Annotated in this window: 47 protein-coding genes, 1 pseudogene and 1 riboswitch (1 of these 49 running past the window's edge); of the genes and pseudogenes, 28 read left to right on the forward strand and 20 right to left on the reverse strand. The window is 70.5% G+C overall.

The window, feature by feature from the left end:
- On the reverse strand, window positions 1–547 hold a 547-nt coding region (locus AB4112_RS27455), incomplete at its 3' end, for an alcohol dehydrogenase catalytic domain-containing protein (protein ID WP_441724224.1).
- Window positions 548–645: 98 nt separating this feature from the next.
- Window positions 646–3687 carry an aminotransferase class III-fold pyridoxal phosphate-dependent enzyme gene (locus AB4112_RS27460; RefSeq protein WP_309801617.1) on the reverse strand — a complete coding sequence of 1014 codons (3042 nt, stop codon included), beginning with the start codon at window positions 3685–3687 and terminating at the stop codon, window positions 646–648.
- 192 nt (window positions 3688–3879) lie between these two features.
- Here AB4112_RS27460 and AB4112_RS27465 point away from each other — a divergent pair, with 192 nt between their 5' ends.
- Window positions 3880–4707, forward strand: coding sequence for a M55 family metallopeptidase (locus AB4112_RS27465; protein WP_309801616.1), 828 nt, complete (start codon window positions 3880–3882; stop codon window positions 4705–4707).
- Window positions 4708–4753: 46 nt separating this feature from the next.
- Here the strand turns inward: AB4112_RS27465 and metA are convergent, their stop codons facing one another.
- A complete protein-coding gene (metA, locus tag AB4112_RS27470; RefSeq protein WP_309801615.1) occupies window positions 4754–5674 on the reverse strand; it encodes a homoserine O-acetyltransferase MetA in 921 nt (306 codons plus the stop codon).
- Between the two features lie 154 nt (window positions 5675–5828).
- Complete coding sequence (locus AB4112_RS27475; RefSeq protein ID WP_309801614.1) at window positions 5829–6437, reverse strand: helix-turn-helix domain-containing protein; 609 nt, start codon at window positions 6435–6437, stop codon at window positions 5829–5831.
- A gap of 145 nt (window positions 6438–6582) precedes the next feature.
- Between AB4112_RS27475 and AB4112_RS27480 the strand changes: the two genes are divergently transcribed.
- The 14 genes from AB4112_RS27480 to AB4112_RS27545 all read left to right on the forward strand — a co-directional run bounded on the left by AB4112_RS27480 (window position 6583) and on the right by AB4112_RS27545 (window position 24098).
- On the forward strand, window positions 6583–7737 hold the full coding sequence (locus tag AB4112_RS27480) for an NAD(P)/FAD-dependent oxidoreductase (RefSeq protein WP_441724227.1): 1155 nt from the start codon (window positions 6583–6585) through the stop codon (window positions 7735–7737).
- Window positions 7734–9197, forward strand: coding sequence for a M81 family metallopeptidase (locus AB4112_RS27485; protein WP_309801612.1), 1464 nt, complete (start codon window positions 7734–7736; stop codon window positions 9195–9197). Before AB4112_RS27480 ends, AB4112_RS27485 begins: the two co-directional genes overlap by 4 nt.
- Window positions 9198–9221: 24 nt before the next feature.
- On the forward strand, window positions 9222–10847 hold the full coding sequence (locus AB4112_RS27490; RefSeq protein WP_309801611.1) for a serine hydrolase domain-containing protein: 1626 nt from the start codon (window positions 9222–9224) through the stop codon (window positions 10845–10847).
- A gap of 35 nt (window positions 10848–10882) precedes the next feature.
- On the forward strand, window positions 10883–12490 hold the full coding sequence (locus AB4112_RS27495; protein WP_309801610.1) for an ABC transporter substrate-binding protein: 1608 nt from the start codon (window positions 10883–10885) through the stop codon (window positions 12488–12490).
- A gap of 9 nt (window positions 12491–12499) precedes the next feature.
- Window positions 12500–13489 carry an ABC transporter permease gene (locus AB4112_RS27500; protein ID WP_441724230.1) on the forward strand — a complete coding sequence of 330 codons (990 nt, stop codon included), beginning with the start codon at window positions 12500–12502 and terminating at the stop codon, window positions 13487–13489.
- On the forward strand, window positions 13482–14381 hold the full coding sequence (locus AB4112_RS27505) for an ABC transporter permease (protein ID WP_441724232.1): 900 nt from the start codon (window positions 13482–13484) through the stop codon (window positions 14379–14381). The genes AB4112_RS27500 and AB4112_RS27505 overlap by 8 nt, the downstream gene beginning before the upstream one ends.
- Window positions 14378–15352, forward strand: coding sequence for an ABC transporter ATP-binding protein (locus AB4112_RS27510; protein WP_441724234.1), 975 nt, complete (start codon window positions 14378–14380; stop codon window positions 15350–15352). Before AB4112_RS27505 ends, AB4112_RS27510 begins: the two co-directional genes overlap by 4 nt.
- A complete protein-coding gene (locus AB4112_RS27515) occupies window positions 15324–16316 on the forward strand; it encodes an ABC transporter ATP-binding protein (protein ID WP_441724236.1) in 993 nt (330 codons plus the stop codon). Before AB4112_RS27510 ends, AB4112_RS27515 begins: the two co-directional genes overlap by 29 nt.
- A 199-nt stretch (window positions 16317–16515) precedes the next feature.
- Window positions 16516–18126, forward strand: a complete 1611-nt coding sequence (locus AB4112_RS27520) for a peptide ABC transporter substrate-binding protein (RefSeq protein ID WP_441724238.1) — start codon at window positions 16516–16518, stop codon at window positions 18124–18126.
- Between the two features lie 176 nt (window positions 18127–18302).
- Window positions 18303–19220 carry an ABC transporter permease gene (locus AB4112_RS27525; RefSeq protein WP_441724240.1) on the forward strand — a complete coding sequence of 306 codons (918 nt, stop codon included), beginning with the start codon at window positions 18303–18305 and terminating at the stop codon, window positions 19218–19220.
- Window positions 19217–20113: an ABC transporter permease gene (locus AB4112_RS27530; RefSeq protein WP_441724242.1), complete on the forward strand. Its 897-nt coding sequence runs from the start codon at window positions 19217–19219 to the stop codon at window positions 20111–20113. The genes AB4112_RS27525 and AB4112_RS27530 overlap by 4 nt, the downstream gene beginning before the upstream one ends.
- Entirely contained in the window at window positions 20103–21131 is a 1029-nt protein-coding gene (locus tag AB4112_RS27535) for an ABC transporter ATP-binding protein (protein WP_441724244.1), read from the forward strand. Before AB4112_RS27530 ends, AB4112_RS27535 begins: the two co-directional genes overlap by 11 nt.
- Entirely contained in the window at window positions 21128–22123 is a 996-nt protein-coding gene (locus tag AB4112_RS27540; protein ID WP_441724246.1) for an ABC transporter ATP-binding protein, read from the forward strand. Before AB4112_RS27535 ends, AB4112_RS27540 begins: the two co-directional genes overlap by 4 nt.
- A 115-nt stretch (window positions 22124–22238) precedes the next feature.
- Complete coding sequence (locus AB4112_RS27545) at window positions 22239–24098, forward strand: S9 family peptidase (RefSeq protein WP_441724248.1); 1860 nt, start codon at window positions 22239–22241, stop codon at window positions 24096–24098.
- Here the strand turns inward: AB4112_RS27545 and AB4112_RS27550 are convergent.
- From AB4112_RS27550 to AB4112_RS27565, 4 genes are all read right to left on the reverse strand, one after another.
- Window positions 24082–25101 (reverse strand): peptidoglycan-binding domain-containing protein, encoded by a 1020-nt coding sequence (locus tag AB4112_RS27550; protein ID WP_441724250.1) that lies wholly within the window; start codon window positions 25099–25101, stop codon window positions 24082–24084. The genes AB4112_RS27545 and AB4112_RS27550 overlap by 17 nt on opposite strands.
- On the reverse strand, window positions 25098–26003 hold the full coding sequence (locus AB4112_RS27555) for a serine hydrolase (protein WP_441724252.1): 906 nt from the start codon (window positions 26001–26003) through the stop codon (window positions 25098–25100). Before AB4112_RS27555 ends, AB4112_RS27550 begins: the two co-directional genes overlap by 4 nt.
- 10 nt (window positions 26004–26013) lie before the next feature.
- Entirely contained in the window at window positions 26014–26748 is a 735-nt protein-coding gene (locus tag AB4112_RS27560) for a gamma-glutamyl-gamma-aminobutyrate hydrolase family protein (RefSeq protein ID WP_441724254.1), read from the reverse strand.
- A gap of 139 nt (window positions 26749–26887) precedes the next feature.
- Window positions 26888–27796 (reverse strand): LysR family transcriptional regulator, encoded by a 909-nt coding sequence (locus AB4112_RS27565; RefSeq protein ID WP_441724256.1) that lies wholly within the window; start codon window positions 27794–27796, stop codon window positions 26888–26890.
- A 95-nt stretch (window positions 27797–27891) separates the two neighbouring features.
- Here AB4112_RS27565 and arfB point away from each other — a divergent pair, with 95 nt between their 5' ends.
- The 4 genes from arfB to cynS all read left to right on the forward strand — a co-directional run bounded on the left by arfB (window position 27892) and on the right by cynS (window position 30702).
- Window positions 27892–28308: an alternative ribosome rescue aminoacyl-tRNA hydrolase ArfB gene (gene arfB, locus AB4112_RS27570; protein WP_309801595.1), complete on the forward strand. Its 417-nt coding sequence runs from the start codon at window positions 27892–27894 to the stop codon at window positions 28306–28308.
- A 158-nt stretch (window positions 28309–28466) separates the two neighbouring features.
- Window positions 28467–29402 (forward strand): DUF2167 domain-containing protein, encoded by a 936-nt coding sequence (locus AB4112_RS27575; RefSeq protein WP_309801594.1) that lies wholly within the window; start codon window positions 28467–28469, stop codon window positions 29400–29402.
- 19 nt (window positions 29403–29421) lie between these two features.
- Complete coding sequence (locus AB4112_RS27580; RefSeq protein WP_309801593.1) at window positions 29422–30144, forward strand: site-2 protease family protein; 723 nt, start codon at window positions 29422–29424, stop codon at window positions 30142–30144.
- A 72-nt stretch (window positions 30145–30216) separates the two neighbouring features.
- Window positions 30217–30702, forward strand: coding sequence for a cyanase (cynS, locus tag AB4112_RS27585; protein ID WP_309801592.1), 486 nt, complete (start codon window positions 30217–30219; stop codon window positions 30700–30702).
- A 13-nt stretch (window positions 30703–30715) separates the two neighbouring features.
- On the opposite strand, the gene AB4112_RS27590 is transcribed toward cynS, so the two are convergent.
- Window positions 30716–32278, reverse strand: coding sequence for an ABC transporter substrate-binding protein (locus tag AB4112_RS27590; protein ID WP_309801591.1), 1563 nt, complete (start codon window positions 32276–32278; stop codon window positions 30716–30718).
- 52 nt (window positions 32279–32330) lie between these two features.
- The gene (locus AB4112_RS27595) at window positions 32331–33182 is read right to left on the reverse strand and encodes a hypothetical protein (RefSeq protein WP_441724259.1); all 852 of its coding nucleotides are present in this window, start codon (window positions 33180–33182) and stop codon (window positions 32331–32333) included.
- Between the two features lie 223 nt (window positions 33183–33405).
- Here AB4112_RS27595 and AB4112_RS27600 point away from each other — a divergent pair, with 223 nt between their 5' ends.
- Together AB4112_RS27600 and metE are read left to right on the forward strand one after the other, a co-directional pair.
- Window positions 33406–34035 carry a helix-turn-helix domain-containing protein gene (locus tag AB4112_RS27600; RefSeq protein ID WP_309801589.1) on the forward strand — a complete coding sequence of 210 codons (630 nt, stop codon included), beginning with the start codon at window positions 33406–33408 and terminating at the stop codon, window positions 34033–34035.
- 71 nt (window positions 34036–34106) lie between these two features.
- A riboswitch (cobalamin riboswitch) is annotated at window positions 34107–34321 on the forward strand.
- A gap of 109 nt (window positions 34322–34430) precedes the next feature.
- Window positions 34431–36764, forward strand: a complete 2334-nt coding sequence (gene metE, locus AB4112_RS27605) for a 5-methyltetrahydropteroyltriglutamate--homocysteine S-methyltransferase (RefSeq protein WP_309801588.1) — start codon at window positions 34431–34433, stop codon at window positions 36762–36764.
- 52 nt (window positions 36765–36816) lie between these two features.
- Here the strand turns inward: metE and AB4112_RS27610 are convergent, their stop codons facing one another.
- Both AB4112_RS27610 and AB4112_RS27615 read right to left on the reverse strand, forming a co-directional pair.
- Entirely contained in the window at window positions 36817–37539 is a 723-nt protein-coding gene (locus AB4112_RS27610) for an ROK family protein (RefSeq protein WP_309801587.1), read from the reverse strand.
- A gap of 71 nt (window positions 37540–37610) precedes the next feature.
- The gene (locus tag AB4112_RS27615; protein ID WP_441724262.1) at window positions 37611–40055 is read right to left on the reverse strand and encodes a glucan 1,4-alpha-glucosidase; all 2445 of its coding nucleotides are present in this window, start codon (window positions 40053–40055) and stop codon (window positions 37611–37613) included.
- A 125-nt stretch (window positions 40056–40180) separates the two neighbouring features.
- Here AB4112_RS27615 and gnd point away from each other — a divergent pair.
- From gnd to AB4112_RS27635, 4 genes and pseudogenes are all read left to right on the forward strand, one after another.
- Window positions 40181–41182, forward strand: a pseudogene (gnd, locus tag AB4112_RS27620) (phosphogluconate dehydrogenase (NAD(+)-dependent, decarboxylating)); the annotation flags it as partial.
- Between the two features lie 3 nt (window positions 41183–41185).
- The gene (gene zwf / locus AB4112_RS27625; RefSeq protein ID WP_309801585.1) at window positions 41186–42721 is read left to right on the forward strand and encodes a glucose-6-phosphate dehydrogenase; all 1536 of its coding nucleotides are present in this window, start codon (window positions 41186–41188) and stop codon (window positions 42719–42721) included.
- Window positions 42703–43557: an HAD family hydrolase gene (locus AB4112_RS27630; RefSeq protein WP_309801584.1), complete on the forward strand. Its 855-nt coding sequence runs from the start codon at window positions 42703–42705 to the stop codon at window positions 43555–43557. Before zwf ends, AB4112_RS27630 begins: the two co-directional genes overlap by 19 nt.
- Before the next feature lies 1 nt (window position 43558).
- Window positions 43559–43876: a hypothetical protein gene (locus AB4112_RS27635; RefSeq protein ID WP_309801583.1), complete on the forward strand. Its 318-nt coding sequence runs from the start codon at window positions 43559–43561 to the stop codon at window positions 43874–43876.
- A gap of 104 nt (window positions 43877–43980) precedes the next feature.
- Here the strand turns inward: AB4112_RS27635 and AB4112_RS27640 are convergent, their stop codons facing one another.
- The 5 genes from AB4112_RS27640 to AB4112_RS27660 all read right to left on the reverse strand — a co-directional run bounded on the left by AB4112_RS27640 (window position 43981) and on the right by AB4112_RS27660 (window position 49830).
- The gene (locus tag AB4112_RS27640; protein ID WP_309801582.1) at window positions 43981–45369 is read right to left on the reverse strand and encodes a M20 family metallopeptidase; all 1389 of its coding nucleotides are present in this window, start codon (window positions 45367–45369) and stop codon (window positions 43981–43983) included.
- 115 nt (window positions 45370–45484) lie between these two features.
- Window positions 45485–47614 (reverse strand): mechanosensitive ion channel family protein, encoded by a 2130-nt coding sequence (locus AB4112_RS27645; RefSeq protein WP_309801581.1) that lies wholly within the window; start codon window positions 47612–47614, stop codon window positions 45485–45487.
- A 77-nt stretch (window positions 47615–47691) separates the two neighbouring features.
- Entirely contained in the window at window positions 47692–48345 is a 654-nt protein-coding gene (locus AB4112_RS27650; protein ID WP_309801580.1) for an amino acid ABC transporter permease, read from the reverse strand.
- Window positions 48342–49010 carry an amino acid ABC transporter permease gene (locus tag AB4112_RS27655; RefSeq protein WP_309801579.1) on the reverse strand — a complete coding sequence of 223 codons (669 nt, stop codon included), beginning with the start codon at window positions 49008–49010 and terminating at the stop codon, window positions 48342–48344. The genes AB4112_RS27650 and AB4112_RS27655 overlap by 4 nt, the downstream gene beginning before the upstream one ends.
- Before the next feature lie 19 nt (window positions 49011–49029).
- Entirely contained in the window at window positions 49030–49830 is an 801-nt protein-coding gene (locus AB4112_RS27660) for a transporter substrate-binding domain-containing protein (protein WP_309801578.1), read from the reverse strand.
- 144 nt (window positions 49831–49974) lie between these two features.
- On the opposite strand from AB4112_RS27660, the gene AB4112_RS27665 reads away from it, so the two are divergent.
- Together AB4112_RS27665 and AB4112_RS27670 are read left to right on the forward strand one after the other, a co-directional pair.
- Complete coding sequence (locus AB4112_RS27665; protein ID WP_309801577.1) at window positions 49975–50562, forward strand: hypothetical protein; 588 nt, start codon at window positions 49975–49977, stop codon at window positions 50560–50562.
- 112 nt (window positions 50563–50674) lie between these two features.
- Window positions 50675–50842: a YqaE/Pmp3 family membrane protein gene (locus AB4112_RS27670; protein ID WP_309801576.1), complete on the forward strand. Its 168-nt coding sequence runs from the start codon at window positions 50675–50677 to the stop codon at window positions 50840–50842.
- Window positions 50843–50964: 122 nt separating this feature from the next.
- Here AB4112_RS27670 and AB4112_RS27675 read toward each other — a convergent pair whose 3' ends face one another.
- Window positions 50965–52533 carry an MFS transporter gene (locus AB4112_RS27675; RefSeq protein WP_309801575.1) on the reverse strand — a complete coding sequence of 523 codons (1569 nt, stop codon included), beginning with the start codon at window positions 52531–52533 and terminating at the stop codon, window positions 50965–50967.
- Between the two features lie 130 nt (window positions 52534–52663).
- Between AB4112_RS27675 and AB4112_RS27680 the strand changes: the two genes are divergently transcribed.
- Entirely contained in the window at window positions 52664–53563 is a 900-nt protein-coding gene (locus AB4112_RS27680; protein ID WP_309801574.1) for a LysR family transcriptional regulator, read from the forward strand.
- A gap of 16 nt (window positions 53564–53579) precedes the next feature.
- On the opposite strand, the gene AB4112_RS27685 is transcribed toward AB4112_RS27680, so the two are convergent.
- Window positions 53580–56576, reverse strand: coding sequence for a beta strand repeat-containing protein (locus AB4112_RS27685; RefSeq protein WP_309801572.1), 2997 nt, complete (start codon window positions 56574–56576; stop codon window positions 53580–53582).
- A 210-nt stretch (window positions 56577–56786) separates the two neighbouring features.
- Window positions 56787–57671, reverse strand: the 3' portion of a protein-coding gene (locus AB4112_RS27690) for a calcium-binding protein (protein ID WP_309801571.1). 828 nt of this gene lie beyond the right edge of the window; 885 of the gene's 1713 nt are visible here — the last part of the coding sequence; its start codon lies off the right edge, out of view; it ends in the stop codon at window positions 56787–56789.

The following is a 57671-nucleotide window of genomic DNA, read 5'->3' on the forward strand; positions in this document are numbered from 1 at the left end:
GTTGATCGTTGATCACCGCGCCGATGCCGGTGGTCACGCCGCAGCCGATGTAGCAGATCTTGTCGAAGGGCGCGTCCGGGTTGACCTTGGCCAGCGCGATCTCCGGCAGCACGGTGAAGTTCGAGAAGGTCGAACACCCCATGTAGTGGAAGATCTTCTCCTTGCCGATCGAGAACCGGCTGGTGCCGTCCGGCATCAGCCCCTGGCCCTGGGTCGACCGGATCGCGGTGCACAGATTGGTCTTGCGCGACAGGCAGGACGGGCACTGCCGGCATTCCGGCGTGTACAGCGGGATGACATGGTCGCCCTTCTGCAGGCTGGTCACGCCCATCCCGACATCGACCACGACGCCCGCACCCTCATGCCCCAGGATCGACGGGAACAGCCCTTCCGGATCCGCCCCGGACAGCGTGAACTCGTCGGTGTGGCAGATCCCGGTCGCCTTGATCTCGACCAGCACCTCGCCGAACTTCGGACCCTCGAGATCGACCTCCATGATCTCCAGCGGCTTCCCCGCGGCGACGGCTACGGCGGCTCGCGTCTTCATCTTCCCGGCTCCTCGAGACTCGTCAGGCGAAACCCTAGCGGAGAGGGGGGTGGTCGCCCAAGCCCGACTTACGACCGATATTGTCCCCCCGGCGCCGTTCAGCCGATCTCCGCCAGCACCTCGTCCAGCGCCGCCAGGAAACGGTCGCAATCGGCCTCGCCGAAGGCCATCGGCGGCTTGATCTTGATGACGTTGTAGAGCGGTCCGTCGATCGACAGCAGGATCCGCCGCCGCTTCATGCCCTCGACCAGCTGCTTGGCCTCGGCCTTCGCCGGCTCCAGCGTCGCCCGGTCGCGCACCAGCTCGAAGCCGGTGAACTGGCCGAGGCCGCGGACGTCGCCGATCAGTGGATGCTTCGCCTGCAGCGCCCGCATCCCGGCCAGCATCCGCTCGCCCACCCGCCGCGCCTTGGCCTGCAGCCTTTCGTCCCGGATGACGTCGAGCACGGCGATGCCGATCGCCGACGACACCGGGTTGCCGCCGAAGGTGTTGAAATACTCCATGCCGTTGGCGAAGGCCGCGGCGATCTCCGGCGTCGTCACCACCGCGCCGATCGGATGGCCGTTGCCGATCGGCTTGCCCATGGTGACGATGTCGGGCGTCACGCCCTGGGTCTCGAACGCCCACATGTGGCTGCCGACCCGGCCGAAGCCGACCTGCACCTCGTCGGCGATGCACAGGGCGCCGGCGGCGCGGGCATGGGCGTAGGCCGCCTTCAGATAGCCGTCGGGCAGCACGATCTGGCCGCCGCAGGACAGGATCGATTCGGCGATGAAGGCGGCGACGCCGCGGCCGGCCTTGGCTGCCGCCGCGAACTGGCGGGCGACGTCCTCGGCGTAGCGGGCCCCGAGCTCCGGCTCGCCGTATTTCAGTCGGCCGCGATAGCCGTCCGGCATCTCGGCCACCCAGGTGCCCTCGGGCCGGCCCTTGCCGCCGGGCCCGTCGAACTTGTAGGGGCTGATCGCGACCAGCGAGTTGAGGTTGCCGTGATAGGCGACGTCGACCGCCACGGTGTCGGTGCGGCCGGTGGCGGCCCGCGCCATGCGCAGCGCCAGGTCGTTGGCCTCCGACCCCGAATTGACGAAGACGCAGACCGAGAGGCTGTCCGGCAGCGTCGCGGTCAGGCGGCGGGCGAAGTCGACGATGTTGTCGTGGAGGTAGCGGGTGTTGGTGTTCAGCGCCGCCATCTGCCCCTGGCCGGCCGCGACCACCCGGGGGTGGCAATGGCCGACATGGGCGACATTGTTGACCATGTCGAGATAGGCCGTGCCGGTCTCATCGATCAGGTACTGGCCCTCGCCCGCCACGATCTTCAGCGGCTCGGCATAGGACACCGACAGCGAGCGGCCGAGATGCAGCCGGCGCTGCTCCAGCAGCGCCTCATGCCCGCGCGGCAGCCGCACCGAGACTTCGGCCGGGATGCCCAGGATGGCGTTCGGGTCGGGGCTGACGCTTTCCCACACATCCATGTCGCTGCGCCGGCCCACGCCCTCGATGTCGGCGCCGCGGCCCATCAGGTCGAGCAGGAACTGGAAGTGCAGATGCGGCACCCAGTCGCCATTGGTCGGCGGCGCGCCGTTCCAGCCGATCACGTCGCCGGTCTCGACCCGGTCCCCGGCCTTGAGATGGGTCAGGGTCTTGTCGGCGAGGTGGCCGTAGAGGGTGTAGAACACGTCGCCGTCGCCGGTCTCGTGCTCCAGGATCACCAGCGGGCCGTAGTCGCCCGGCTGGGCGTTGTTGGTCACCAGATGGACGCGGCCCGGCAGCGGTGCCAGGAACGGCTCATCCGCCGGCAGGAACACATCGATGCCGAGATGGATCGTCCGCCGCTCGCCGGTGTCGGTCTTGAAGGCGTCGGTCTGGTAGACGCCGCGCGGCTCGGCATAGCGGCCGATGCCGACCTGGGCGCCGGCCCGGGCGATGCGGGCCAGCACCACCTCGGTCTTGGCGTCGACGCTGTCCAGCCCGTCCAGCGAGGTCAGGTCGGCGCTGCCCTGGGTCCAGTCCAGGACCACGACGTTCTCGGCCACCGTCAGGTCGTGGCGGCAGATCGGGCCGATGCGGTCGGCGTTGGCCGCCAGCCAGGCCAGCACCCGCCGGCTGGCCGGATGCGCCGGCAGGCCGGCCGCGGCCCGCAGCTTGTAGGCGGCGAAAGCGTCGTTGACGGTGTCGAGCTGGTCGATCAAGGCCCAGGCGTCCTTCTGGCTGATCAGGAGATAGTCGTTGCCGGGGTCGCGGGCGTGCTGCCAGGAGGACATGCACACGCTCTGCGCCAGCCGGGCGCGGATGAGGTCGAGGAGGACCGACAGCTCGTCCGCCGTCAGCGGGTTGGCGGCGTGGTAGCCGGCGACCAGCGGCAGCACCGCCTCGACCGGCCGGTCCTGCCCCATCATGGCGTAGGCGCAGGCGACCGCGAGCTCCGCCACCAGCGGGTTGGCGACGGCGTCGCCGAAATCGATCACCCCGGCGCAGAGGCCGTCGGGCCCGACCACCACGTTCCAGTCATTGGCGTCGTGATGCACCACCTGCCGGCGCAGCCCCGGCAGCAGCGGCACCACCCGTTCGTCGTAGCGGTCGAGGATCCGTTCCGCCTTGGCCCGCCGCGCCGGGTCGGCGACGTGGGGCAGCAGCTCGCGCGCCTGCGGCGCGGCGGTGATCGCCCAGCGCAGCGGCCGGTCCTGCGCCGGGTGGGAGAAATCGGCCAGCGCCCGGTCGAGCCGCCCGAGATAGGCGCCGAGCGAGCGCAGCAGCGCCGGGCCGTAGGGCCGGCTTTCGCCCATCAGCCGGCCGGGCAGCCAGTCCAGCACCCGGGCCAGGCGGGTCGACCCGTCGGCCATCGCGACCGGCACGGTCAGGCGCCCGTCCTGGGCCGGCACCGGGCGCGGCGCCGGCAGCGACGGGTCGCGGTCGGCCAGATGCAGCAGGCCGCCATCCTGGAAGTCCAGCACCGCAGCATCCGCGCCGGCATGGTAAAGCTTCAGCACATGCCGGCCGCCATCCGCCGCGGTCATCAGGAAGTTCTGGTCGAGTTCGCCCGCCAGCGCCTGGGCCCGGGCGTCGATGCCCCAGGCCGTGCGGAACAGGGATTCGGCCTCCGCCGGTCCGAAGGGACGCCGGAGGTCGAGGGCGGGATCGGACATCGGGACGGGTCTCCGGAAGGCTGGCGGCGGCGCGATCGGGTCGTACCGGCGAGAAAAGCATCGCCGGTGCCGTGGCGGCAAGGGACTTGCGGCCCCGACATAACCATTGTTTCTATGATCCGCTAAAAATTCCCCTATCCGATAAATCCGATTGCCCTTAGCCTTTCCGGAAACCAGCCATGGGAGGGAAGATTGCGTCTCTACATCTCCGCCGACATCGAAGGCATCGTCGGTGTGGTCACCCGCGACCACCTTGCCCCCGAGGGCTTCGAATACGAGCGGGCGCGCGACTGGATGACCGACACCGTGGTCGCCGCCTGCGAGGCCGCGCATGAGGCCGGCGCGACCGAGATCGTGGTCAGCGATTCCCACGGCAATGGCGAGAGCCTGAAGATCGAGAAGCTGCCGGACTACACCCAGATCGTGCGCAGCTGGCCGCGGCCGCTGACCATGATGCAGGGGGTCGAGGTCGGGGACTTCGCCGGCGCCCTGCTGATCGGCTACCACGCCGGTGCCAGCAATCGCGGCGGGGTGCTGTCGCACACGCTGAGCGGCAGCGCCTTCCAGGAGGTGCGGGTCAATGGCCAGGTGCTGAACGAGGCGGGGCTGAACGCCGCCATCGCCGGGCACTTTGGCGTGCCGGTGATCTACGCCTCGGGCGACGACGTGGCGGTGGCCGAGATCCGCGACATCGTCGGCGACATCGAGACCACCACGGTGAAATGGGCGCACAGCACCCGGTCGGCGCGCAGCCTGACCCCGGCGGTGGCCCATGCCGCGGTGCGCGAGGGGGTGAAGCGCGCCATCGCCCGGATCGGCGAGGCCAAGCCGTTCCGGCTGAAAGCGCCGATGGCGCTGGAGGTCCGGTTCCGCCACCGCCTGCCGGTCGAGCACCTGGCCTATCTGCGCTTCATCACCCAGGTCGACACCTACACCATCCGCTACGAGGCGACGGATGCGGTCGACCTGTCGAAATTCCTGATGTTCCTGTTCGGCTACAGCGCCACCGCCACGATGTAGGCGCGGCGGGTCGGGGCCATCGCGAAGGCGGCGATGGCCCCTGGCCTCAGGGGTTTCCGATCTCCGCCGTGTCGAACGGCGTGGTCTGGTACAGCCGGTTGATCCAGTTGCCGAACAGCAGGTGGGCGTGGCTGCGCCAGCGGTTCTCGGGCTGGCGGGTGGGGTCGTCCTTCGGGAAGTAGTTGCGCGGGATGGCGATGGGTTTGCGGGCCGCCAGGTCCCGGAAGTACTCGTCGCCGAGCGAGCTGGAATCGTATTCGATGTGGTTGAACATGTGCAGCGACCGATGGCGCGGATCGTCCAGCAGGCACAGGCCCGCCTCGTCGGACTGCATCAGGACGCTCATCCCGCTCTCCGGCGGAATGTCCTCGCGCCGCACCTCGGTCCAGCGCGACACCGGGATCGCGAAATCGTCGGAGAAGCCCCTGAGATAGGGCGAGGCCGGCGAAAGATTCAGGTGGCGGTACACGCCGAACGCCTTCTCCGGCAGCGGATATTTCGGCATGCCGTGGAAATGGTGCACCGCCGCCTGGGCGCCCCAGCAGATGTTGAAGCTGCTGTGCACATGGGTCTGGGTCCAGTCGAAGACGCGGCGCAGCTCGTCCCAATAGGTCACCTGCTCGAACGGCATGGTCTCCACCGGGGCGCCGGTGACAATGAAGCCGTCGAACTTCTCGGCCCGGATGTCCTCCCAGTCACGGTAGAAGGAGATGATGTGCTCGCTGGGCGTGTTGCGCGGCACGTGGTGGGTCATCTTGACCAGCGTCAGCTCCACCTGGAGCGGCGTGGCGCCGAGCAGCCGCGCGAGCTGCGCCTCGGTCCTGATCTTGTCGGGCATCAGGTTCAGCAGGCCGATGCGCATCGGCCGGATGTCCTGGCGCACCGCATCCGCCTCGCGCATCACCATGACCCCTTCCGCATCGAGCGTGGCGCGGGCGGGAAGGTCATCGGGTATCTTTATGGGCATATCGACTTGTCTCGTTGTGCCGGCGGCCGGACCTGCTGCCGGTCCGGTCGCGCCGTGGCAGCCATCAGCGGCTGGCCCGGAGTCTGCATGGACAGGGCCGGTCTGTCGAAGGTCCTGTTCGACCGCTCCCGCAGCGACGTTACCGCGGGCGGCTTCAGATCGTGAACAGCGAGCGCAGCGTGCCTTCGAGGTCGGGCTCGGGGCTGGAGCAGACGCCGAGCACGGTGGCCTCGCCATCACTCACCGCGACATAGCCGTGGCCCATGGTGCTGTCGAGGTAGATGCTGCCGCCCTTGTCCAGCCGGACCGGGGCGTAGTGCTCGGTGTGCACCTCGATCGCGCCCTCCAGCACGTAGATGAACTCCTCGCCGGAATGGCGCACCAGCGGGCCGAACTCGGCCAGGCTGCGCGCCTTCACCCGGGCGATCACCGGCACCATCCGCTTCCGCTGGATCTCAGTGCACAGGTAGAGGTAGTCGTAGCTGGGCGTGACCTGCAGCAGCCCCTCGTCGGGCAGGCTGACCGAGCGGCGGGCCAGCGTCTCCCCGGCCACCGCCGGCGTCGCCAGCAGCTCGGCCAGGTTGATGCCCAGCCCTTCGCTGATCTGCAGCAGCTTGTCGTAGGTCAGCGACATCTGGTCGTTCTCGACCTTGGACAGGGTCGAGACCGCAACCCCGGTCCGGGTGCTGACATCCTGCAGCGTCCAGCCATGCCGGCGCCGCAGCGCCTTCAGGCATTCCCCGAGCTTGGGTTGAGTGGACATGCACGGACCGGAGGTGGCGACAAGGATGACCAGCGTATGTCGACAGCGGTTCTTATCGCAAGAACCATGAATTTTCCGATCCGATATTTTATTTGACATATACACTCATAGACCTCCAGGCTGTTGAAAACAGGGAGGCTGCGGGATGGACGTCGTCGACGTCGCCGTGATCGGGGGAGGCATCGCCGGGGCGTCGCTGGCTGCGGCGGTTTCGCCGGGGCGGCGGGTGCTGCTGCTCGAGCGCGAGATCCAGCCGGGCTACCACTCCAGCGGCCGGTCCGCCGCGCTGTTCTCCGAGACCTACGGCAACGCCACGGTGCGGGCGCTGTCGACCGGCAGCCGCGGCTTCTTCCGGGCACCCCCGACCGATTTCGCTGATTTCACCCTGACCCGGCCGCGCGGCACGCTGCATGTCGGGGTCGAAGGGCAGGACGCGGCGCTGGACCGGCAGGCGGGGATCCTGGGCCGGCTGGCCCCCAGCGTGCGCCGGGTGGACGCCGCCGAGGCCGCGGCCCGGATGCCGGTGCTGCAGCCGCACCGGATCGCCGGCGCGGTGTTCGAGCCGGAGTCGCTGGACCTCGACACCAACGGCATGCTGCAGGGGTCGCTGCGCGGCCTGCGCCGCCAGGGCGGGCTGGTCCGCACCGGGGCCGAGGTCACGGCGCTGCGGCCGCTGCCGGGCGGCGGCTGGCGGGTCGAGACCGCGGCCGGGCCGGTCGAGGCCGGCATCGTGGTCAACGCCGCCGGCGCGTGGGCCGACGCCGTCGCCGCCCTGGCCGGCATCGCCCCGGTCGGGCTGGTGCCGAAGCGGCGCACCGCCTTCCTGTTCGACGCGCCCGGCCACGCCATCGACGACTGGCCGGCGATGGTCGACCTGGACGAGCGCTTCTACTTCAAACCGGATGCCGGCAAGCTGCTGGGATCCCCCGCCGACGAGACGCCGAGCCCGCCCTGCGACGCGCAGCCGGAAGAGATCGACATCGCCATCGCGGTCGACCGGATCGAGGGCGCGACCACGCTGCAGATCCGGCGCCTGTCGCATCGCTGGGCCGGGCTGCGTAGCTTCGTCGCCGACAAGACCCCGGTGCTGGGCTTCGACCCGGCTGCCCCCGGTTTCTTCTGGTGCGCCGGCCAGGGCGGCTACGGCTTCCAGACCGCGCCGGCCATGGCCCGGCTGGGCGCCGCCCTGCTGAACGGCGACACCGTGCCCGACGACCTCGCCGCGCTGGGCGTCACCGCCGCGGCCCTGGCGCCCGGGCGGTTCGCCGCCGACACCACCCAGATGGAGGCCCGCAAGTGAAGATCTTCATCGCCGCCCTGGTCACGGAGACCAACACCTTCTCGCCGCTGCCGACCGGCGCCGCCAGCTTCTATGCGCCGGAGAGCTATCGCCGGCGCGACGCCAGCCTGGACGACACCGCCGCCGACACCATCTGCCAGAAGACCTGGCGGCAGCTGGCCGAGCGCGACGGGCATGAGATCGTCGAGAGCGTCTCGGCCTTCGCCCAGCCGGCCGGCCGCACCATCCGCGCCCTCTACGAATCGCTGCGCGACGACATCCTCGATGATCTGCGCCAGGCCGGCCCGGTCGACATCGTGCTGCTGCTGATGCATGGCGCCATGGTCGCCGACGGCTATGACGACTGCGAGGGCGACACGCTGGAGCGCGTGCGGGCGATCGTCGGGCCGGACGTGCCGGTGGGGCTGGAGTTCGACCTGCATTGCCACCTGACCGACCGCATGATCGACAACGCCACCGCGGTCATCGGCTTCAAGGAATACCCGCATGTCGACCTCGCCCCCCGCGCGGTCGAGCTGTACGAGCTGTGCCTGCGCGCCCGGCGCGGCGAGGTGCGGCCGGTGATGGCGCTGTACGACTGCCGCATGGTCGGGATGTGGCGCACCCCGGTCGAGCCGATGCGCGGCTTCGTCGACCGGATGCAGGCGCTGGAGGGCCGCGACGGCATCCTGTCGGTCACCTTCAGCCACGGCTTCCCCTGGGGCGACGTCGAGGAGGTCGGCGCCCGCATGCTGGTGGTGGCCGATGGCGACCGCGGCCGGGCCCGGGCCCTGGCCGAGCGGCTGGGCCAGGAGATCTGGGACCTGCGCCACGCCACGGCGACGCCGCACGACACGGTGGACGAGGCCCTGGACCGCGCCCTGGCGGCGCCGCACGGCCCGGTGGTGCTGGCCGATGTCGCCGACAATGCCGGCGGCGGCGCGCCGGGCGACAGCACCTTCATCCTGCGCCGCATCCTGGACCGCGGCATCGGCAATGTGGTCAGCGGCAGCTACTGGGACCCGCAGGCGGTGGCGCTGTGCGAGGAGGCCGGCGAGGGCGCCAGCTTCGACCTGCGCATCGGCGGCAAATGCGGCCCGGCCTCGGGCGACCCGGTCGATCTGCGCATCACCGTCAAGCGCGTGCTGCCGGCCCTGTTCCAGACCGGGCTGGGCGAGGAGAAGTCGCCGCTGGGCCGCGGCGTCTGGGTGCAGGCGGCGAACGGCGTCGACCTGGTGCTGGTGACGCTGCGCAGTCAGACCTTCTGGCCCGACGCCTACACCGCCTTCGGCATCGACCTGTCGCAGAAGGCGATCGTGGTGGTGAAGTCGACCCAGCATTTCTACGCCGGCTTCGCCCCGATCGCGGCCGAGATCCGATACGTGACCACACCGGGCGCCATCCCGCCCAGCTTCGGCGACATCGCCTTCACCAAGCGCCGCGTGCCGTTCTGGCCGCGCGTCGAGAACCCCTTCGCCTGACATCTGCTTCTCCGGGAGGATGCCATGACCCATGACCGCCCCCTGCCACCCGACTTCAACACGCGCGTCGATGCGCTGTTCGCGCGCTGGACCAGGCCGGATTCACCCGGCGCTTCGGTCCGCGTCCTGCGGCACGGGCGCGAGATCCACCGCGGCTGCTACGGCATGGCCGACCTGGCCCATGGCGTGCCGATCGACGAGCGCACCGTCATCCGCATCGGGTCGCAGACCAAGCAGTTCACCGTGCTGCTGGCACTGATGCTGGAGGCCGAGGGCAAGCTGTCGATGCAGGACGACGTCCGCCGCCACCTGCCGTGGCTGCCGGACTTCCCCGAGACCGTGACATTGCGCCACCTCGCCGCCAATGTCGGCGGCCTGCGCGACTTCCTGGAGATCATGACCCTGGGCGGGCTGGATATCGGCGCGCCCTCAACCCGGGCCGGGGCACGGCGGATCATCGCCGGCCACAAGGCCGTCAACTTCCGGCCGGGCGAGAGCCTGATCTACTGCAACACCGGCTTCTTCCTGCTGTCGGAGATCGTCGAGCAGGTCTCGGGCAAGAGCTTCAACGCGCTGCTGGAGGACCGCATCACCGGCCCGCTCGGCATGCGCGACACCCGGCTGATGCGCTGGGATTCCGAGATCCTGCCGCGGCTGGCCGACCACCACACCCGCGGCCCCGACGGCGGCTGGCACAAGGCGCAATGGGGCGTGGTGCTGGGCGGCGAGGGCGGCATGGTCTCGACGCTGGAGGACATGACCCTCTGGCTGGCCAATCTCGACGCGCCGAAGGTCGGCACGCCGGAGATGATCGCCCGGATGTCGGCGCCGGGCGCCGCGATCGACGGCATCCCCTCGCCCTACGGCCTCGGCCTGGTCACCTGCCGCTACCGCGGCCTGTCCAGCATCGGCCATGGCGGCGGCGTCGCCGGCGGCCGGTCGGAATCGGTGCGCTTCCCGGAGGCCGGGATCGGCGTCGTCATCCTCGGCAACACCGACGATATGGGCCCGTTCTCGCTGGCCCGTCGCATCCTCGACCTGGCGCTGGGCGAGGAGGTCGGCCCGCCGCGCACGACGGCGGCGACCGAACGGCTGACCCGGGCCGTCGGCCTGTACCGGGCCGAGGGCGGCGACGACGTGTTCGGGGTCGCGCTCAAGGACGGGCAGCCGGTCTTCGTCAGCAACATGAACAGCGGCATGCCGATCGAGCAGGTCGGCGACGGCGCCTTCATGCCGGAACGGGGCATCGTGCCGCTGGAGTTCACACCGCGCGACGACGGCGATGTCGACACACGCTGGTTCGGCCGCCCTCAGCGGTTCCGCCGCCTGTCCGACACCGCCCTGCCGATCGCCCCCGGCCTGGCCGGGCGCTACTGGGACGCCACCACCGGCTTCGAGGCCGAGATCGGCGAGGATCAGGGCGAGACCGTGCTGCGCCTGCGCACGCCGCATGGGGTGTGGGAGACGGCGCTGGAGGCCCGCGCGCCCGACCTGCACCTGGCCGTGCCGCGCCGGGCCACCGCCGACACGCCGCCGAAGCCCGGCGCGGCCGAGGCGGGCGGCTGGGAGTTCACCATCCGCAGCGTCGCCGACGGCATCGTGCTGAACGACGACCGCACCAAGCGGCTGCACATGGCCCGCACGCGCTGAAGTCGCGTCGGGCACCTCGAACGGGGGAACATCACATGGCGTTCGATCGCATGGATCCGCGGGACTTCCTGTCCCTCACCTACGCCCATGCCCAGCGCCACGCGCTGGGCCGGCGGCAGGTGCTGGCCGGCTTCGGCGCGCTGGCCGGCGCCGCGGCCCTGTCAGGGGTGCCATTCCAGGCCGCCCGCGCCGAGGGCCGGGGCGGCACGCTGCGCATCGGCCGCGACCAGGAGCCGGACAGCCTGGACCCGCACAAGACCGCGCTGTCGATCTCGGACTACACCAACCTTTTCATCTACGAGCCGCTGGCCCGGATCGACACCGAGGGCAAGGTGGTACCCGGCCTGGCCGAACGCTGGGAGTTCAGCGACGGCAACAAGACCATCCTGTTCCATCTGCGCGACGGCGTGACCTTCCATGACGGCAGTCCGGCCGATGCCGAGGCCTGCGCCTGGACCACGCGGCGGATGATGGACCCGGCCACCGCCGCCCCCGCCGCCTTCCTGATGGGCCCGTTCGACACCGCCGAGGTGGTGGACCGGCTGACCGTAGCCTACCGCTTCAAGGAACCCTTCGTGCCGGTCTGGATCGGCATCGCCAGCTCCTACGCCGGGATCGTGCCGCGCCAGTCGGTCGAGAAGCTGGGCGACCAGTTCGGCCGCAACCCGGTCGGCTGCGGCCCGTTCCGCTTCACCGGCTGGGCGCCGGACAGCGGCATCACCCTGGCCCGCTTCGACGATTACAAATGCGGGCCCGTCGCCGCGCCGGACGGGCTGCAGCTGCTGTATTTCCCGGAGGATTCGACCCGGATCGCGGCGCTGGAGACCGGCGAGATCGACGCGCTGGCCACCGGCCAGGCGGTGCCGGCCGACGCCGTCCGCCGGCTGCGCCAGGACGGCGAGGTCCAGCTGCTGTCCCGCCCGGCACAGATCATCCGCGCCTTGGCCTTCAACCAGGGTATGGCGCCGTTCGACGACATCCGCATGCGCCGCGCCATCAGCCACGCCATCGACGCGCAGAAGGTGCTGGCCTTCGCGCTGGACGGCAACGGCGTGGTCGCGCACGGCCCGATCGCGTCGACCATCCCCGGCTACTCCAAGGCGGTGGAGACCCAGGGCTATCCCTATGATCCCGCCAAGGCCAAGGCGCTGCTGGCCGAGGCCGGCCATGGCAGCGGCCTGAAGCTGCGCATGATCACCGCCGACACGCCGCCGATCCGGCGCGCCGCCGAGATCGTGCAGGCGCAGTTGCGCGAGATCGGGGTGGAGCTGGAGATCCAGTCGCTGCCGACCGGCGAATGGGCGGTGCTGTCGGGCAAGGGCGAGCACCACATCGTCTTCACCGGCTACGGCTATACCGACGCCGACATCCTGTACCCGGAGTTCCACAGCCAGGGGTCGCTGAACCGCAACTTCCGCAAGGACCCGGAGCTGGACAAGCTGATCGACGCGCAGCGGGTGGAATTCGACGAGGCCAGGCGCCAGACCATCCTGGACGAGGCCCAGGCCCTGATCATGCGCGAGGCCTATTGGGCGCCGCTGTACGAGCCGCTGGCCTTCGCCGCCCTGGCGTCCACGGTGAAGGGGGCGGTGCTGCGCAGCGACGGCGACATCACCGCCGACCGCGCCTGGATCGAGAGCTGAGGCGCGGCGGTGCTGCCGCTGATCGTCAAGCGGATCGGCTACGCGCTGATCGTCATCGCCGGCATCGTCTTCGTGGTGTCGGCGATGACCCGGCTGGTGCCCGGCGACCCGGTCGACATCATGGCCGCCGGCAACCCCGGCATGACCGAGGCCGACAAGGCCCGGCTGCGCGGCCAGCTGGGCCTGGACCGGCCGATGATGGAGCAGTATCTGGCCTATCTCGGCGGCGCGCTGCAGGGCGATCTCGGCCTGTCGCTGCGCCAACGCGTGCCGGCCGCCCAGCTGATCCTGGAACGGCTGCCGGCGACGGCGGAGCTGACCTTCTGGGCGATGCTGCTGTCGCTGATGGCCGCGATCCCGATCGGCGTCGCCACGGCGCTTCGCCGCGACGGGCCGGTCGACTATGCCGGCACCGTGGTCGCGGTGCTTGGCGTCTCCACCCCCTCCTTCCTGCTCGGCATCCTGCTGATCCTGCTGTTCTCGGTGCAGCTCGGCTGGCTGCCGGCCTCGGGCTACAAGGGATCGCTGGTCGCCGCGGTGCCGGCGGCGCTGCTGGACGGCCGCTTCGACCTGCTGTGGCAGAAGGCGCGGTACTTCCTGCTGCCCTCGATCTCCCTGGCCTTCGGGCTGATGGCGGTGAACGCCCGGCTGACCCGGTCGGCGATGATCGAGGCGCTGCGCCAGGACTATGTTCAGTTCGCCCGCGCCAAGGGGCTGCCGCCGCGTGCCGTCACCTTGCGCCATGCGCTGCGCAACGCCATCATCCCGGTCATCACCATGATCGGGCTGCAGCTCGGCGCCCTGCTGTCCGGCGCGATTGTGATCGAGACCGTGTTCGCCTGGCCCGGGATCGGCCGGCTGTCGGTGCAGGCCATCACCACCCGCGACTATCCGCTGGTGCAGGCGACGGTGCTGATCGCGGCGGTGCTGTTCGTGGCCCTGAACCTGATCGTCGACATCCTGTACCGCGTCATCGACCCGCGGATGCGCCATGGTTGAGAGCGCCCTGCCCATGCCCGCCGAGCGGGCACCCGCCGCGGAACGTGGCCGGTTCCGGCGGGCCCTGCTGCGCAGCCCCAAGGGGCTGACCGGGCTGGCACTGGTCGGGCTGATCCTGGCCGTCGCCGCGGCGGCGCCGCTGCTGGCGCCGCACGACCCGGCGCGGCAGATGCTGGAATGGCGCTTCCTGCCGCCGGCCTGGGCCGCGGGCGGCGACTGGAGCCACCTGCTGGGCGGCGACAATCTGGGCCGCGACATCTTCAGCCGCGTCGTGGTCGGGGCCCGCACCTCGATCGCGGTCGCCGCCCTGGTGGTCGCGCTGGCCACCACCGTCGGGTCGCTGCTGGGCGCCGTCGCCGGCTATGCCGGCGGCGCGGTCGACAGCGTGGTGATGCGGCTGGCCGACTTCCAGCTGGCCTTCCCCTTCCTGCTGCTGGCGCTGATGATCATGGCGATCCTGGGCCCCGGCTTCTGGACCGTGGTGCTGGCGCTGTCGATCGCGCTGTGGGTCAACTTCGCCCGGGTGGTGCGCGGCGAGGCGCTGCGCATCCGGCAGATGGAGTTCGTCGAGGCGGCGCGGTCGATCGGCGTGCCGGGCTGGCGCATCGTGCTGGGCCATGTGCTGCCGAACGTGATCCCGTCGATCCTGGTGCTGGCGACGCTGGACGTGGCGCTGGTGATCATCGCCGAGGCGGCGCTGAGCTTCCTGGGCCTGGGGGTCCAGCCGCCCACCCCCTCCTGGGGCAAGATGATCAGCGAGGGCCGGGACTTCCTGTACGACGCGCCCTGGATGGTGCTGGGGCCGGGCGCGGTGATCCTGATGACCTCGGTCGGCATCAACCTGTTCGGCGACTTCCTGCGCGACTGGGTCGACCCGAGGGCGGAACGGTGAGCGCGCCGCTCTTGGAGATCGACGACCTCCGGGTCGACTACGCCTCGCCGCGCGGGCCGGTGCGGGCGGTGGCCGGAGTGTCCCTGTCGCTCGAGCGCAACCGCATCCTCGGCCTGGTCGGCGAGAGCGGCTGCGGCAAGTCGACCGTCGGCCAGGCGCTGATGGGGCTGGTCCAGGCACCGGGCCGGATCGCCGGCGGCGACATCCGCTTCGAGGGCCGCAGCCTGGTCGGGCTGCCGGAGCGGGGGCTGCGCCGGCTGCGCGGCGACCGCATCGCCATGGTGTTCCAGGACCCGACCGCGACGCTGAACCCGGTGCTGACCATCGGCGACCAGATCGCCGAGCTGTTCCGCTGGCACCGGCCGAAGCTGCCGCGGCGTGAGGTCGAACGCCGGGTCGTCGCCCTCTTGGAGCGGGTCGGCATCGCCGAGGCCGAGCGTCGCCGCCGCGCCTATCCGCACGAGCTGTCGGGCGGCATGCGCCAGCGCATCGTCATCGCCTGCGCCCTGGCGCTGGACCCGGCGCTGATCGTCGCCGACGAGCCGACCACCGCGCTGGACGTCACGGTGCAGGCCCAGATCCTGGACCTGATGCGCGGGCTGCAGGTCGAGCACGGCACCGCGGTGATCCTGATCAGCCACGACCTCGGCGTCATCGCCGAGACCTGCGACGACGTCGCCGTGATGTATGCCGGCCGCATCGTCGAGAGCGGGCCGACGGCCGAGGTGCTGGCCCGGCCGCGCCATCCCTACACCGCCGGGCTGATCGCATCGCGCCCGTCGATCGATGCGCCGGGCCGGGTGGTGCGGCCGATCCCCGGCACCGTGCCCGACCTGGCCCGGCCTCCGGCCGGCTGCCCGTTCCATCCGCGCTGCGGCCAGGCCGTCGCCGCCTGCCGCGACGCCATCCCCACCCTGCAGCCGATCCCGGAGGAGCCGCGCCATGCCGTCGCCTGCCCCCGCGCGGCCTGAACCGGTCGCCGACGCGCCGCTGCTGGAAGTCCAGGATCTGGCCAAGCACTACCCCCTGCCCGGCCGCTGGTTCGGCATGGCGGCCGGCGTGCGCGCGGTCGACGGCGTCAGCTTCGCCATCGGCCGGCAGGAGACCTTCGGCCTGGTCGGCGAGAGCGGCAGCGGCAAATCCACCATCGGCCGGATGATCGCCCGGTTGATCGACCCCAGCGGCGGCCGCATCCGCTTCCAGGACCGCGACTGGCTGGCGCTGTCGGGCGGCGCGCTGCGGCGCGAGCGGCGCCGGGTGCAGATGGTGTTCCAGAGCCCCTACGCCTCGCTCGACCCGCGCTGGCGCGTCGCCGACATCGTGGCCGAACCGCTGCGCACCCATCTGCGCCTGCCGGCGGTGGAGCGGCGCGACCGGGTGGCGGAGCTGCTGCAGGCGGTCGGGCTGGACCCCGCCGTGGCCGACCGCCATCCGCACCAGTTCTCCGGCGGCCAGCGCCAGCGCATCGGCATCGCCCGCGCCATCGCGCTGGAGCCGGAGCTGCTGATCGCCGACGAGCCGGTCTCCGCCCTCGACGTCTCGGTCCAGGCCCAGATCCTGGCGCTGCTGCAGGAGATCAAGGCGCGCCGGCGGCTGTCGATGCTGTTCATCTCGCACGACCTGTCGGTCGTCGCCTATCTCTGCGACCGGGTCGGGGTGCTGTATCACGGCCGGCTGGTCGAGCTGGCGCCGACCCGCGCCCTGTTTGACGCGCCGCGGCACCCCTACACAAGGGCGCTGCTGGCCGCGATCCCGGGGTCCGGGCGGCGCCGGGAAGCCGCGCCGCAGACCGCCCCGGCCGGCGCCGCACCCGAAGGCTGCGCCTATGCCGGGCGCTGCCCGCATGTGCGCGACCTGTGCCGCGGCGCGGCCCCGTCGCTCCGGCCCGACCCGGCGGGCGGCTGGGTCGCCTGCCATCGCGCCGGCGAGATCTGAGCGGCGATAACCTGAAGTTCAGGCCCCCGTCACTTTCGGGACTTGTCAGTCATGGCGGCGGCCTGCCCAAATCGCTGCCGCGGGCGGTAACGTTACCGCGGTCGCACGGGGCAGGAAGGCAAACAAGGGTCGGACCGGCCGGGCCGGGATCGACGACGCCGCTTCGGTGCGAGGGGAATCACAGAGTCTGGGGGATGGCATGAAGTTTCTGAACAAGAGGGCGGCCGCCTTTGCCCTGTGCCTGGCGGTGTGCGGCCTGGCGCTGGCCGGCCCGGCGGCGGCCGAGATGGTGCTGAACCGCGGCTTCGGCAGCGCGCCGTCGACCCTGGACCCGCAGATGAACCAGGGCGCGCGCGAGAACTACATCATCGCCGACCTGTTCGAGGCGCTGCTGGTGCTGGACCCGCAGGGCAACCCGCAGCCGGGCGCGGCCGAGAAGTGGGAGACCAGCGCCGACGGCCTGACCTGGACCTTCCATCTGCGGTCGGGGCTGAAATGGTCGAACGGCGACCCGATGGTCGCGGCCGATTTCGTGCGCGGCGTGATCCGCAGCCTGGACCCGGCCATCGGGTCGGCCCACGCCTACTATCTGACCGCGGTGCTGCCGATCAAGAACGGCAAGCAGTTCAACGACGGCAAGCTGACCGACGCGTCGCAGGTCGGCGCCACGGCGCCGGACGACAAGACCGTCGTGCTGACGCTGGAATACCCGATGCCGGACGCGCCCTACATCCTGGACTTCCACACCACCGCGCCGGTGCACCTGCCCAGCTACCAGGCCGCCGGCAACAAGCTGGACTACACCCGGCCGGAGATGTTCGTCAGCAACGGCGCCTACATGCTGAAGGACTACGTGCCGCAGTCCAAGGTCGTCCTGGTCAAGAACCCGAACTACTGGGACGCGGCGAACGTCAAGATCGACACCGTCGTCTACCACGTCACCGAGGACACCTCGACCGAGCTGAAGCGCTATCTCGCCGGTGAGCTGGACAGCACCATGGCGGTGCCGGCGGAGCAGATCGACAAGCTGAAGGCCGAGCGGCCGCAGGAGCTGCACCAGAACCCGACCCTGGGCATGAAGTACCTCAGCTTCCAGCCCGATGCCGGCCCGCTGTCGGACATCCGCGTGCGCAAGGCGCTGGCCCTGGGCATCGACCGCGACTTCCTGCAGGAGAAGATCGAGAAGGCCGGCAACCTGCCGATGTACACCTTCTCGATCAACCAGGATTCCAGCTACAAGCCTGGCCGCGTCCAGGAAGCCGGGATGAGCAAAGAGGACCGGCTGGCCGAGGCCAAGAAGCTGCTGGCCGAAGCGGGCTACGGCCCGGACAAGCCGCTGGAGCTCGAGATCATCGGCCCGTCCAGCGCCGCCAGCAAACGGCGGGTCGAGGGCATCACCGCAATGTGGAAGCAGAATCTGGGTGTCCGCACCAAGCTTGATCTGACCGAGGTGAAGACCTGGCTGGAGAAGCTGCACACCGGCGACTGGCAGGTCTGCATGGACAGCTATGGCGGCGACTATCCCCAGGCCAAGACCTGGCTGGACGCCCTGCGCTACACCGGCACGCCCAGCTATCACTGGAAGGACGACGAGTACGAGAAGCTGATGGACCAGGCCAACGCCACCGCGTCGGACAAGGCCAAGTTCTACCAGATCCTGGGCCAGGCCGAGCAGCGCATGCTGGACCAGTACGTCTTCATCCCGATCGCGGTGACCACCGACAACATCCTGGTCCAGACCTACGTCAAGGGCTGGGGCGACAACCCGATCGGCCACCCGATGTCGAAGTATCTGAGCATCGAGAAGTAGGTCGATTTCATCCTCCCCCTCCCCTTGCGGGAGGGGTTCGGGCCGCAAGCCCGGTCTAGACCGAAAGATCTCCGCCCGTCATCGACACCCCCTCCCCCTACCCCCTCCCGCGGGGGGAGGGGGAGGATCTTGAGAGGGTCGCGCGGGAAAGCAGGCACAGGGAGCAGCCAGGGCCGATGGTCTTTTCCGTCCTCCGCCGCATGCTGGGCAGCGTGCCGACGCTGTTCGCGCTGGCGACGATCACCTTCTTCGTCGTCCGCTTCGCCCCCGGCGGGCCGTTCGACGACGACAAGAAGCTGCCGCCCGCCCTGATCGCCAAGATGGCCGAGCAGTACCATCTGAACGAGCCGCTGTGGCGGCAGTACCTGCGCTTCCTGGGCGACATCGCGCATCTCGATTTCGGCCAGTCGATGTACTACCGCGAATACACGGTGACCCAGCTGATCGGCCACGGCCTGCCGATCTCGCTGCAGATCGGGCTGTGGGCCACCCTGCTGTACACCGTCGCCGGGGTGTTCCTGGGCGTGGTCGCGGCGCTGCGGCGCAACGGCATCCTGGACAATGTGGTCAGCGCCGTCGCCATGGGCGGCATCGTGGTGCCGACCTTCGTCATGGCGCCGATCCTGCAGATCGTGTTCGCGCTGATGCTGAGCCTGCTGCCGGTGGCGGGCTGGGACGGCGGCTGGCGGTCGATGGTGCTGCCGGTTGTGGCCATGGCCCTGCCCAACATCGCCTATGTCGCCCGGCTGACCCGCGGCGCCATGATCGAGACCCTGCGCAGCAACTACATCCGCACCGCCCGGGCCAAGGGCGTCGGCGAGTGGCGGGTGCTGACCCACCACGCCATCCGCGGCGCCATGATCCCGGTCATCGCCTATCTCGGCCCCGCCACCGCGGCGCTGATCACCGGGTCGATGGTGATCGAGACCATCTTCGCCGTGCCCGGCATCGGCCGCTACTTCGTCGAGAGCGCGATCAGCCGCGACTACACCATGGTGATGGGGGTCACCCTGACCTACGGCGCCTGCATCATCCTGTTCAACATGGTGACCGACGTGGCGCAGACCCTGCTGGACCCGAGGTCGCGGGCATGACCGACCTGACCGAGCACGAGATCGCCGCGATCGAGGACGCGGCCGAGGGCGTCAGCCCGTTCCGCGAGGCGCTGCGCCGCTTCCGCGCCAACCGCACCGCCGTTGCCAGCCTGGCCGTGCTGGTCCTGATCGTGATCTTCTGCTTCGGCGGGCCGCTGCTCTACAGCTACGCCCCCGACGACGCCAATTTCGAGGCGATGAACGCGCCGATGGACCTGCTGTCGGCCTTCCCCTTCGGCACCGACGACCTGGGCCGCGACCTGCTGCTGCGGATCATGGCCGGCGGCCAGGTGTCGCTGATCATCGGCCTGGTCGCGACCCTGATCGCGGTCGCCATCGGCGTCACCTGGGGGTCGATCGCCGGCTTCCTCGGCGGCTTCGTCGACCAGGTGATGATGCGCTTCGTCGACGTGCTGTACGGCATCCCCTACATCTTCCAGGTCATCCTGATCAGCATGGCGCTGGGGCGCGGCAGCGGCGCCGTGATCATCGCCGTGGTGCTGTCGCTGTGGCTGACCCCGTCGCGCATCGTCCGGGCCCAGGCCATCGCGCTCCGCAACCGCGAGTTCATCGAGGCGGCGCGGGCCGGCGGCATGACCAAGCGCCAGATCGTGCTGAAGCACATCATGCCGAACTGCGTCGGCGTGGTGATCGTCTATTCCAGCCTGCTGATCCCCGACGTGATCCTGAGCGAATCCCTGCTGAGCTTCCTCGGCCTCGGCGTCCAGGCGCCGGAGACCAGCTGGGGCGTGCTGATCAGCGAGGGCCAGGCCAAGATCGAGACCGACCCGCACATGCTGATCCTGCCCGGGCTGGCCCTGGCCCTGACCCTGTTCTGCATGAACTTCGTCGCCGACGGGCTGCGCGATGCCTTCGACCCCAATGAACGCTGATCCCCTGCTGGCCGTCCCCCTGCTGACGGTCGAGGACCTGCGCATCCGCTTCCGGATGCGGCGGGGCACGGCCACCGCGGTCGATGGCGTCGACTTCGCGGTCAGGCGCGGCGAAGTGCTGGGCATCGTCGGCGAGAGCGGGTCGGGCAAGAGCCAGATCCTGCTGTCGATCATGGGCCTGCTGGCCGGCAACGGCGCCGCCACCGGCCGGGTCCGGTTCGAGGGGCAGGACCTGCTGGCGCTGGAGCGCCGCGGGCTGGACCGGCTGCGCGGGTCGGCCATGACCATGATCTTCCAGGACCCGATGACCTCGCTGAACCCCTATCACCGCATCGGGGCGCAGCTGACCGAGGTGCTGATCCGCCACCAGGGCATGCGCAAGCGCGAGGCCTGGGACAAGGCCACCCGGATGCTGGACCGGGTGAAGATCCCCGACGCGGCGAAGCGGATGAAGCTGTACCCGCACGAGCTGTCGGGCGGCATGCGCCAGCGCGTGATGATCGCCATGGCGCTGCTGTGCAACCCGCGCATCCTGCTGGCCGACGAGCCGACCACGGCGCTGGATGTCACCGTCCAGGCCCAGGTGCTGGACCTGCTGCGCGACTTGGTGAGCGAGCTGGGCACCGCCGTGATCCTGGTCACCCACGACCTCGGCGTCGTCGCCGAGATGTGCGACCGGGTGCTGGTGCTGTATGGCGGCAAGGTGATGGAGGCGGCGCCGGTCGGCCCGATCTTCGCCGCTCCGGCCCATCCCTACACCCGCGGCCTGCTGGATTCGACGCCGAACCTGGAGGGGGCGGAGGGCGAGCTGCGGGTGATCCCCGGCCAGCCCCGCGCCGCCGCCGCGGGCGACCTGCCGGGCTGCCCCTTCGCGCCGCGCTGCAGCCGCAAGGTCGAGGCCTGCACCGTAACCATGCCGCCGCTGCTGGCGGCAGGTGACGCAGATGACCGCGTCGTCGCCTGCCACCAGCCGCTGCCCCAACCCGCCGCCACCGCCACGATGGAGCTGGTGAAGTGACCCCGGTTCTGTCGGTGCGCAACCTGAAGGTCCATTTCCCGCTGTCGGGCGGCCTGTTCGGTGGGCCGCCCCAGGCGGTCAAGGCGGTGGACGACGTGTCCTTCGACCTCGCCCCCGGCGAGGTGCTGGCAATCGTCGGCGAATCGGGCTGCGGCAAGTCCACCCTGGGCCGCGCCGTGCTGCGGCTGATCCCGCCGACCGCCGGCACCATCGCCTGGAGCGGCGCCGACGTCACCGGCCTGCCGGAGAACGACCTGCGGCCGCGGCGGCGCGACATGCAGATCATCTTCCAGGACCCGCTGGCCTCGCTCGACCCGCGCATGACCGTGGCCCAGATCATCGGCCGGCCGCTGCGCACCTTCCACCCCGAGATGAAGCGGGCCGAGATCAACGCCCGGGTCAACGAGACCATGCGCCAGGTCGGCCTGTCGCCGTCGCTGGCGCACCGCTATCCCCACGAATTCTCCGGCGGCCAGTGCCAGCGCATCGGCATCGCCCGCGCCATCATCCTGCGGCCGAAGCTGATCGTCTGCGACGAGCCGGTGTCGGCGCTTGATGTCTCGATCCAGGCCCAGATCATCAACCTGCTGATGCGCCTGCGGCGAGAGCTGGGCATGGCCCTGATCTTCATCTCGCACAACATGAGCGTGGTCAGGCACATCAGCGACCGGGTGATGGTGCTGTATCTCGGGCGCGAGGCCGAAATCGCCGGCCGCGACGCCTTCTTCGCCCGACCGCTGCACCCCTATGCCCAGGCGCTGCTGTCGGCGGTGCCGATCCCCGACCCGGCCCGGGCGCATCAGCGCCGGCGCATGGTGCTGCAGGGCGACACCCCGTCGCCGATCAACCCGCCCTCGGGCTGCGCCTTCCGCACCCGCTGCCCGCATGCGGTCGAGCTGTGCGCCCAGGCGATGCCGGTCCTGCGCGACTTCGACCCCGGCCACCGCGCCGCCTGCCACCGGATCGAGGATTTGGCCGGCGCGCTCGTCTGAGGCCTGTGCAGCCCCCTCACCCGAAATCACGCAGTGATTTCGGGTGAGGGGGTGGCTCCGCCGCCTGTCACGCAGGCCGTATCGCGACGCGTTGCCGCTGCGCTAGGATTTCGCCATGACCATCGATCCCGACTTCCTCGACCGCCTGATCGCAGCACCACGGCTGCTGTTCCCGACCGTCTCGCCGGACGGGCGCTGGGTGGCCTGGGTGTGGAACGGCAAGGCGGAGGGCAATGGCCCCTGGATCGCCCCGACCGCCGGCGGCGCGCCGCCGCGCCTGATGGCCGAGCCCTTCTCCGGCTGGGATTGCGAGAGCTTCAGCTGGGCGCCCGACAGCCTGTCGCTGATCGTCGCCCGCCGCCGCGACGGCGAGGAGCAGGTCGGGCTGCAGCGCGCCTGGCTGGACGGGGCGGCGGAGACGCTGCTGCCGGACCGCATCGGCTACTACATCTACAACGCCCAGCTGCATCCGGATGGCCGGAGGCTGGTCTATGCCGCCAGCCGCGACCCGGCCACAGGGATGGGCGGCGACATCCTGCATCTCTACGAGCACGACCTCGCCAGCGGGGCGCAGCGCGTCCTGGCCTCGCCGGGCCGGTCCTGCAAGATCACGCCGAAGCTGGACCCGACCGGGCGCCGCATCCTGTATCTGCGCAACGACCACGACCCCAGCGGCCGGGCGCTGTGGGTGTACGACCTGGAGACCGGCGAGGACCGCGAGATCCACAACCCCGGCGGGCCGGCCAAGGCCGAGGGGGTGTGGTCGCCGGACGGGTCGCGCATCGCCTTCGTCGCCGAGACGCCGACGCACAAGCGGCTGGGGCTGATCGACCCGGCGGCCGGCGGCCTGCGTTGGCTGGTCGACGATCCGGCGATCCCGGTCGAGCATCTGCGCTGGCCGCACCAGCCCGATGGCGGCCAGGACCTGCTGGTGGTGATCGAGGCCAGCGCGGCGCGGGACGAGGCCGCCTTCCTGACGGTGTCGACCGGCGCCTACCTCCCGGTGTTCCGCGGCGGCGACATCCTGCGGCCGGTGGCGCCGCTGGCCGATGGCCGCTGGGTGGTGGAGCGCGGCCGGGCCACGGCGCCGACCGGCATCGTGACCCTCTCGGCCGACGCGCCCGACCTGTCAGCCGCGCAGGAGCTGGCGCCGCTGCCCGAGGGCTCGGTGCCCGACCCGGCGGAGCTGAACCCGGCCGAGCCGTTCTGGTGGCATTCGGTCGACGGGCTGCGCATCCAGGGCTGGCTGTACCGCGCCCGGGGTGACAGCCGGGGCACGGTGATCCATGTCCATGGCGGGCCGACCATGCATTACGACGGCCGCTTCGACCCGGTGCCGCAGGTGCTGGCCCGGGCCGGCTTCCACGTGCTGCAGCCGAACTACCGCGGCAGCACCGGCCTGGGCGCCGCCTATCAGGAGGCGATCAAGGCCGACGGCTGGGGCGGGCGCGAGCAGGAGGACATCCGCACCGGCATCCTGGCGCTGATGAATGCCGGGCTGGCAGTACCGGGAAAGGTCGGCATCACCGGCCTGTCCTATGGCGGCTATGCCTCGTGGTGGGCGATCACCCATTTCCCGCGCGAGGTGATCGCGGCCGCGGCGCCGATCTGCGGCATGACCGACCTGGTCACCGATTACTGGACCACCCGGCCCGACCTGCGGTCCTATTCCGAGGCGATGATGGGCGGCACGCCCGACCAGTTGCCGGAGAAGTACCGCGAACGCTCGCCGATCCATTTCGTCGACCGGATCGAGGGGCGGCTGATGATCGTGCAGGGCCTGACCGACCCGAACGTGACGCCGGAGCAGGTCGAGATCGTGCGCGCGGTGCTGGATGCGCGCGGCGTTCCCTATGAGACCCTGCTGTTCCCGGATGAGGGCCACGGCATCGTCAAGCCGGAGAACTGCCGCCTGCTGTACGAGCGGCTGATCGCGTTCTTCGACGAGGCGTTCGAACCTACCCAGGCCACTTGAGCGAAAACCCGAGCAGCTCCGCCTCCTCCGGCCGCAGCACGCCGTCCGCGGTCCGGCCGCGGGAGGACTGCCAGTCGTAGACGGCCTTGGCGGTGAAGCCGTTGAACACGCCGGCGGTGAAACCCCAATCCGCGATCCGTCCCTGGCTGACCAGGGCGTCCTGCAGCAGCCGCACCTCAGGACCGCTCGATCCCGGCAGCAGCCGGGCCAGGCCGGGCACCGCCCAATGCTCCGCCACCAGCTGCAGGTGCCGGCCGGTCACCAACAGATAGTCGAAAGCGAGGCCGGTCTCGGCGAGGTCCGGTGTGGGACTCAGCCCGGCCGCCCGGCGGAAGGCGGCGTAGTCGCCGGTCGGGTCGGCCGGCGGCTGGTGCCGGCCGGGCAGGGTCTGGCAGCCGGCCGAGGAGAACTCGAGTCCGTCGCCCGGCCAGCCGGCGGCGTGGATGTTGTCCTCCGGCGCGCAGATGTCGAAGCGGCAGGCCAGGTCATAACCGGCGGCGTCGAACGAGCGCCACACCGGCACCTCGACGGTGCGGTCGAGCTGGAACGCCCCCTCCTCCACCGGGCGCCCATCCGGCGCGTGCGGGCCGACGACATAGGGATGCATCCCCGGCGCCAGCATGTTGGCGATCCGCCGGTCCGGCGCCGCGGCCTGGCGGCGCATGTGGTCGTCGTTGGGCACGGTCGAGCCGGGCCACACGATCACCTGCCCCGCCGCCCGGTCCCACACGCCCAGCACGCAGCGCGGCGTCCGGTGGTCTGGCCGCGCCTCGGCCAACCGCACCGCGTCACGCCGGGCGCCGGCCTCGGCCGGATCGACCAGGCCGCAGCCGCGTAGCCCGAACAGGATCTTGGCCCCGCGCGGCCGGAAGCGGGTCAGCCGGCACAGCGTCTCCAGCGTCCCGGCTTCGAGCGCGAAGGGCGTCCCGCTGAAGGGCGCCTGGAGATGGGCATAGTTGGGCGAGCGGTCGTCATCGTGCCAGGCAGGCGGCGTTCGGGTCATTGGCCGAGCAACTCCAGCAGCTTCGTCCCGAACGCCGGCAGGAAGCGGTCGTTCTGCGCCATATGGGGGCCGACGGTGTAGATCGCGGCAACGGCGCTGCGGCCGGACGGGGTCTCCAGATAGGCCATGTCGTGCCGGGTCTCGCTGGTCCAGCCGGCCTTCGACCACAAGCGGACGTCGCGCGGCAGGCCGCCGCCGAGGAAGCCGCGGACCTGGTCGCGATAATCCGGCCCCAGCACCGCCGGGTCGCGCTCGGGCTCGCGGTCCAGCAGGTCCATCATCCGGCCACAGGCTTCCGGCGAGACCAGCTGCCCGGCAGCGATGCCGTGCAGCAGCGCCGCCGCCGCGCGCGGTGCGATCAGGTTGCCGCCATGGGCGCGGGCGGCCTTCTCGCGGCCATAGGGCGAATCCTCGTAGGTGCTGTGCCACAGCCGCAGCCGCGCGAAGTCCGGCCAGGCCCAGCCCTCGAAGAAGCGCTGGATCTCCTGCCGCCGGTCCCACCACGCCGCCATCTCGGCCTCCGGCAGCGGGCCTCCCGGGGTGGTGCCGGTCATCCGGCCGAACAGATAGGTGGTGGCGTCGTTGCTGGACTGGCGGATCATGGCGGACAGGGCCCGCAGATCCTCGGCATCCGGCTGCAGCCGCCCGGTTTCGACCCAGTGCTGGAAGGCGACGAGATAGAAGCTCTTGCTGGTGCTGGCGGGGTAGACCGCGACCTCGTCGCGATAGCCGAACACCGGACCGTCGGAATAGCCGCCGGCGGCGCCGTCGCGCAGCCGGCCGGGATAGAGCCGGAAGGTCAGGCCGAAATCCTGCGGCCCGACCTCGCCCTCGAACTGGTCGAGCAGGTCCCGGACCAGCTGCGGCCAGGCCGCCGCCGTGGCGCTCTCACGATCGGTCATCGGATGATCCTCACGCGGCGCAAGCAGCGACGAAGGCGGCAAGGATGGCGCGGTCGGCCTCACCGCGCAGATATTCCGGGTGCCATTGCACACCGAGGCAGAAGCGTTGGCCGGGGTGTTCGATCGCCTCGACCACCCCGTCCGGCGCGGTGGCGGAGACGATCAGCGACGGCCCGGCCGACTTCACCGCCTGGTGGTGCGAGCTGTTGACGCCGAAGCCCGACACGCCGGTGATGCGGGCCAGCAGGCTGCCGGGCGCCACCGCGACCTCGTGCGCCGCCACCGACCCGACCGGGTCGTGCACCTTCCGCTCCGGGCTGTGGTCCAGCGCGTTCTCGATCTCCGCCGGGATGTGCTGCACCAGGGTGCCGCCCAGCACCACGGCCAGCAGCTGTTCGCCGCCGCAGATGCCCAGCACCGGCAGGTCGCGCGCGATGGCGCCCTGCACCAGCGCCCATTCGAACTGGGTGCGCACCGGCTTGGTCTTCACCGTCTCATGCACCGAGCTGGCGCCCCAGAGCGCGGGGTCGACATCGAAGCCGCCGCCGGTGACAACGACGCCGTGGCACAGGTCGAGATAGCGGTCGACCGCGTCGACCAGATGCGGCAGGGCCAGCGGCGCGGCGCCGAATTCGGCCAGCGACCCGCAATAGTTCTGCCGCAGCGCGTACCAGGGCGCGGAGGAATAGCCGCCCGGCTGCTCGGCATCCAGGGTGACTCCGATGACGGGCTTGGCGCTGGGCATGGCAATCCTGCGGGGTCTGGCGGGTCCCTCGGTGATGCCCCTCGCTCCAGCCGCTGTCAAATTCCCGCCGGTTATGCGGTCCGCACCAGATGTTATCTCCCCGCTGAAGGCGAAGGCTGCGCCGGCGCAGCCTTTGCCTTCAGCGACGAGCGGAGCGGGTGCGGCGGGTGGGCTGCCCGGTGAGGTGGTCGAGGAACAGATGCGCCGAATGCGACAGCGGGTAGTTCTCGTGGTGCAGCGCCGTGATCGGCAGCGCGATCTCCGGCACGATGGCGCGGACCGCGACGTCCGGCACCGCCCAGGCCTGGGCGGTGTGCTCGTCGACGATGGCCGAGCCGGTGCCGTAGCGCACCAGCGGCAGCGCCAGGTAGTAGGTCTGGATCAGGTTGCGCGGGGCGTAGCGGATGCCGGCGGCGGCGAAGGCCTCGGACAGGGTCATGCCGATCGAGGTGTCGGGGTCGACGCCGATCAGCGTGTCGACATCGATGCGGTCGAGGGTGATCTCGGCCGCCTCGCCCGGCGCCAGCGGCACGGTCGACAGATGCACCAGCCGCGACGTGCCGATCGGCACCTTGCGCATGCCGGGCGGCAGCACCGGCTCATGCGCGATGGCGAGGTCGAGGCTGTTGGTCGCCACCAGCTCCAGGATCTCACGGGTGTGGTGGGTGCGCAGGTCGAAGCTGACGCCGGGATGCAGGCGGTGGAACTGCGCCACCTGGTCGGTCATGAAGCCGAAGCCCAGGCTGGGCAGGCAGGCGACGCTGACATGGCCCTCGCGCCCGCGCCGCAGGTTGGCGGCGATGCTGGAGATCCGCTCCAGCCCGGCGAAGGTGCGGTCGATCTCGACCTCCAGCAGCTTCGCCTCGCGGGTCGGCACCAGCTTGCCCTTCACCCGTTCGAACAGGCGCAGGCCCAGCTGGTCCTCGGCGTGGCGCAGCAGCTTGCTGACCGCGGGCTGGGACACGTTCAGCAGCTCGGCCGCGCCGGTGATCGACCCCGCCTTCTGCACCGCCTGCAACGCCTCGATGTGCCGCAACCTGATGGTCATCGTCGCCCCCTTGGGGCCGATCCGGCCCGGACCCGGGATCGCACAGCGGCGCGGGCATGACAAGCGCGCCCCGTCCGTGCGAGGGTCCGACCACCATGATCCGCATCACCGCCCGCACCCAGATCGACGAGCGCGACATCGAGGAGAGCTTCATCCTCGCCTCGGGCCCGGGCGGCCAGAACGTCAACAAGGTCGCGACCGCGGTGCAGCTGCGCTACCCGATCGACCGCGCCGACATGCCCGAGGACATGCGCGCGCGGCTGGTCACCCTGGCCGGGCAGCGCCTGACCAAGGACGGCGTGCTGGTGCTGACCGCGCGGGAGTACCGCAGCCAGGAGCGCAACCGGGCCGAGGCGGTGGCCCGGCTGGTCGATTTGTTCCAACGCGCGGCGGTGGCGCCGAAGAAGCGGCGGCCGACCCGGGCGACGCTGGGCAGCAAGATCCGGCGGCTGGAGACCAAGGGCAAGCGCGGGACGGTGAAGCGCCTGCGCGGCAGCCCGGGCGAAGACTGAAGCACCGTCCCGCCATGCGCGGCGCCGAAGCCTGACCGGCGCCGGCCGCGCCGAAATTCGCTTCAAATTGCCATGATCTTTGCTGCTTATGGCGGAATTGCCCTGTGCCGGCGGCGAGACCGCCTGCGCCCGGGGGACTGGCTATTGGGGGGATAGTCATGGGGTTCGCTGTTTCGCCGCGCGTGGCCGCGGCCGTGGTGGTGCTGGCCTGGGCCGGCGCCGCCGCCGCGCAGACGCCGACATCGAACACGACGCCGGCCGATCCGGCCGCCGCGATCAAGGCCGAGCAGGAAGCCGCCTGGGTCGCCGCCGACAAGGCCGCCCAGCACGGCCCGAAGGACATCCCGCTGATCGACCAGGGCACGCTGGCCCTGCCGGCCGGATACACCTTCGTGCCCAAGCAGGAGGCCAACCAGATCCGGCACGCCTGGGGCGGCAACGCGGATCCGGACCTGATCGGCATGGTCTGGTCGGACGCTGCGGGCGAGGACTGGTACGCGCTGATCGACTTCACCAAGGAAGGCTACATCCGCGAGGACGATGCCAAGGACTGGAATGCCGACGAGCTGCTGAGCAGCCTGAAGGACGGCACCCAGGCCGGCAACCAGGACCGCATCGCCCGCGGCTTCCCGCCCCTGGCGGTGACCGGCTGGATCGAGGTGCCGCAATACGACGCCGCCACCCATCGCTTGGTGTGGTCGGCCAAGGTGGTCGAGACCGACAACGCCGCCGACGAGGGGTCGGCCAACTACAAGACCTATGCGCTGGGACGCGAGGGCTATATCGGCCTGAACATGGTCACCTCGACGGCCGCGATCGAGGGCGAGAAGAAATATGCCCGCGAGTTGCTCAATTCGGTCAGCTACACCACCGGCAAGCGCTACGAGGATTTCACCGAAAGCACCGACCGGGTCGCCGAATACGGGCTGGCGGCGCTGGTGGCCGGCGTGGCGGCGAAGAAGCTGGGGCTGATCGCCATCGCCGGCGCCTTCGTGCTGAAATTCGCCAAAGTCATCATCATCGCGCTCGGCGCCTTCGGCTTCGGGCTGACCAAGCTGTTCCGGCGCAAGCCGCGCGACGGCGGCACCGCGTGAACACCGTCAGGCCCTGCCCATGATCCGGACCCTCCTGCTGCTGGTCGGCTTCCTGAAGTTCGGCAAGATCGGGCTGACCGGCGGCACCATGCTGCTGTCGCTGGCGACCTACGCCCTCATCTTCGGCTGGGGCTATGCCGCCGGCTTCGTCCTGCTGCTGCTGATGCATGAGATGGGGCACTACATCGCGGCCAAGCGGCGCGGCCTGGATGTCGGGGCGCCGACCTTCATCCCCTTCATCGGCGCCTGGATCGAGCTGAAGCAGCAGCCGATGGATGTCGAGACCGAGGCCTATGTCGCCTTCGCCGGCCCCTTCATCGGCACGCTGGGTGCCTTCGTCGTCTACTTCTGGGCGCGCGAGGTCGACAGCCGGCTGCTGCTGGCCGTGGCCTATTCCGGCTTCTTCCTGAACCTGATCAACCTGCTGCCGGTCTCGCCGCTGGATGGCGGCCGGATCACCGCGATCCTGTCGCCGAAGGTGTGGCTGCTGGGCGCGCCGATCATGCTGGGCCTGCTGCTGTGGCGGCCCAGCCCGGTGCTGCTGCTGGTGGCGCTGATCGCGGCACCGCAGGTGCTGAAGGCTTGGCGCCACGACCCCAACAGCCCCGAGGCGCTGGCCTATTACAACGCACCGCTGGAGGCGCGGATCGAATACGGTGTGCTGTATCTCGGCCTGACTGCGCTGCTGGCGATCATGACCTACAGCGTGCATGGTATGCTGGAGGGCACCCGCGCCTTCTGAAAGCCGGCATCCGGCACGGCCCTTGCGTCCCCCTCCTTCGGTTTGCGACCACCGATCGGAGAGGATGCCGCGATGAAGCGTGAGGACCTGACCGAGAAGATCCTGGACATCAAGCGCGAGAAGGGCTGGAGCTGGCGCGAGATCACCGCCGCGATCGGCGGCCATTCGCCGGTGCTGGTCACCGCCGCCCTGCTGGGCCAGATGAAACTGACCAAGCCGCAGGCAGCCGAGGCCGCCACCCTGTTCGGCCTGACCGCGGCGGAGCAGCGGATGCTGAACGAGCCGCCCTATCGCGGGTCGTTCCAGGCGCCGCCGACCGACCCGCTGATCTACCGCTTCTACGAGCTGGTGATGGTCTACGGCACCACCTGGAAGGAGCTGATCCAGGAGGAGTTCGGCGACGGCATCATGTCGGCGATCGATTTCGACTTCGAGATGGAGCGCCTTCCCGATCCCAATGGCGACCGGGTGAAGCTGACGATGTCCGGCAAGTTCCTGCCCTACCGCTATTACGGCGCCACCGGCAATTCCCCGCGATTCGGCTACCGGGAGGAGTGAGGGGGCTTTCCCCCTACTCCGCCTTCCATGTCCCCCACAGGATCGGCTTGCCGCCGGCCCAGGGGTGGTAGCCCCTGAGCTTCGGGCCGGACGCGTCGACCACCACGTCGTAATACAGGCCGAGGGTCGGCACCTGCTGCGCCATCAGCGCGTGCAGCTGGTGCAGCACCGCCTTGCGCGCCACCGGGTCGTCGGTCTGCACCGATTGGGCCAGCAGCGCCGCGGCCTGCGGGTCGTCCCATTGCGAAGTCGGGGTGTCCGCCTTGCTGCCCACCAGGATGCCGTACATCAGCGACGGGTCCAGCCGCGCCGAATAGCTGAAGGATTGCAGCTGGAACTTGCCCGCCGTGTAGTTGTCGAGCTGGGTCGCCCAGTCCAGCACCTCGAGCCGGGCATCGATGCCGACCGCGGCCAGCATCGCCTGCACCAGGAGGGCGTTGTTGTACATGCCGTCATAGCGCTTGTTGGTCTGGATCGTGATCGGCTGGCCCTTGTAGCCGGCCTCCTGCAGCAGCGCCTGGGCCTTGGCCGGGTCGTAGTCCGGCCAGGCCAGGAAGCCGTCGTCGAAGAAGGCGCTGGCCTTGGCCACGCCGGAGGGGTTGGCCTCCGCCAGCCCATAGGTCTGGGCCTGGGCGATCTGCTTGATGTCGATGGCATGGGCCAGGGCCAGCCGCATCCGCAGGTCGGACAGCAGCGGATCGCTGGTCTGCACCAGGATCGCCGACCAGCCGAGGCCCGAGGCGGTCTCGACCGTGCCGCCATTGGCCTTCACCTCGTCGATCTGCGACGGCGCCAGGCTGGGCAGCAGGTCGACCTGGCCGGCGGCCAGCGCCGCCTCCGCCGTCGACGGGTCGGGCACGATCTGGAAGCGGATGGTGTCGGCATAGGCGATGCGGGCGCCGGCATAGCCGCTGCCGGGTTCGGACAGCGGCTTGTAGCCGGCGAATTTCTGCAGCGTCACCGCCTCGCCCCGCTTCCACGCGGCCAGGGTGTAGGGGCCGGTGCCGATCGGTGTATTCCAGCTGCCGTCCGGGTTCAGGCTGTCGGGGCTGATGGTGCCGCTGGCGAAGCACTGGAAATTGGCCAGCTGCGCCAGGAACAGCGCGTTCGGCGCGGCCAGGCGGAAGCGGATGGTCTGCGCGTCCGGCGTCTCCACCGCGTCGACCTTCAGCCCGGTGGTGCCGTCGAAGATCCGCCGGCAGGACCAGGCGGCGTCGGCCCAGCGGCGGTCCCAGCTCCACTTCACCTCGGCCGAGGTGACCGGCTTGCCATTGTGGAACAGCGCGCCCTGCCGGATCTTGAAGTCATAGGTCCGGCCGCCATCGGACACGGCCCAGGATTCGGCCAGCGCCGGGCCGACGGTCAGATCGTTGCGGTAGCCGACCAGCGATTCGACCACATGCTGCAGCACCGTGTCGGTGTTGCCGTCGCGGTTGATGCCGGGATCGGTGCTGCGGATGTCGGCGTTCAGCGCCACGGTGATGGTGCCGCCCGGACGCGGCGTGTCCTGCGCCGCGGCGGCCGCCGCAAAGCCCAGGGCCAAGGCGAGCGCCAGCCCCCCGATTGCCGTCTTCATACCTGCCCCCTGTCGGTTTCGTTTTTGGTTGTCTCTCCGGCCGTGGCCGGTCTCAGGCTGCTTTCCGCCGGTCGGTCAATACATCGGCGAAGAAGCGCTTCACCGCGTCGAGCATGGTGCGGTCGTCATGGCCGACGCCCGGGATGGTGTCCTGCTGCACCGCGACGCCCTGCGCCTCCAGGCTGAGGCGCAGCGACCGCATGCGGTCCTGGCGGTTGGCCCCGGCGATGCCGGCGCCCGGCATCCACCAGGCGTTGCCCGGCTCGATCGTGATCTCCCAGGTCTGGGTGTCGTCGCCGCCGACCAGCATGTGCACCGGCACGCGGCGGATGGCGTCGAGGTCCAGCTTCTTGCCGAACACCGCCTCGAAATTGCGCACGCCGACCCACCAGTCATGGTCGAAGTCGAGCAGCGTGACCACGCCGGGCGCGCCGATCGAGGCGCCCAGCAGCCGGTCCGGGTGCAAATAGAGGAAGCGGTGGGTGAAGTGGCCGCCGCCGGAGAAGCCGTACATCAGCACCCGGTCGCCCGCGACCCGGTACTTGGCCTGCATCTCGGCGATCATCGCCAGCAGCACGGCGTCGTAGTGCAGGGGGCCGGCGCGCATCAGCTTGTAGCTGGAGAGGTCGCCGGGTTCGGTGATGCCGACCGGGAACAGCGGCGCCAGCACGATGACGCCATGCCGCTCCGCAAAATCGGCGAAGCCGTCGCGATAGGCCTGCATGCCGCGTTCGGTGCCGTGCACGATCACCGCCAGCGGCCAGCTGTCGCTGCCGTGCTCGTCATAGGCCTCGGGCACATAGGCGCAGTAGCTGAAACGCTGGTCCAGGCCGCAGGCGAACACTGTGGTCGCCCCGAAATCATAGGATGCCAGCCGCGTTCCATGCCCGTGCGGTCGCGCCATGATGCCCCCTTGTGCCTGTTTGACGGAAAGTGAGACATGTTTTTGTGATCATGAAAAGCACAATCTGACGAGTTTTCCTCACAGCGGCGATGTTCATGCTCAGGAAACGCAGCAGCCGGCCCAATTCGCAGAAATCGTGAGCCATCGCGCCGCCCGAACATTTCCCTGTCGCCGAAAACCGGCCGGCGCTTATGGTGGCGGCCCGGCCACATCGCCTGCGACCATGACCGACCCGAAGCCCAGCCTGGGCGAATGCCTGCGTGACCTGCGCCGCCGCAACGACTGGACCCTGGCCCAGGTCAGCGCCATGACCGGCCTTGCCGTCTCGACCCTGTCCAAGGTCGAGAACAACCAGATGTCGCTGACCTACGACAAGCTGCTGCAGCTGGCGCAGGGCATGAAGGTCGACATCGCCGAGCTGTTCGGCACCCGCGCCCCCGCCGGCTCGGCCGGTCGCGGCCGCCGCGCCCTCAGCCGCCAGGGCGAGGGCCGGGCGATCCAGACCCGGACCTACGACTACCTCTATGTCTGCGCCGAGCTGTCGCGGAAGAAGATGGTGCCGATGATCGGGCTGGTGCGGGCCCGGTCGATCGACGAGTTCGAGGACCTGATCCGCCATCCCGGCGAGGAGTACACCTATGTGCTGGAGGGCGAGCTGGACCTGCACACCGAGCTGTACGCCCCGACCCGGATGAAGGCCGGGGATTCGATCTATTTCGACAGCACCATGGGCCATGCCTATGTCAGCGTCGGCGACCGGCCGGCCCGGATCCTGTGCGTCTGCACCATGACCGAGCAGGACCTGACCGCCGCGGTGCTGGAGGCCGAGGGCATCGAGCCGCTGCCGGCTTGAGGACGCCAGCCAGGGACATGGCGATATAAAGATGTCTTTATATCAGCATTGACGCGCGCGCCCCGCCTGGGCACACTCCGCCGGTTCGTGGTTCTCCGGGCCCATTCGCGGGCGCCGGAGCTAAGAGGGAATCCGGTGAGCCGCAGGGCGATGCCGGAGCTGCCCCCGCAACTGTGAGCGGCGAGCCGAGGTCCATCTTGCGTCACTGAAGCCGGAAGGCTTCGGGAAGGCCGGACCGGAGCGACGACCCGCAAGCCAGGAGACCTGCCGCGAACACGCACGTCCCTGGGCGGGGTGTCCCGGTGGTTCGCCTGCGATCCTGCCGGCTGCTCGCCGTCGGGACATGCCGCACGCGTCCGCTCGGCCTTTGCCCCCAATCTTTGGGGTTCAAGCCGATGTCTTCCCTCTCTCTTCCCGTTGCCGCTCTCGGCACGCCGCGGATCGGTCCGCGCCGCGAGCTCAAGACCGCGCTCGAAAGCTTCTGGTCGGGCAAGTCCGACCAAGCCGCGCTGCTGGAGACGGCCGCCGCGCTGCGCGCCGCCAACTGGGCGCGCCAGCACGCGCTCGGCGTCACCGTCATCCCGTCGAACGACTTCTCCTTCTACGACCAGGTGCTGGACACCAGCGTCATGGTCGGGGCGATCCCCGCCGCCTATGGCTGGGCGGGCGGCCCGGTGCCGCTGACGACCTATTTCGCCATGGCCCGCGGGTCCCAGGCGGATGTCGGCGACGCCGCCTGCAGCCACGGTCCTGCCCATGGCCACGGCGTGCCGGCCCAGGAGATGACCAAGTGGTTCGACACCAACTACCACTACATGGTCCCTGAATTCGCCGAGGGGCAGCGCTTCGCCCTGTCCTCGCTGAAGCCGGTCGAGGAGGCCCGCGAGGCCAAGGCGCTGGGCTACCAGACGCGCCCGGTGCTGCTGGGCCCGGTCACCTTCCTCAAGCTCGGCAAGGGCGTGACGGACCCGCTGTCGCTGCTGGACGGCCTGCTGCCGGTCTATGCCGAAATGCTGCAGCGCCTGGCCGCCGAGGGGGCGGAGTGGGTGCAGATCGACGAGCCCTGCCTGGTGCTGGACCTCGACGACGCGGCCCGCGCCGCGCTGCGCCGCGCCTATGCCGCGCTGGCCCAGGCGGCGCCGTCGCTGAATCTGATGGTCGCGACCTATTTTGGCGGCCTCGGCGAGAACCTGTCGACAGCCGTGTCCCTGCCGGTGGCCGGGCTGCATCTCGACCTGGTGCGGGCGCCGAGCCAGCTGGCCGCCGCGATCGACAAGGCCCCGCGCGACCTGGTGCTGTCGCTGGGCGTGATCGACGGCCGCAACATCTGGCGCGCCGACCTGCCGGCGCTGCTGGGCTGGCTGGAGCCGATCGTGGCCGCCCGCGGCGCGGACCGGGTGCAGATCGCCCCATCCTGTTCGCTGCTGCACGTGCCGATCGACCTGGACCTCGAGGACGAGCTCGACGCCGATGTGTGCAGCTGGCTGGCCTTCGCCGTGCAGAAGATGGCCGAACTGTCGACCATCGGCCGCGCCCTGGCCCAGGGCCACGGGGCGGTGGCCGACGCGCTGGCGTCCTCCGCCGCGGCGTCCGCCGCGCGCCGGACGTCGCCGAAGGTGCATGACAGCGCGGTGGCCGGCCGCATGGCCGCGGTCACGGCGGCGATGGCCCGGCGCGGCAATGCCTTCACCACCCGGGCCGAGACCCAGCGCCGGCGCTTCGGACTGCCGCTGTTCCCGACCACCACCATCGGCTCGTTCCCGCAGACCGCCGAGGTGCGGAAGGCCCGCTCGGCGCATGCCAAGGGCGCGCTGACCGATGGGCAGTACGAGAGCTTCCTGAAGGAGGAGACGGCCCGCACCATCCGCTGGCAGGAGGAGATCGGCCTCGACGTGCTGGTGCATGGCGAGTTCGAGCGCAACGACATGGTGCAGTATTTCGGCGAGCAGCTGGCCGGCTTCACCTTCACGAGGCATGGCTGGGTGCAGTCCTACGGCTCGCGCTGCGTCCGCCCGCCGGTGCTCTACGGCGACGTGTCGCGCCCGCGCTCGATGACCGTGGGGTGGTGGAGCTATGCCCAGTCGCTGACCGGGAAGCCGGTCAAGGGTATGCTGACCGGGCCGGTCACCATCCTGAACTGGTCCTTCGTGCGCGACGACGTGCCCCGCAGCGAAGCTTGCCGGCAGATCGCCCTGGCGATCCGGGACGAGGTGCTGGACCTGGAGGAGGCCGGCGCCGCGATGATCCAGATCGACGAGGCGGCCCTGCGCGAGGGCCTGCCGCTGCGCCGGTCGGACTGGAAGGCCTATCTCGACTGGGCGGTGGAGAGCTTCCGCCTGTGCGCCTCCGGCGTCCGGGACGAGACCCAGATCCACACCCATATGTGCTATTCGGAGTTCAACCAGATCATCGACGCCATCGCCGCGATGGATGCCGACGTGATCTCGATCGAGACCTCCCGCTCCAAGATGGAGCTGCTCGACGCGTTCACGACCTACCGCTATCCCAACGAGATCGGGCCGGGCGTCTACGACATCCATTCGCCCCGTGTGCCGGAGGTCGAGGAGATCACGGCGCTGCTCCGGCTCGCCCGGCAGCGGCTGTCCGACCGGCAGATCTGGATCAACCCCGATTGCGGCCTGAAGACCCGCGGCTGGGCCGAGGTGCGGCCGGCCCTGGTCAACATGGTCGCCGCCGCGCGCGACCTGCGCCGGGTGGCCGCGGAATAGCGTCCCGCGCCTGGGACCGGGTAGCGGCGCCGGCCGCCACCCGCTTCCGCTCTCAGCCCGCCCGCGGCTTCGGCGGCTTCTTCCACAGCACGGCGCCGCCTTCCAGCCCGGCATCGTTCGAGGCGATGCTGACGCCCTTCGGCAGGTCGAAGTCGATACGCTTGGCGTTGCCGCCGCTGATATGCAACCGGTCCGGATGCATCAGGATCTCGACGATCTCCAGCATCCGCTGCACCCGCTTGTTCCAGCGCTTCTTGCCGACCTTCTCATAGGCGGCGTTGCCCAGATACTCGTCGTAGGTCTTGCCCTTGTTGGACAGCGGGTGATGCGCCAGCTCCAGATGCGGCGTCAGCTCGCCGTCGCGCAGCACCGCGGTGCCGACCCCGGTGCCGAGGGTGACGACCAGTTCGAGGCCGCGGCCGGTGGCCAGCGCCAGCCCCTGCATCTCGGCGTCGTTGATCATCCGCGCCGCCGGGCCGCCCAGCCGCTTCGACACCGCGTCGGCCAGGCCGAAGCCGGCCCAATCCTCGGTGCCAAGATTGGGGGCGGTGATCACCTTGCCGTTGCGCACCACGCCAGGAAAGCCGATGGCGATGCGGTCGAAGGCGGGCAGCGGCGCCACCAGCGCGGCCAGGGTGTCGAGGAACAGCTTCGGCGGGCAGGGATGCGGCGTCGGCACGCGCTGCCGGTCCGACCGCATCCGGCCGCGATCGTCGATGACCGCGGCCTTCAGCCCCGTCCCGCCGACGTCGATCGACAATATGCCGGGTTTCACGGGCGCTTCTCCCTCGTTTGTCTGCAGCACCATGGCGAGCGCCTTCCGCCAGCGTCAAGCCGCGTGGCCGCTCAGCCGCCGGCGTGGCTGGCGGCGACGCCGGTCTCGCCATCGACCAGGACGGTGAAATCGGCGCCTTCCCAGCGATCGCCGTCGCGCCAGCGGAAGGTGAAGCGGATCACCGTGCCGCTGGGCACTGCCGCGGTCGGCAGGTCGACGACGTGCAGGCCGAAGGCATTCGCCGCGGTGGCGTCGTCATGCGTCGTCGCCCAGCCGTCGATCGTCCAGTGCACGATGGCCGCGTCGGGCAGCTCGATCCGCAGCGCCTTGCCGGCCGGCAGGGCGCGCCGCTTCTGGTTGAAGCGCCAGGCGCGGAACGGCGCGACCACCTTGTCGACCTGGTAGCGCCGCACCGGCTGCGGTGGCAGGTCGAACACCCGGCCGTCGCGCAGCGACCGCAGCAGCTTGATGTGCTCGGAATGGGCCCAGACCAGCGGCATGGCGCTGCCCGAGGGGCGGCCGCGGACCAGTTCGCGCTCCGGGATGTCGTCGTCGTCCCACACCTGTTCCGGCAGCAGCCCGCCGTCGCCGGCCGACTGCTCCAGCGTCGCCAGCAGGGCCTTCGCCGCCGCCACCCGCCCGGCCGCCAGCTCGTAATGCGCGCGCTCGCCGGTCAAGAGCGGCCAGGGCCGGCCGATGCCGGTGCCGTCGAACGGGCCGCCATCGGCGTGTTCGCCATAGCCGTCGTCGTTGTAGCGGTACCAGACCGGACCCTGCGGCAGGTCGGCCTTCAACGTGGCGTCGATCGCCTTCACCGTGTCGACGATGCGCGGATCGTCAGCCGCGCGCAGGCCGAAGCGCACCAGCGCCAGGGCGTCGGGGCTGATCAGCAGGCTGGCCTTGCGCGCATCGTCCCCCGGCGGCCGGTTCTTGACCGGCACGAAGCCGTCCAGCGGCGAGGCCACGTCCGCCGTCTCCACCGGCGCGATCCGGACGTAGTAGCCCTTGAGGCCGAGCCGGGTGCAGATCGCGGTGCCCTCGGCGAAGGTCCAGCGCTCGACCTCGTCGTTCCACACATCCGCGGTCTCGCGGATATAGGCGGCCTCCGCCGCGCCGCCCGACGGCTCCAGGATGTCGGCCGCGGCCAGCAGCGCCGCGATCTCCACCGCCAGGGTGAACGGGGAATAGCCGGCATCCTCCTCCCAGCGGTCCTGGCCGGTGACCGGGCCGTTGCGCAGCACGAAGCTGGCGGCACGCCGCACCATCGGCACGAATCGCTCCAGCTCGGCGTCGGTGAGGTGCCCGCCGCGGCGCAGCATGTCGGCCAAGAGGATCGGGAAGGCGCATTCGTCCATCTGCACCCCGTCCCAATAGGGCGCGCCGTCGAGCCAGACATTCTGCGACCAGTGGCCGTCCGCCTCCTGGATCACCTCGAGGTAGCCCAGGATCGCCTTGGCCTCTTCCACCGCGCCGGCGGCGAGGAAGCCGCCCGCGGTCTCGACTAGGTCGCGCGGCCAGACCAAATGGTAGCCGCCGAGATCCTCGTCGCCCTTGTTGAAGCCCCAAGGGATCGACAGGCTGGCGATCACCGCGCCGGCGAAGCCGAACGGCCGATGGGCGGCCAGGACCGACGTGCTGGTGCGGTAGGCGTTGGGGCCGGAGCCGGCGATGCCGTCCAGCGGCACCAGCCCCGCCTGCCAGCCGCGCCAGGCCTCGACATAGGGGTCGTGCGAGGCGTCGAAGCCGTTCTGCAGGCTGGCCAGCGCATGGTGCGCCGCCTCCTCCGGCCGCACGCCGAAGCCCAGCGCCAGCAGGATCTTGCCGTCGCCGGCCGCCGCCAGGTCGAACTCCCCGGTCAGGGCGACATTGCCATCCTCGGCCCGACGATAGGCCTGGTTCAGCTCGCCACGCTCCGACAGCTCACGCCAGCCATCCGACACGCCGACATAGCCGACCGAGCGGGCGCGCCACGGCACCGAGGCGACCAGGGCCAGCGACACGCCGTTGGTACCGCGGGCGAACAGCATCGGCGTGCCCTTGTAGTCCTCGACCCAGCCGGTGTTGTCGGCGCCGGCATTGACCAGGTGCGGCGCCAGCAGCGCGAACAGCCGGTGGTCGGCCCGCTCACCCTCATGCACGGTGAAGCTGATCTGCTGCAGCAGCACCGGCCGGCGCGGGTCGGTCAGCACCGTCTTCTCGATGCGGTAGCGGCCGTCCTCCGAGGTGTTGACCAGATGGAAGGCCGGCACCCCGGCCTCGATCATCCGGATCTCCGACCGCGTGGCGCGCTTCTCTTCCGAGAAATAGCCGTCGGGCCCGGTGACGATCAGCCCGAGGTCGCGGACGCAGGCGGTGTCGATTCGCGGGAAGTAGACCTCGTTGAGCACGCCGTGGCTGAGCGTGAACCAGATCCGGCTGGCCCCGGTCAGGGCGGTGCCGACGCCGGCCTTGGCGCTGGACGTCCACCGGGCCGGGGCGCCGGGCGCGCCCGGCGGCGTCTGGTCGTCTCGGTCCATTGCGTATCCTCCCTCGGCGCCCGATCGCCGCATCCCCTGTCATTCAGACTCGAAACCGGCGCGATGCGGGCGCACCATCGACGCGTTGATGTGCTGCTAGGCTAGCACCACCGCACCGGAAGAGAACGAAGAGGATCGAGGGTATGCAGCTCGGGGTGATCGGACTGGGCCGCATGGGCGGCAATATCGCGCGGCGGCTGATGCGCGCGGGCCACCAATGCGTTGTCTTCGACCGCAGCGCCGACGCCGTGAAGGCGCTGGCCGGTGACGGCGCGACGCCGGCGACGGACCTGAAGACCCTGGTGGCGGGGCTGACCGCGCCGCGCGCGGTCTGGGTGATGCTGCCCGCCGGCGGGCCGACCGAGGACACGGTGAACGCGCTGGCCGGCCTGCTGAGCCCCGGCGACATCATCATCGACGGCGGCAACAGCTTCTACAAGGACGACATCCGCCGCGCCGCCACGCTGGAGCCGAAGGACCTGCACTATGTCGACGTCGGCACCTCCGGCGGCGTCTGGGGGCTGGAGCGCGGCTACTGCATGATGATCGGCGGCACCAAGGCCGCGGTCGACCATCTCGATCCGATCTTCTCGGCGCTGGCGCCGGGCATCGGCACGGTCGAGCGCACGCCGGGCCGCGACGGGCGCGATCCGCGCGCCGAGCAGGGCTACATCCATGCCGGGCCGGCCGGTGCCGGGCACTTCGTCAAGATGGTGCACAACGGCATCGAATACGGGCTGATGCAGGCCTATGCCGAGGGCTTCGACATCCTGAAGAACAAGGATTCGACCGAGCTGCCGGAGGCGGAGCGCTATACCCTCGACGTCGCCGACGTCGCCGAGGTGTGGCGCCGCGGCAGCGTGGTGTCGTCCTGGCTGCTCGACCTTAGCGCCATGGCGCTGGCCGAGAATGAGAGCCTGTCGAACTACACCGGCTCGGTCGCCGATTCGGGCGAAGGCCGCTGGACCATCATGGCGGCACTGGAGGAGGCGGTGCCGGTCGACGTGCTGTCGACCGCGCTGTACGCCCGGTTCCGGTCGCGCCAGGAGCACACCTTCGGCGAGAAGCTGCTGTCGGCCATGCGCAACAAATTCGGCGGCCATATCGAGCGGCCGGCGGGCGGCTGATCCATGGCTGCGCTGATCTCTCCCGCCTTCGAGAAGCCGGCCGGCACCCCGGCCGCGCCGCCCTGCACCTTCGTCATCTTCGGCGCCTCGGGCGACCTGACCGGGCGCCTGCTGACCCCGGCCCTCTATCATCTGATGCGCGAGGGGCTGCTCGACCCCGGCTTCGAGATCCTCGGGGTCGACCGGGTCGAGAACAACGACGAGGGCTTCCGCAAGACCCTGGGCGAGGCCCTGCACACGCTGGGCGCCGACGCCCAGAGCGGCATCGACGAGGATGCCTGGGGCCGCCTGGCCGCCGGCATCCACTACCTCACCGGCGACTTCGCCGACCCCACGACCTATGAGGGGCTGGCAGCGCATCTGGCCGGGCGCGACAAGGCCACCGGCCACGCCAACGCCATCTTCTACCTGGCGGTGGCGCCGCGCTTCTTCGCCCCGATCGCCACCGCGCTGTCCTCTGCCGGCCTGCTGCAGGAGAGCGACACCGCCTTCCGCCGGCTGGTGGTGGAGAAGCCGTTCGGCACCGACCTCGCCTCCGCCCGCGATCTCAACGCCAAGCTGCTGGCGGTGGCGTCGGAGAAGCAGATCTACCGGATCGACCACTATCTCGGGAAGGAGACGGTCCAGAACATCATGGCCTTCCGGTTCGGCAACGGCATCTTCGAGCCGATCTGGAACCGGGACCATATCGAGCATGTCCAGATCACCGCGGCCGAGACGGTGGGGGTGGAGCGGCGCGGCCGCTTCTACGACGGCACCGGCGCCCTGCGCGACATGGTGCCGAACCACCTGTTCCAGCTGCTGTCCATGGTGGCGATGGAGGCCCCGAACTCCTTCGACGCCGACGCGGTGCGCACCGAGAAGGCCAAGGTGGTCGAGGCGGTGCGCAACCTGACGCCGGAGGACGCGGCCCGGGTGGTGGTGCGCGGCCAGTACGACGCCGGCACCGTGCTGGGCAAGCCCCGCGCCGCCTACCGGCAGGAGCCGGATGTGGCGCCGGACAGCCGCACCGAGACCTTCGTCGCGATGAAGCTGGCGATCGACAACTGGCGCTGGTCCGGCGTGCCGTTCTACCTGCGCACCGGCAAGTCGCTGGCGGTGCGGCGGACCGAGATCGCGATCCAGTTCAAGAAGGCGCCGGCGGTGCTGTTCCGCGACGCGGTCAACGCCCCGACGCCGAACCTGCTGGTGATCAGCATCCAGCCGGACGAGGCCATTTCGCTGCGCTTCGCCGCCAAGGTGCCGGGGCGCGAGATGCGGCTGGGCCAGGTCGAGATGGATTTCCGCTACGCCGAGCACTTCAAGGCGGAGCCGCAGACCGGGTACGAGACGCTGATCTATGACTGCCTGACCGGTGACCCGACCCTGTTCCAGCGGGCCGATAACATCGAGGCCGGCTGGTTCGAGGTGCAGGCGATCCAGAACCTGTGGGCCGGCCTGACCACCCCGCCGGACCTCTATCCGGCCGGCAGCGACGGCCCGGCCTGCGCCGATGAGCTGCTGGAGCGCGACGGGTACCAATGGCTGCCGCTGAACTGACCCCGGCCAGGCCCGCCGCCGGGCGCATCGCCCTGCTGATCTCCGACGTCGACGGCACGCTGGCCGACCCGGACAAGGTGGTGACCCCGGCGTCGGTGGCGGCCGTGGCCCGGCTGCGCGACGCCGGCATCGGCTTCTCGATCGTCTCCAGCCGGCCGCCGCGCGGCCTTTCGGGGCTGATCGGGCAGCTGGGCCTGACCGTGCCGCTGGGCGGCTTCAACGGCGGCACCATCTTCCGGCCGGACATGAGCGTGGTGTCGGCGCTGACGGTGCCGGAGGCGGCGGCGCGGCTGGCGCTGGAGACGCTGCGCCGCTTCGGCGCCGACCCCTGGGTGTTCGCCGACAACCAGTGGATCGCGACCGATCCGGACGGCGAGTATGTCCCTCTGGAACGGCGCACGGTGGGGTTCGACCCGACCATCGTCGCCGATCTCGACCCCTATCTCGACCGTGCCGGCAAGATCGTCGGCGCCTCCGGCGATTTCGACAGGCTGGCGCGCTGCGAGGCGGAACTGCAGGGCCTGCTCGGCGGCAGCGCCATCGCCGGCCGGTCGCAGCGCTACTACCTCGACATCAACCATCCCGAGGCCGACAAGGGCCACGCGGTCGGCCGCATCGCCGCCGCGGTGGGGCTGGACCCGTCGGAGGTCGCGGTGATCGGCGACGCCGCGAACGACATGCCGATGTTCCGCGCCGCCGGCCTGTCGATCGCCATGGGCAACGCCATCGACGAGGCCAAGGCGCTGGCCGATGTCGTCACCGCCAGCAACGCCGAGGACGGCTTCGCCCAGGCCGTGGACCGCTTCGTGCTGCCGCGGGGGCGGCGAGTCGAGTAGGTTGGGTTCGCGTCGCGAACCCAACGACGACCTCACCGGAAACGCCGACAGGGCAAATGCAGGAGGCGGATGTGCTGCGGGTCTATTGCGACCCAATGACGGCACAGAGGACGGTCGCTATTGGATCCTGCTGTACGATGGCAAGCCACTTGAGGACCAAGTGGCCCAACTCGGCCTGAAGGAGGGCGATCGCATTCTCCTCTATCAGGAAGAGGATTTTGAGATCGAGGCCACCTTACTGTTCAAGCAGACCCACGCCTATTTTCTCGGGGAACAGCTCTGCGCCCTTGTCGACGACAGCACCTTCCGGAGGCTCTGACGGGCGGCAGGAAAATTTCAGAGCAATGCCGCGCTCTCTTTCTCTGTCAAGCCGGGCAATGACAGGAAGAGGTGAGCAGTTGGGTTCGCCAACGCGAACCCAACCTACGTCTTGGGGATCCCGCTCTCACCCAGATCCCAGAACAGCCCGGTCATGATCTGCAGCCCCTCGCGCGCGATCGGGGCCAGCAGGTGCTCGTCCGGACCGTGCTGGCGGCAGCCGCCATAGGAATGCGGCACCCAGATCGTCGCCAGGCCCAGCGTGTCGGTGAACACCTCGTTCGGCAGCGACCCGCCGACATTGGGCAGCACCATCGGCGCCGTGCCCACGGTCGCGGCGATCGAGGCGGCGGCCCAGCGCGCCCAGGGGTCGTCGGGGTCGAGCCGCGTCGCCATCATCGGCGTGCCCGACTCGGTCACCACGATGCCATGGATGCCCTGCGCCTCGAGATGACGGGAGATGGTACCGGGCAGGTCCGACACATCGGTGCCGACGACGAAGCGCAGCTGGCAATGCGCCCGCGCCGCCGGCGGGATCGCGTTCAGCGGTGCCGCCGGGTTGCCGGTGGTGAAGGCCAAGACCTCCAGCGCGTTCCAGCCGAACACGCGCTCGGCCGGGCTCAGCCCCGGCTCGCCCCAGCCTTCCGCCAGCGTCTCGCCCTCGGCGTCCCGTTCGATCGGGATGCCGGCCAGGGCGCGGCGCACCGAGTCCGGAATCGCCGGCGGCCGCAGCCTCGGCACCCGGATGGCGCCGCGGGCATCGACCAGCGCGGCGACGGCGTTGGCGATGATGGTGCCGGGGTTTGGCAGCAGCCCGCCCCAGTTGCCGGAATGGTGGCTGCCCTCGCGCAGCGCCAGGGCCAGGTCGAAATTGATCACGCCGCGGGTGCCCAGCGCGATCATCGGCCGGGCGCGGTCGAGCCGCGGCCCGTCCGACGCGATCAGCACGTCCGCGGCCAGCAGGTCGCGATGCGCGGCGCAGATGGCGTCGAGCCCGGGCGACCCGATCTCCTCGCTGGTCTCGACCAGGAAGGCCATGTTGAAGCCGAGGCGCCCGCCCCGCGCGGCCATCACCTGCTCGATCGCGGCGATGTTGATCGAGTGCTGGCCCTTGTTGTCGGCGGTGCCGCGGCCGTACCAGCGGTCGCCCTCGACCGTGATCCGCCAGGGGTCGAGCCCCGACCGCCACTGCGCCGGCTCGCCCAGCACCACATCGCCATGGCCGTAGCACAGCACCCCGGGCAGGCCGTCGCCCTCCTGCCGCCGGGCGATCAGCGCCGGGGCGTCGGGCGCCGCCGGGTTGGGCACGACGTGCAGGGCGAAGCCGAGCCGGGCCAAAGTGGGCCCGATCTCCTGTTCGAGATAGGCGGCCAGGGGCGCACGGTCGGCAGCCTGGCTTTCGGTGCGGAAGCCGATACGGCGGTCGAGATCGGCACGGTAGCCGCCCTCGTCGAAATAGCGCGCCGCCCCGGCGATCGCCCGGTCCCGTGACATGCCCTGCCCTCCGCTGCTGGCCGGGCGCTCACGGCCCGGCCCCCATTGGTCGCAAATGCCGGACGGGCCGCCAAGCCCCTGCGGCGTTCTCACACCTCAACCGTTGAAGCGCGGCCTATCCCTTCGCCGGCCCGCTGCCGGTGGCCGCGATCGCTGCGGCGGCCAGGGCCGGATCGACCTCGCCGCCGTCATGGCTGCGCACGATGACGTCGCGCCGGGCCAGATGGATGCCGGCGGCGTCGAACTCCTCGAGGATGCGCTGGTACAGCTGGCGGCGGATCATGAACTGCTCGCCCGGCCGCGACATGAACTTGATGCCGACCACCATGTTGAACTCTTCGATCTGGCGCACGCCCTGGGACTTCGGCGCGTCGAGCAGATGCGGGCCCAGCACCGGATCGGCCGCGATCTCGGCGCCGATCTTCTTCACGATCTTCTTCACCTGGTCGACATCGGTGTCGAACGGCACCCGGAACTCCATCTTCATCACCACCCAGTCGCGGCTGAGGTTGGTCATGGCCCGGGCCTCGCCGAACGGCACGGTCTGCAGCGCGCCGCGCTGGTGGCGCAGCTTGAGCGAGCGGATCGAGATCGCCTCGACCGTGCCCTTGAGGTTGCCGATCTCGACATATTCGCCGATACGGAACGCGTCCTCGAGCAGGAAGAAGGCGCCGGAGACGATGTCCTTGACCAGGGTCTGGGCGCCGAAGCCGATGGCCAGGCCGATCACCCCGGCGCCGGCCAGGAGCGGCCCGATATCGATGCCGAGCGAGGACAGCACCACCAGGATCGCGATGGTCAGCAGGGTGATGAAATAGGCGTTGCGGAACAGCGGCAGCAGGGTCTTCAGCCGCGCCTGGCGCACCACGTCGGAATGCGACATGGCGGTGGTCGACCGGCTGAGCCGATGGTCGATCAGCGCCCGACCGAGATGCCACAAGAGGTCGACCACGATCAGCGTCAGCACGATGCGCAGCGCGCCGCGCAGCACCATGGCGCCCGGCTCCTCCGCCGCCATCATCGCCTGCATCGATTCGAAGCCCCAGCGCCGGGCCAGGAAGGCCAACGCGCCCAGCAGGACCACCGCCTGCGACACCCGCTCGACCAGCATGGCCAGCGGCTTGTCCTTGCCCTCGATCGATTCCGGCGAGGCCACCGACCGCGCCGCCTCGCGGATCTGGCGCAGGCCCCAGGGCAGCAGCGCGACCACGAAGACGGTCATGGCCAGGCGCACGGCGCCGAGCGCGACGAGGACGGCGACCACCACCATCGCCACGGTGACCACCCAGCGGCCGAGATCGTGCCGGATCCCCGCCCCTTCGGCCGGCGCGGCCGCCCAGGCCCGGCGGCGCCAGGTGAAGGCGACGACCAGGCAAAGCACGACGAACGAGGTCAGCTCGCGGATCAGCAGCGCCGCATCCTCCGGCGCGTCCAACCGCCGCATCAGCCGGGCCAGGAAGACGCCGCCGATCATCACCGTCGGGATCGCCACCAGCCAATGGATGGCCGCGGGGATCATCCGCTCGTCGATCGCGATCAGCCGCAGGTCCGGCCGGCCGGGAGCCAGGCCCAGCCGCAGCACCGCCAGCGCGAGACGGGCGACCAGCACCGTCGCCAGCAGGGCCACGACCAGCAGTTCGAAGCCCTTCGGCCAGGAGAAGGCGAGGAAGATGCCGAGACTGCCGATGCCGAAGGCGACGACATCGCCGACGGCGAAGACCAGCCGCGCGGCGAACACCGCGAGATGCTCACCGATCGCGGCCCCGGGCGCATGGATCAGCCGGCGCCGGATCGACCCGGTCAGGCGGCGGAACAGGAATTCGACCAGGATGCCGACGCCGACGAAGGCGGCCACGGCCAGGACCAGGCCGAGCACGCCGATCATCGCCAGGGCGGCGGCGAGCTTGGCCCCGACCCCGGCCATGATGCCCGGCAGGTCGCGCGCGGTCTCGGCATACCATTGCAGCTTGGTGCGGGTGCGGTCCCGCATCATGTCGATCTCGTCGGTCTCCATCGACCCCGGCATCGGCGCCGGCGCCACCGCGGCGGGCTGGGCCTGCTGCTGCTGGGCCAGCCAGCCCTGGACCTGGGGGTTGCGCAGCAGGTCGAGCAGCTGCTGCACCGGCGCGGGCGGGGCCTGCTCGGTCGTCGGCGCCGGCGCCGCGGGTGTCGCCTGCTGCGCCCATGCCCCCGCCGCGCCGAGCTGAAGCAGCACGGCGACCACAACCCCCGAAAGCCAGCGCATCCCGCCCCTCCCCGCCATTGCCCGCATGCTGTCCCGCAGCGCGCCCCGTGGCAACGGGCTTTGCAGGAAACCGGCCCTTATCGCCCCGGGCGGGCCAGCCGCCGTTCCAGCGCCACCGCCGCCAGGGCGATCGGATAGCACAGGGCGAAGTAGAACAGGGCGACGAAGCCGTAGGTGCGGGCGGAATCGAAGGTGGCGTTGACGATGATGGTGCCGGCCTTGGTCAGTTCGACGAAGCCGATCACCGAGGCCAGCGCCGTGCCCTTCACCACCTGGACCAGGAAGCCGACGGTCGGCGCCACCGCCACCCGCAGCGCCTGCGGCAGCACCACCAGGCGCAGTTGCTGCGGCCAGGTCAGGGCCAGGGCCCGCGCCGCCTCCCACTGGCCGCGCGGCACGCTGTCGATGGCGCCGCGCCAGATCTCGGCCAGGAAGGCGGCGGCGTAGAGGGTCAGGGCGATCGCCGCGGCGGCCAGGGGCGGCAGGTCGAGGCCGACCAGCGCCAGGCCGAAGAAGCACAGGAACAGCTGGATCAAGAGCGGCGTGCCCTGGAACAGCTGGACATACAGCTTGGCCAGCCGCTGCGCCCAGCGCCGGTGCGACAGGCGCAGCAGCAGGATGCCGGCGCCGGCCAGGAAGCCGCCGAGGAAGGCGATCAGGCTGAGGGCCACGGTCCAGCGCGCCGCCAGCAGCAGGTTGCGCAGGATGTCCCAGGTGGTGAAGCCGGTCATGCCGGCACCTGGCGATGGCGGAACAGCCGCCGCGCGACGAGGTCCGACAGCCGGCGCAGGCCGATGGAGAGCAGCAGGTAGATCGCGCCGACCGTCAGATAGGTCTCGAAGCTGAGGAAGGTGCGGGACTGGATGAAGCTGCCGGCGAAGGTCAGTTCGGGCACCGCGATCTGCGACACGATCGAGGAGCCGAGCATGATGATCACGAACTGGCTTGCCAGGGACGGATACACCTTCTCCAGCGCCGGGATCAGGATCACCAGCCGGAAGGTGCGCCAGCGCGACAGGCCGAGGCTGGCCCCGGCCTCCCACAATCCGCGGCCGACCCCGTCCAGCCCGGCGCGCACGATCTCGGTGGCGTAGCCGCCGAGGTTGACGATCATGGCCAGCACCGCCGCCTCCAGGCTGCCCAGCCGGATCCCCAGCCGCGGCAGGCCGAAGAACACGAAGAACAGCTGGACGATAAAGGGCGTGTTGCGGATCAGCTCGACATAGGCGCCGACCGCGATCCGCACGGGCGCATGGCCCGAGCGGCGGCCGAGGGCGCCGAGCACGCCCAGCACCAGCCCGCCGGCGATGGCGATCAGGGTCAGCAGGATGGTCAGGCCGATCCCGCGCAGGATCAGCCCGCCATAGCCGAGCAGGTCGGCGAAGTGGAAGGTCAAGGGGCCGGGGCCTTTGCGGTCAGACCGGCAGGTCGCCCGGCAGCGGGGCGCCGAGCCACTTCTTGCTGATCGCCTCCAGCCGCCCGTCCTGCTTCGCCGCGGCGATGATGGCGTTGACCTTGGCCTGCAGCTTCGGCTCGCCCTTGTTCAGGCCGATGAAGCACGGCGACTGGCTGAGGATGAATTTCGGCTCCGGCTTCACATCCGGGTCGCGCGCCAGGATCGCGGCGGCGACGACGTTGCCGGTGGCGATCAGCTGGGTCTGGCCCGACAGGAAGGCGGCGATGGTGGTGTTGTTGTCCTCGAAGCGCTGGATGTCGGCATCCGCCGGCGCGACCTTCGAGATCGCCAGGTCCTCCAGCGCGCCGCGGGTGACGCCGATGGTCTTGCCCGAGAGGTCCTCGGCCTTCGCCACCGCCGCGTCGGCCGGGCCGAACACGCCGGAGAAGAACGGGGCGTAGGCGCTGGTGAAGTCGATCACCTTCTCGCGGTCGGCGTTGCGGCCGAGGCTGGAGATGATCAGGTCGACCTTGTGGGTCTGAAGATAGGGCACCCGGTTTGCACTGGTGACGGGCACCAGTTCGACCGCCACGCCCAAATCCTGGGCAATCAGATTGGCCATGTCGATGTCGTAGCCCTGCGGCTGCAGGTCGGGCCCGGCCGAGCCGAAGGGCGGGAAATCCTGCGGCACGGCGATGCGGATCACCTTGGCGGCCAGCACGTCGTCCAGCCCGTCCGCCGCCGCCGGCAGCGCCATCGCCGCCAGCCCGGCCGCGACCACCAGGCCCAGCAGCCCCCGTCCCCAATCCACCAGCGCCATCCGACTGTTTCCATCCGTGCCGGCGCGCCCGCCGCGCCCATCGGGTCCCGGGTCAGCAAGCGGCGTGCCAGAAGCGATCGGGCGGGATTGATGCTCGCGGAACCATGTCGCAGGCTGGCGGCAGGAGAGTCGGCGGAGCGGGCCATGGACAGCGTTGCAACCAACCCGCAGGTCTATCTGCACATCCGGGTCATCATCGGCATCGTGCTGGGCCTGTGCATCACCCGGCTGCTGACCGGCTTCGCCCGGCTGGTCCAGCATCCGGGGCGGCAGCGGGTCTATCCGGTCCATCTCGGCTGGGCCCTGTCGCTGCTGCTGGCCGTGGCCCATTTCTGGTGGTGGGAGTTCCGCTTCGCGGTCGCCAGCTGGACCTTCGGCCTGTACCTGTTCATCATCTTCTACGCGGCGCTGTTCTTCCTGCTCTGCGTCCTGCTGTTCCCCGACGACCTGACCGACTATGCCGGCTACGAGGACTATTTCCTGTCCCGCCGGAAATGGTTCTTCGGCATCCTCGCCCTGACCTTCGTGGTCGACGTCTTCGACACGCTGCTAAAGGGGGCGGACTACCTGCGCGGCTTCGGCTATGAATACGAGCTCCGGATCTCCGGCTATCTGCTGCTGTGCGGCATTGCCATCGCCACGCGCAACCGGTTGTTCCATCTCGTCTTCATGGTCGCGAACATCGCCTATCAGCTGTCCTGGATCCTGCGCCTCTACGACACGCTGGGGTGAGCCGCGGGCGAGGCGGCAGCCGCGCCGGGCAACATTCCGTTACACCTCCGGCCTTGCCCCCGGGCGGCGGAGGGGACTAGGCAAGGGCTGGATCCACTGCCGGGCCCGGTCCTTGGTCACGCTGCTGTACGTCCTCGCCTTCCTCTGCCCGCCGCTCGCCGTCTATCTCGACATCGGGGCGGGGCCGGAGCTGCGGCTGAACATCATCCTGACGATCCTGGGCTGGATCCCGGGCATCATCCACGCGCTCTACATCCTCTCGATCCACCCGCCGCATTGAAACGCCCGCCGCTTTCCCTTCGGCCGTCATTCCCGCGAAAGCGGGAATCTCTCGCCGGTGAGAGCGTCACGAGATCCCGCTTTCGCGGGATGAGGGTGGGGGGAGGGCCCCAGGCTGCCGCCTCACTCCGCCGCCGGGACCAGCTCCGGCTCCGCGACCGGCACGGTGCGCGACAGGAAGCCGAACACCACCACGGCCGAGACCACGGTGATGGCGGCCAGCACGAACAGCAGGCCGTGGAACGCGTCGCCATAGGCCTGAACCAGCAGGGCCGGCCCGGCCTGCGGCAGGGTCGCCGCGGCCTGGGCCAGGTCGCCCATCGCCAGCCGCTGGGCCGCCAGGGTCAGCGTCGCCGGGTCGACCGGGCCGGACACCGTCGCCAGGCCGGTCCTGACGAAGCCGGCCAGGATGGCGCCGACCACCGCCAGGGCGATGCCTTCGCCGGCCACGCGGGTGGTGCTGAAGATGCCGGCGGCCATGCCGGCGCGCTCCTTCGGCACCACGCTGACCGCCAGCGCGTCCATCAGGCCCCAGGGCAGGCTGATACCGAGGCCGATCACCAGCAGCGGCGGCACCATCGCAGCCGCGGCCATGCCCGGCGGCACCTGGGACAGCAGCACCAGCCCGGCGGCGGTGACCAGCAGCCCGGCGCCGCACAGCACGCCGGCGGAGAACCAGCGGGTCAGCAGCGCCGCCAGCATCGGCACCACCAGCATCGGCCCGCACAGCGCCATCATCATCCAGCCGGCGCCGACGCCGCCCCAGCCCTCGATGCCGACGAAGCGCAGCGGCAGCAGGATCAGCAGCACCACGAAGGAATAGGCCGGCGCCGCAGCCAGCAGCTGGACGCCGACGAAACGCGGAAAGCGGAACAGCGTCAGGTCCAGCATCGGCCGCGCCGCCCGGGTCTCGATCCGGATGAACAAGGCCGCCAGGGCCACGGTCCCGGCCAGCAGGCCGACCACCCAGGCGCTGCCCCAACCCTCTTCCGGTGCCAGCAGCACGGCATAGGTCAGCAGCGACAGGGCGGTGGTGAAGCTGGCGGCGCCCGGCCAGTCCAGCCCGGCGGCGCCGGGGTCGCGCGATTCGCGCATGAAACGCCAGCCGAAGCCGAAGGCGATGGCGCTGAGCACGGCGGTGCCGAGGAAGATCGCCTGCCAGCCCACGGTCTCGACCAGCAGGCCGGACAGCAGCGGGCCGAAGGCCAGGCCGATTCCGAAGGTGGTGCCGATCAGGCTGAAGGCGCGGGTCCGGGCCTGGCCGTCGAATTCCTGCGCCAGCGCCGCGAGGCCGGCGGAGAAGGCGCCGGCGCCGGCGCCGCCCTGCAGCGCCCGCAGCAGGTCGAGCACCAGCAGGTCGTGCACCACCGTCAGGGCCAGCGAGGCCAGCAGGAACACCGCCTGGCCGATCAGGAACAGCCGCTTGCGGCCGTAGCCGTCGGCCAGCGCGCCCGCGATCATCAGCGAGCTGCCGAAGCACAGCATGAAGGCGTTGGTGATCCAGTTCAGCGCGATCGGGTCGCCGCCCAGCGATCGGGCGATGGCGGGCATCGCCACGGCCGGTCCGGTGAAGTTGAACGGCAGGGCCAGCAGCGACAGGCACACGGCGGCCAGCACCAGCAGCTTCTCCATCCGGCCATGGCCGGCGGAAGACGCGGACGGCGCCGCCGCGGAATCAGGATTCCGGGGCATGGGCAACTCTGATGTGAGGGGGCCGCGTTCCCTCGCGGCGTTGCATGAAAGATAATCCGGCCGTAATGATCGCCCAACCGGCACAAATTCCGCTGTGAACGGAATTCCAGTCCGCAATCGGGATCTTGCAATGGACAACCTGAACGGCCTGGCCGCCTTCGTCCGCGCCGCCGAGACCCGCAGCTTCGTCGCCGCCGGCCGCCTGCTCGGCATCTCCGCCTCGGCAGTGGGAAAGAGCGTGGTGAGGCTGGAGGAGCGGCTGGGCGCCCGGCTGTTCCACCGCAGCACCCGGCGGATCACCCTGACCGCGGAAGGCGCGCTGTTCTACGAACGCTGCCAGCGCATCCTGGGCGACGTGGCCGACGCCGAGGCCGAGCTGCAGCACGCCATGGAGACGCCGCGCGGCCGGCTGCGGGTCAGCGTGCCGGCGGCCCTCCACCACCTGGTGGTGCCGGTGCTGCCGGAGTTCATGCGGCTCTATCCCGAGATCGAGCTGGACCTCGACTTCAACGACCACATGGTCGACGTCATCGCCGAGGGGCTGGACGCGGTGATCCGCAGCGGCACGCTGACCGATTCCCGGCTGATGGCCCGGCGGGTCGGGCCGTTCCGCTTCCACATCGTCGGGTCGCCCGACTATCTCGAGCGGCGCGGCGTGCCGCAGCACCCGGCCGATCTCGAGCACCATGCCTGCCTGCGCTACAAATACCCGACCGCCGGCACGCTGCAGGAATGGGGCCTGCGGACCGACCCGGCGACCCCGCCCTGGCGACTGCCGGCGACCCTGGTGTGCAACAGCGCCGAGGCGCTGATCTCCGGCGCCCAGCGCGGGCTGGGCCTGATCTACATGGCGGATTTCGCGCTGCGCGACACGCTGGCGAGCGGGGCGCTGCGCCCGGTGCTGGAGCCCTATGAGGCGGCGCCGGGCGTGTTCTGGCTGCTGTGGCCGTCCAGCCGCCACCTGTCGCCGAAGCTGCGGGCCTTCGTCGACTTCATGTGCACGAGGCTGATCCCGGCCCCGGAGGGCTGAGCCGCCCGGTCGCCGGCTAAAGCACCATATCCGCCGCGACCAGGCCGATCGTGCCGGTCAGGACGACGGTGAAGTCGGCGACGCCGTCGCCGTTCACGTCGCCGTTGACCGCGGTCAGGCCGCCGCCGCTGACGGCTTGCAACTGGCCGGCCACGCCGGTGAAGGCGCCGGCGCCGATGAAGGCGAACGCCTGGTCGCCGGGCACCGCGGTGCTGGCGTCGATCGCCGAGAGGTCGATCCTGTCGCCCTGGGCATGGCTGAAGTCGCTGATCCGGTCGCCGGAGCCACCCACGCCGGTGTCGCCCGCGGCGAACACGAACCGGTCGGCCCCGGCGCCGCCCGCGAGGAGGTCCCGCCCGGCATCGCCGTGCAGGATGTCGGCCCCGGCGCCGCCCGCCAGCCCGTCATCGCCGAGGCCGCCGGCCAGGGTCAGCCCGATCCGACCGGCCGCCAGGCCCCCGGCGTTGATCCCGTCATTGCCGGCGCCGCCGTCGATGACCAGCCGGTCGCCGGTTTCCGAATGCGTGATCGCGACCACGGCCTTGAGGCCGCCAACGCCGATGCTGGCGGACGAGGACGCGACGGTGACCCGGTCGGCGCCCGCGGTGCCGTCCACCGCCACCGTGTCGGCCTGGCCGTCGCCGGCCGCCGGGTTCGACCCGGCCAGATCGACCCCGACCCGGATGATGTCGGTCCCGGTCAGGTCGTGGACATGGATGGTGTCGGCCCCGCCGAGCGTCTTGATCTGGAGGCGTTCGACGCCGTTCAGGTCCAGGGTCACGGACGCCACGTCGCGGACCAGGGTCGCCCGTGCGCCATTGGCCGAGATGTCGAGAATCTCGTTGACGGCGGCACCGAGGAAGCTGAGGTCGTCGGTGCCGTCCTGACCCTCGACGATGTCGTTGCCGTCGCCCGGCGCCCAGGCGAAGGTGTCGTTGCCGGCGCCCAGCAGGGCAAAGTCGCTGCCGCCGCCACCGATCACGACATCGTTGCCGTCGCCGCCCTGCACCAGGTCGGACACGGCGCCGTCGATCAGGATGTCGTCGCCGGCGCCGCCGTCGAACCTCAGGATGAGCGGCGACGTGGTCACCGCCCGCGCGTCGATCCGGTCGTTGCCGCCCAAGCCGTTGATCGTCAGCTGGTCGACGAAGTCGACATGGTCGACCACCAGCTGCGCCGCCAGTCCGGTCGCCACCACCTGCGTGCCGGACTGGGTCAGGGTCACGGTGTCGGCGACGGCCGAGCCGTTCAGGATCACCGTATCCGCCTGGGCGTCCCCCGCCCCGCCGTTCAGCACGCCTTCTAGGTCGACGGTCACCCGGGTCACGTCGGTGCCGGTCAGGTCGTTGACGGTGATGTGGTCGGCCCCGCCCAGCGCATGGAATTCGATGTGCTCGACATCGTTCAGATCCATGGTGATGGCGGCCACGTCGCGGAAGAACCGCGCCCGTCCGCCATTGGCCGAGATATCGATGTTCTCGCTGATGTTCGCGCCGGCGAAGTCGAGCGTGTCGGTGCCGGCCTGGCCCTCGATCGTGTCGTTGTCATCGCCCGGCGACCAGCCGAAGACATCGTCGCCGGCCCCCATCAGGGCGACATCGTTGCCGTCCCCGCCGGTGACCTGATCGCCACCGACGCTGCCGATCAGCACATCGGCGCCGAGGCCGCCGAGCAGGGTCAGCCCGATGCGGCCGGCGGCCAGCCCGGAGGCGTCGATCACGTCGTCGCCGGCCTGCCCCTGGACCGTCAGCCGGTCCAGCGCCGCCTCGGCATGTTCTACCACGACCGACGCCGCCAGCCCGGTGACCTCGACGGCGGCGGCCGACGAAGTCACCGTGACCACGTCGTTGCCGAGGGTGCCCAGCACGCCGACCGCATCGGCCTGGCCATCGCCGGTGCCGGAATTCTGGGCGGCCTCCAGGTCGACGGTCACCCGGGTGACGTCGGTCCCGGACAGGTCGTTCACGGTGATCCGGTCCGCGCCACCGAACGCGGCGAACTGGATCCGTTCGACATCGTTCAGATCCATGGTCACCGCGGCGACATCGCGGAGGAACAGCACCCGCCCGCCATTGGCCGAGATGTCGATACTCTCGCTGGCGTTGGAGCCCCGGAAGACCAGCGTGTCGATGCCATCCTGGCCCTCGACCACGTCGCTGCCGTCGCCAGGGCTCCAGGCGAAGATGTCGTCGCCCGCGCCCAGCAGGGCCACGTCGTCGCCGCGCCCCCCGACCACGACGTCATTGCCGTCGCCGCCCAGCAGCGTATCGGCCCCGGCACCGCCGAGGAGCGTGTCGTTGCCGGCGCCGCCGTCGAAGGTCAGGCCGATCGCCGCCGTCGCCAGCGGCCGGGCATCGATCCGGTCGTTGCCGCCCAGGCCGTTGACCACCAGCCGGTCGGTGGCCTCGGCGTGGTCGATCAGCGCCTGCGCCGCCAGCCCGACCGCCACCACCGCCGTGCCGGACAGGGCCAGGGTCACAGTCTCGGCCGCTGCCGAGCCGTTCAACGTCACCACATCCGCCTGGCCATCGCCGGCCCCACCGTTCAGCACGCCTTCCAGATCGACCGTCACCCGGGTCACGTCGGTGCCGGTCATGTCGTTGACGGTGACCCGATCGGCCCCGCCCAGGGCATGGAATTCGATGCGCTCGACATCGTTCAGGTCCTGAGTGACGTTGGCGACGTCGCGGAAGAACCGCGCCCGCCCGCCATTGGCCGAGATGTCGATGTTCTCGCTGATGTTCGCGCCGGCGAAGTCGAGCGTGTCGGTGCCGGCCTGGCCCTCGACCACGTCGTTGCCATCGCCCGGCGACCAGCCGAACACGTCGTCGCCCGCGCCCAGCAGGGCCAGATCGTCGCCCCGGCCGCCGGCGACGATGTCGTTGCCGCCGCCGGCGGAGATCACATCGGCCTCGGCGGAGGGCGCCGGCTGCCCGCCGACCGCCGTCACGGTGGGGGACACGAAGCCGGGCGTGATGGTTTCCGGGGCGTCGGTGCCGGTGAATGTGGACATGATCCTGAAATCCCCTTCCGAGAAGGGCCGAGGGCCCCTCCTCTCAATCAGAATGGCGGGACGATGCCGCGCCGCAGGAAAATCACGTCGCCAATATCGGAGCGCCGGCTGCCACTGCGGCCGACCGGCGATCGTTGCAATATAGCCTAAATTCGAGGCGAACGCAGCGGCCGCCCGGATGTTGGCCCGGGCGGCCGCCCCCTTACCGGGTCAGAGGACGAAGTCGCCCGCGGTCAAGACGACCGCGCCGGTCAGGACGACGGTGAAGTCGACGACGCCGTCGCCGTTCACGTCGCCGTTGACCGCGGTCAGGCCGCCTCCGCTGACGGCCTGCAACTGGCCGGCCACGCCGGTGAAGGCGCCGGCGCCGATGAAGGTGAAGGCCTGGTCGCCGGCCACCGCGGTGTTGGCATCGATCGCCGAGAGGTCGATCTTGTCGCCTTGGGCATGGCTGAAGTCGTTGATCCGGTCGCCCGAGCCGCCCAGGCCGGTGTCGCCCGCGGCGAACACGAAGCGGTCGGCCCCGGCGCCGCCCGCGAGGAAGTCCCGCCCGGCATCGCCGTGCAGGATGTCGGCCCCGGCGCCGCCCACCAGCGCGTCGTCGCCGGACCCGCCGGCCAGGGTCAGGCCAAGCTGGCCGGCACCCAGGCCCGCGGCGTTGATCGTGTCATTGCCGGCGCCGGCGTCGACCGTCAGGTGGTCGATCGTCTCGGAATGCGTGATCGCGACCACGGCTTTGAGGCCGGCGATGCCGACGGTGACCGCCGAGGACACGACGGCGACGCGGTCGGCCCCGGCCGTACCGTCCACATCCACCGTGTCGGCCGCGCCGTCGCCGGTCGCCGGATCCGCCGCGCCGGACAGATCGATCCCGACCCGGATGAGATCGGTCCCGGTCAGGTCGTGGACGTTGACGTGATCGGTGCCGCCGAGCGCCCTGAACTGGATGCGTTCGACGTCGTTCAGATCCATGTTGACCGCGGCGATGTCGCGGAAGAACGTCGCCCGATTGTGGTCGGCCGAGATGTCGATGGTCTCGGCGGCATTCGCCCCGAGGAAACTCAGATCATCGGTGCCGGCCCCGCCTTCGACCGT

The organism is Inquilinus sp. 2KB_23, assembly GCF_052115705.1.
Taxonomy (GTDB): Bacteria; Pseudomonadota; Alphaproteobacteria; order DSM-16000; family Inquilinaceae; genus Inquilinus; species Inquilinus ginsengisoli_A.

What these genes read in the sequence shown, in the direction of transcription:
- AB4112_RS27460 (WP_309801617.1), bottom strand. Translation starts at nt 3,687, where the DNA reads ATGTCCGATCCCGCCCTCGACCTCCGGCGTCCCTTCGGACCGGCGGAG.
- metA (WP_309801615.1), bottom strand. Translation starts at nt 5,674, where the DNA reads ATGCCCATAAAGATACCCGATGACCTTCCCGCCCGCGCCACGCTCGAT.
- AB4112_RS27475 (WP_309801614.1), bottom strand. Translation starts at nt 6,437, where the DNA reads ATGTCCACTCAACCCAAGCTCGGGGAATGCCTGAAGGCGCTGCGGCGC.
- AB4112_RS27480 (WP_441724227.1), top strand. Translation starts at nt 6,583, where the DNA reads ATGGACGTCGTCGACGTCGCCGTGATCGGGGGAGGCATCGCCGGGGCG.
- AB4112_RS27490 (WP_309801611.1), top strand. Translation starts at nt 9,222, where the DNA reads ATGACCCATGACCGCCCCCTGCCACCCGACTTCAACACGCGCGTCGAT.
- AB4112_RS27495 (WP_309801610.1), top strand. Translation starts at nt 10,883, where the DNA reads ATGGCGTTCGATCGCATGGATCCGCGGGACTTCCTGTCCCTCACCTAC.
- AB4112_RS27505 (WP_441724232.1), top strand. Translation starts at nt 13,482, where the DNA reads ATGGTTGAGAGCGCCCTGCCCATGCCCGCCGAGCGGGCACCCGCCGCG.
- AB4112_RS27515 (WP_441724236.1), top strand. Translation starts at nt 15,324, where the DNA reads ATGCCGTCGCCTGCCCCCGCGCGGCCTGAACCGGTCGCCGACGCGCCG.
- AB4112_RS27520 (WP_441724238.1), top strand. Translation starts at nt 16,516, where the DNA reads ATGAAGTTTCTGAACAAGAGGGCGGCCGCCTTTGCCCTGTGCCTGGCG.
- AB4112_RS27525 (WP_441724240.1), top strand. Translation starts at nt 18,303, where the DNA reads ATGGTCTTTTCCGTCCTCCGCCGCATGCTGGGCAGCGTGCCGACGCTG.
- AB4112_RS27530 (WP_441724242.1), top strand. Translation starts at nt 19,217, where the DNA reads ATGACCGACCTGACCGAGCACGAGATCGCCGCGATCGAGGACGCGGCC.
- AB4112_RS27535 (WP_441724244.1), top strand. Translation starts at nt 20,103, where the DNA reads ATGAACGCTGATCCCCTGCTGGCCGTCCCCCTGCTGACGGTCGAGGAC.
- AB4112_RS27545 (WP_441724248.1), top strand. Translation starts at nt 22,239, where the DNA reads ATGACCATCGATCCCGACTTCCTCGACCGCCTGATCGCAGCACCACGG.
- AB4112_RS27550 (WP_441724250.1), bottom strand. Translation starts at nt 25,101, where the DNA reads ATGACCCGAACGCCGCCTGCCTGGCACGATGACGACCGCTCGCCCAAC.
- AB4112_RS27555 (WP_441724252.1), bottom strand. Translation starts at nt 26,003, where the DNA reads ATGACCGATCGTGAGAGCGCCACGGCGGCGGCCTGGCCGCAGCTGGTC.
- AB4112_RS27560 (WP_441724254.1), bottom strand. Translation starts at nt 26,748, where the DNA reads ATGCCCAGCGCCAAGCCCGTCATCGGAGTCACCCTGGATGCCGAGCAG.
- AB4112_RS27565 (WP_441724256.1), bottom strand. Translation starts at nt 27,796, where the DNA reads ATGACCATCAGGTTGCGGCACATCGAGGCGTTGCAGGCGGTGCAGAAG.
- arfB (WP_309801595.1), top strand. Translation starts at nt 27,892, where the DNA reads ATGATCCGCATCACCGCCCGCACCCAGATCGACGAGCGCGACATCGAG.
- AB4112_RS27575 (WP_309801594.1), top strand. Translation starts at nt 28,467, where the DNA reads ATGGGGTTCGCTGTTTCGCCGCGCGTGGCCGCGGCCGTGGTGGTGCTG.
- AB4112_RS27580 (WP_309801593.1), top strand. Translation starts at nt 29,422, where the DNA reads ATGATCCGGACCCTCCTGCTGCTGGTCGGCTTCCTGAAGTTCGGCAAG.
- cynS (WP_309801592.1), top strand. Translation starts at nt 30,217, where the DNA reads ATGAAGCGTGAGGACCTGACCGAGAAGATCCTGGACATCAAGCGCGAG.
- AB4112_RS27590 (WP_309801591.1), bottom strand. Translation starts at nt 32,278, where the DNA reads ATGAAGACGGCAATCGGGGGGCTGGCGCTCGCCTTGGCCCTGGGCTTT.
- AB4112_RS27595 (WP_441724259.1), bottom strand. Translation starts at nt 33,182, where the DNA reads ATGGCGCGACCGCACGGGCATGGAACGCGGCTGGCATCCTATGATTTC.
- AB4112_RS27600 (WP_309801589.1), top strand. Translation starts at nt 33,406, where the DNA reads ATGACCGACCCGAAGCCCAGCCTGGGCGAATGCCTGCGTGACCTGCGC.
- metE (WP_309801588.1), top strand. Translation starts at nt 34,431, where the DNA reads ATGTCTTCCCTCTCTCTTCCCGTTGCCGCTCTCGGCACGCCGCGGATC.
- AB4112_RS27615 (WP_441724262.1), bottom strand. Translation starts at nt 40,055, where the DNA reads ATGGACCGAGACGACCAGACGCCGCCGGGCGCGCCCGGCGCCCCGGCC.
- zwf (WP_309801585.1), top strand. Translation starts at nt 41,186, where the DNA reads ATGGCTGCGCTGATCTCTCCCGCCTTCGAGAAGCCGGCCGGCACCCCG.
- AB4112_RS27630 (WP_309801584.1), top strand. Translation starts at nt 42,703, where the DNA reads ATGGCTGCCGCTGAACTGACCCCGGCCAGGCCCGCCGCCGGGCGCATC.
- AB4112_RS27640 (WP_309801582.1), bottom strand. Translation starts at nt 45,369, where the DNA reads ATGTCACGGGACCGGGCGATCGCCGGGGCGGCGCGCTATTTCGACGAG.
- AB4112_RS27645 (WP_309801581.1), bottom strand. Translation starts at nt 47,614, where the DNA reads ATGCGCTGGCTTTCGGGGGTTGTGGTCGCCGTGCTGCTTCAGCTCGGC.
- AB4112_RS27650 (WP_309801580.1), bottom strand. Translation starts at nt 48,345, where the DNA reads ATGACCGGCTTCACCACCTGGGACATCCTGCGCAACCTGCTGCTGGCG.
- AB4112_RS27660 (WP_309801578.1), bottom strand. Translation starts at nt 49,830, where the DNA reads ATGGCGCTGGTGGATTGGGGACGGGGGCTGCTGGGCCTGGTGGTCGCG.
- AB4112_RS27665 (WP_309801577.1), top strand. Translation starts at nt 49,975, where the DNA reads ATGGACAGCGTTGCAACCAACCCGCAGGTCTATCTGCACATCCGGGTC.
- AB4112_RS27675 (WP_309801575.1), bottom strand. Translation starts at nt 52,533, where the DNA reads ATGCCCCGGAATCCTGATTCCGCGGCGGCGCCGTCCGCGTCTTCCGCC.
- AB4112_RS27680 (WP_309801574.1), top strand. Translation starts at nt 52,664, where the DNA reads ATGGACAACCTGAACGGCCTGGCCGCCTTCGTCCGCGCCGCCGAGACC.
- AB4112_RS27685 (WP_309801572.1), bottom strand. Translation starts at nt 56,576, where the DNA reads ATGTCCACATTCACCGGCACCGACGCCCCGGAAACCATCACGCCCGGC.